Origin of the sequence: Mesorhizobium sp. (assembly GCF_004963255.1) — a bacterium.
Lineage (GTDB): Bacteria > Pseudomonadota > Alphaproteobacteria > Rhizobiales > Rhizobiaceae > Mesorhizobium.
Genome location: NZ_SUGA01000001.1, coordinates 287,891 through 344,204, shown reverse-complemented (window position 1 = coordinate 344,204; position 56,314 = coordinate 287,891). Strand labels below are relative to the sequence as shown.

General features: G+C 64.3%; 52 protein-coding genes, 1 tRNA gene and 1 riboswitch (2 of these 54 cut by a window edge). Of the genes, 24 read left to right on the top strand and 29 right to left on the bottom strand.

All coding sequences use genetic code 11. From position 1 onward, the window contains the following. The 5 genes in view from E5X34_RS01540 to E5X34_RS01520 are tightly spaced (each overlapping or abutting the next) and all read left to right on the top strand, a layout consistent with a single transcriptional unit that may run on beyond the window. Positions 1–1,174, top strand: the 3' portion of a protein-coding gene (locus E5X34_RS01540) for a sugar ABC transporter ATP-binding protein (protein WP_292560116.1). It extends 368 nt beyond the left edge of the window; the window shows 1,174 of its 1,542 coding nt (coding positions 369–1,542); its start codon lies beyond the left edge, outside the window; its stop codon occupies positions 1,172–1,174. Beyond that, complete coding sequence (locus E5X34_RS01535; protein ID WP_292560112.1) at positions 1,171–2,148, top strand: ABC transporter permease; 978 nt, start codon at positions 1,171–1,173, stop codon at positions 2,146–2,148. Before E5X34_RS01540 ends, E5X34_RS01535 begins: the two co-directional genes overlap by 4 nt. Beyond that, positions 2,145–3,146 (top strand): ABC transporter permease, encoded by a 1,002-nt coding sequence (locus tag E5X34_RS01530; RefSeq protein ID WP_292560109.1) that lies wholly within the window; start codon positions 2,145–2,147, stop codon positions 3,144–3,146. The genes E5X34_RS01535 and E5X34_RS01530 overlap by 4 nt, the downstream gene beginning before the upstream one ends. Further along, positions 3,146–3,460 carry an L-rhamnose mutarotase gene (gene rhaM / locus E5X34_RS01525; protein ID WP_292560107.1) on the top strand — a complete coding sequence of 105 codons (315 nt, stop codon included), beginning with the start codon at positions 3,146–3,148 and terminating at the stop codon, positions 3,458–3,460. Before E5X34_RS01530 ends, rhaM begins: the two co-directional genes overlap by 1 nt. Further along, positions 3,457–4,815: an FGGY-family carbohydrate kinase gene (locus tag E5X34_RS01520; protein WP_292560104.1), complete on the top strand. Its 1,359-nt coding sequence runs from the start codon at positions 3,457–3,459 to the stop codon at positions 4,813–4,815. The genes rhaM and E5X34_RS01520 overlap by 4 nt, the downstream gene beginning before the upstream one ends. Before the next feature lie 10 nt (positions 4,816–4,825). Here E5X34_RS01520 and E5X34_RS01515 read toward each other — a convergent pair whose 3' ends face one another. Together E5X34_RS01515 and galE are read right to left on the bottom strand one after the other, a co-directional pair. Further along, positions 4,826–6,082 (bottom strand): D-amino acid dehydrogenase, encoded by a 1,257-nt coding sequence (locus E5X34_RS01515; protein WP_292560101.1) that lies wholly within the window; start codon positions 6,080–6,082, stop codon positions 4,826–4,828. Positions 6,083–6,247: 165 nt separating this feature from the next. Further along, positions 6,248–7,243 (bottom strand): UDP-glucose 4-epimerase GalE, encoded by a 996-nt coding sequence (gene galE, locus E5X34_RS01510; protein ID WP_292560098.1) that lies wholly within the window; start codon positions 7,241–7,243, stop codon positions 6,248–6,250. Between the two features lie 332 nt (positions 7,244–7,575). Here galE and hemA point away from each other — a divergent pair, with 332 nt between their 5' ends. Continuing rightward, positions 7,576–8,853, top strand: a complete 1,278-nt coding sequence (gene hemA, locus E5X34_RS01505) for a 5-aminolevulinate synthase (RefSeq protein WP_292560096.1) — start codon at positions 7,576–7,578, stop codon at positions 8,851–8,853. A gap of 11 nt (positions 8,854–8,864) precedes the next feature. On the opposite strand, the gene E5X34_RS01500 is transcribed toward hemA, so the two are convergent. Both E5X34_RS01500 and mscL read right to left on the bottom strand, forming a co-directional pair. Beyond that, positions 8,865–10,031, bottom strand: a complete 1,167-nt coding sequence (locus E5X34_RS01500) for a pyridoxal phosphate-dependent aminotransferase (protein ID WP_292560092.1) — start codon at positions 10,029–10,031, stop codon at positions 8,865–8,867. Between the two features lie 103 nt (positions 10,032–10,134). Further along, a complete protein-coding gene (gene mscL, locus E5X34_RS01495) occupies positions 10,135–10,557 on the bottom strand; it encodes a large conductance mechanosensitive channel protein MscL (RefSeq protein WP_292560088.1) in 423 nt (140 codons plus the stop codon). Between the two features lie 342 nt (positions 10,558–10,899). On the opposite strand from mscL, the gene E5X34_RS01490 reads away from it, so the two are divergent. Further along, on the top strand, positions 10,900–14,385 hold the full coding sequence (locus E5X34_RS01490) for a PAS domain-containing hybrid sensor histidine kinase/response regulator (protein WP_292560086.1): 3,486 nt from the start codon (positions 10,900–10,902) through the stop codon (positions 14,383–14,385). A gap of 15 nt (positions 14,386–14,400) precedes the next feature. Here the strand turns inward: E5X34_RS01490 and E5X34_RS01485 are convergent, their stop codons facing one another. Then, positions 14,401–15,036: a TetR family transcriptional regulator gene (locus tag E5X34_RS01485; RefSeq protein ID WP_292560083.1), complete on the bottom strand. Its 636-nt coding sequence runs from the start codon at positions 15,034–15,036 to the stop codon at positions 14,401–14,403. 84 nt (positions 15,037–15,120) lie between these two features. Here E5X34_RS01485 and E5X34_RS01480 point away from each other — a divergent pair, with 84 nt between their 5' ends. Both E5X34_RS01480 and E5X34_RS01475 read left to right on the top strand, forming a co-directional pair. Continuing rightward, positions 15,121–15,777 carry an O-methyltransferase gene (locus E5X34_RS01480; protein ID WP_292560080.1) on the top strand — a complete coding sequence of 219 codons (657 nt, stop codon included), beginning with the start codon at positions 15,121–15,123 and terminating at the stop codon, positions 15,775–15,777. A gap of 105 nt (positions 15,778–15,882) precedes the next feature. Beyond that, positions 15,883–17,139: an MFS transporter gene (locus E5X34_RS01475; RefSeq protein WP_292560078.1), complete on the top strand. Its 1,257-nt coding sequence runs from the start codon at positions 15,883–15,885 to the stop codon at positions 17,137–17,139. Between the two features lie 92 nt (positions 17,140–17,231). Here E5X34_RS01475 and E5X34_RS01470 read toward each other — a convergent pair whose 3' ends face one another. Both E5X34_RS01470 and E5X34_RS01465 read right to left on the bottom strand, forming a co-directional pair. Beyond that, entirely contained in the window at positions 17,232–17,891 is a 660-nt protein-coding gene (locus E5X34_RS01470; RefSeq protein ID WP_126064815.1) for a response regulator transcription factor, read from the bottom strand. A gap of 188 nt (positions 17,892–18,079) precedes the next feature. After that, positions 18,080–18,517 (bottom strand): hypothetical protein, encoded by a 438-nt coding sequence (locus E5X34_RS01465; protein WP_292560075.1) that lies wholly within the window; start codon positions 18,515–18,517, stop codon positions 18,080–18,082. A 111-nt stretch (positions 18,518–18,628) separates the two neighbouring features. On the opposite strand from E5X34_RS01465, the gene E5X34_RS01460 reads away from it, so the two are divergent. The 3 genes from E5X34_RS01460 to E5X34_RS01450 are packed head-to-tail and all read left to right on the top strand — an operon-like array spanning position 18,629 to position 21,039. Beyond that, positions 18,629–18,976, top strand: coding sequence for a DUF952 domain-containing protein (locus E5X34_RS01460; protein WP_292560072.1), 348 nt, complete (start codon positions 18,629–18,631; stop codon positions 18,974–18,976). Continuing rightward, positions 18,973–20,046 carry a quinone-dependent dihydroorotate dehydrogenase gene (locus E5X34_RS01455; protein WP_292560069.1) on the top strand — a complete coding sequence of 358 codons (1,074 nt, stop codon included), beginning with the start codon at positions 18,973–18,975 and terminating at the stop codon, positions 20,044–20,046. The genes E5X34_RS01460 and E5X34_RS01455 overlap by 4 nt, the downstream gene beginning before the upstream one ends. A 30-nt stretch (positions 20,047–20,076) precedes the next feature. Beyond that, positions 20,077–21,039, top strand: coding sequence for a cysteine synthase family protein (locus E5X34_RS01450; protein WP_292560067.1), 963 nt, complete (start codon positions 20,077–20,079; stop codon positions 21,037–21,039). Positions 21,040–21,076: 37 nt separating this feature from the next. On the opposite strand, the gene E5X34_RS01445 is transcribed toward E5X34_RS01450, so the two are convergent. Further along, a complete protein-coding gene (locus tag E5X34_RS01445; protein WP_292560756.1) occupies positions 21,077–22,414 on the bottom strand; it encodes an MATE family efflux transporter in 1,338 nt (445 codons plus the stop codon). Between the two features lie 119 nt (positions 22,415–22,533). Between E5X34_RS01445 and E5X34_RS01440 the strand changes: the two genes are divergently transcribed. Continuing rightward, positions 22,534–23,436 carry a histone deacetylase gene (locus E5X34_RS01440; RefSeq protein ID WP_292560064.1) on the top strand — a complete coding sequence of 301 codons (903 nt, stop codon included), beginning with the start codon at positions 22,534–22,536 and terminating at the stop codon, positions 23,434–23,436. Between the two features lie 12 nt (positions 23,437–23,448). Here the strand turns inward: E5X34_RS01440 and E5X34_RS01435 are convergent, their stop codons facing one another. Further along, positions 23,449–23,718: a DUF6460 domain-containing protein gene (locus E5X34_RS01435; protein WP_181166832.1), complete on the bottom strand. Its 270-nt coding sequence runs from the start codon at positions 23,716–23,718 to the stop codon at positions 23,449–23,451. Positions 23,719–23,908: 190 nt separating this feature from the next. Between E5X34_RS01435 and E5X34_RS01430 the strand changes: the two genes are divergently transcribed. Continuing rightward, a tRNA-Gly gene (locus E5X34_RS01430) sits at positions 23,909–23,982 on the top strand. Between the two features lie 121 nt (positions 23,983–24,103). On the opposite strand, the gene E5X34_RS01425 is transcribed toward E5X34_RS01430, so the two are convergent. Continuing rightward, positions 24,104–24,442 (bottom strand): protamine-2 (modular protein), encoded by a 339-nt coding sequence (locus tag E5X34_RS01425; RefSeq protein WP_292560060.1) that lies wholly within the window; start codon positions 24,440–24,442, stop codon positions 24,104–24,106. A 106-nt stretch (positions 24,443–24,548) separates the two neighbouring features. Then, entirely contained in the window at positions 24,549–25,538 is a 990-nt protein-coding gene (locus E5X34_RS01420; protein ID WP_292560057.1) for a LysR family transcriptional regulator, read from the bottom strand. A gap of 294 nt (positions 25,539–25,832) precedes the next feature. Between E5X34_RS01420 and chvE the strand changes: the two genes are divergently transcribed. From chvE to araD1, 4 genes are all read left to right on the top strand, one after another. Further along, a complete protein-coding gene (chvE, locus tag E5X34_RS01415; RefSeq protein WP_042641271.1) occupies positions 25,833–26,903 on the top strand; it encodes a multiple monosaccharide ABC transporter substrate-binding protein in 1,071 nt (356 codons plus the stop codon). A gap of 186 nt (positions 26,904–27,089) precedes the next feature. Further along, positions 27,090–28,625 carry a multiple monosaccharide ABC transporter ATP-binding protein gene (mmsA, locus tag E5X34_RS01410; RefSeq protein WP_292560054.1) on the top strand — a complete coding sequence of 512 codons (1,536 nt, stop codon included), beginning with the start codon at positions 27,090–27,092 and terminating at the stop codon, positions 28,623–28,625. Continuing rightward, positions 28,622–29,914, top strand: a complete 1,293-nt coding sequence (mmsB, locus tag E5X34_RS01405) for a multiple monosaccharide ABC transporter permease (protein WP_292560052.1) — start codon at positions 28,622–28,624, stop codon at positions 29,912–29,914. Before mmsA ends, mmsB begins: the two co-directional genes overlap by 4 nt. Positions 29,915–30,114: 200 nt before the next feature. Continuing rightward, on the top strand, positions 30,115–31,110 hold the full coding sequence (gene araD1 / locus E5X34_RS01400) for an AraD1 family protein (protein WP_292560049.1): 996 nt from the start codon (positions 30,115–30,117) through the stop codon (positions 31,108–31,110). Positions 31,111–31,150: 40 nt separating this feature from the next. Here araD1 and E5X34_RS01395 read toward each other — a convergent pair whose 3' ends face one another. Beyond that, positions 31,151–32,245, bottom strand: coding sequence for a 2'-deoxycytidine 5'-triphosphate deaminase (locus E5X34_RS01395; RefSeq protein WP_292560047.1), 1,095 nt, complete (start codon positions 32,243–32,245; stop codon positions 31,151–31,153). Positions 32,246–32,361: 116 nt separating this feature from the next. Next, a riboswitch (SAM riboswitch) is annotated at positions 32,362–32,439 on the top strand. Between the two features lie 56 nt (positions 32,440–32,495). On the opposite strand from E5X34_RS01395, the gene E5X34_RS01390 reads away from it, so the two are divergent. Further along, positions 32,496–33,686: an O-succinylhomoserine sulfhydrylase gene (locus E5X34_RS01390; protein ID WP_292560044.1), complete on the top strand. Its 1,191-nt coding sequence runs from the start codon at positions 32,496–32,498 to the stop codon at positions 33,684–33,686. 35 nt (positions 33,687–33,721) lie between these two features. On the opposite strand, the gene E5X34_RS01385 is transcribed toward E5X34_RS01390, so the two are convergent. Beyond that, positions 33,722–34,864 (bottom strand): ceramide glucosyltransferase, encoded by a 1,143-nt coding sequence (locus tag E5X34_RS01385; protein ID WP_292560041.1) that lies wholly within the window; start codon positions 34,862–34,864, stop codon positions 33,722–33,724. A 276-nt stretch (positions 34,865–35,140) separates the two neighbouring features. On the opposite strand from E5X34_RS01385, the gene apaG reads away from it, so the two are divergent. Continuing rightward, positions 35,141–35,533, top strand: coding sequence for a Co2+/Mg2+ efflux protein ApaG (gene apaG, locus E5X34_RS01380; RefSeq protein WP_042641259.1), 393 nt, complete (start codon positions 35,141–35,143; stop codon positions 35,531–35,533). Between the two features lie 52 nt (positions 35,534–35,585). Here the strand turns inward: apaG and E5X34_RS01375 are convergent, their stop codons facing one another. The 3 genes from E5X34_RS01375 to E5X34_RS01365 all read right to left on the bottom strand — a co-directional run bounded on the left by E5X34_RS01375 (position 35,586) and on the right by E5X34_RS01365 (position 38,868). Beyond that, positions 35,586–36,617: an Hsp33 family molecular chaperone gene (locus E5X34_RS01375; protein ID WP_292560037.1), complete on the bottom strand. Its 1,032-nt coding sequence runs from the start codon at positions 36,615–36,617 to the stop codon at positions 35,586–35,588. A gap of 123 nt (positions 36,618–36,740) precedes the next feature. Next, positions 36,741–37,652, bottom strand: coding sequence for an ornithine carbamoyltransferase (gene argF, locus E5X34_RS01370; RefSeq protein ID WP_126079346.1), 912 nt, complete (start codon positions 37,650–37,652; stop codon positions 36,741–36,743). A gap of 16 nt (positions 37,653–37,668) precedes the next feature. After that, on the bottom strand, positions 37,669–38,868 hold the full coding sequence (locus tag E5X34_RS01365) for an aspartate aminotransferase family protein (protein WP_292560035.1): 1,200 nt from the start codon (positions 38,866–38,868) through the stop codon (positions 37,669–37,671). A 357-nt stretch (positions 38,869–39,225) separates the two neighbouring features. Between E5X34_RS01365 and E5X34_RS01360 the strand changes: the two genes are divergently transcribed. Further along, positions 39,226–39,744 carry a GcrA family cell cycle regulator gene (locus tag E5X34_RS01360; RefSeq protein ID WP_042641251.1) on the top strand — a complete coding sequence of 173 codons (519 nt, stop codon included), beginning with the start codon at positions 39,226–39,228 and terminating at the stop codon, positions 39,742–39,744. Between the two features lie 140 nt (positions 39,745–39,884). On the opposite strand, the gene E5X34_RS01355 is transcribed toward E5X34_RS01360, so the two are convergent. The 3 genes from E5X34_RS01355 to E5X34_RS01345 form a co-directional block, all read right to left on the bottom strand. Beyond that, positions 39,885–40,889 (bottom strand): magnesium and cobalt transport protein CorA, encoded by a 1,005-nt coding sequence (locus tag E5X34_RS01355; protein WP_292560032.1) that lies wholly within the window; start codon positions 40,887–40,889, stop codon positions 39,885–39,887. An 86-nt stretch (positions 40,890–40,975) separates the two neighbouring features. Next, positions 40,976–41,698, bottom strand: a complete 723-nt coding sequence (gene phoU / locus E5X34_RS01350; RefSeq protein WP_292560029.1) for a phosphate signaling complex protein PhoU — start codon at positions 41,696–41,698, stop codon at positions 40,976–40,978. A gap of 108 nt (positions 41,699–41,806) precedes the next feature. Next, entirely contained in the window at positions 41,807–43,072 is a 1,266-nt protein-coding gene (locus tag E5X34_RS01345; RefSeq protein WP_292560026.1) for an ATP-binding protein, read from the bottom strand. A gap of 201 nt (positions 43,073–43,273) precedes the next feature. Between E5X34_RS01345 and ppk2 the strand changes: the two genes are divergently transcribed. Beyond that, a complete protein-coding gene (gene ppk2 / locus E5X34_RS01340) occupies positions 43,274–44,179 on the top strand; it encodes a polyphosphate kinase 2 (protein WP_292560023.1) in 906 nt (301 codons plus the stop codon). A gap of 68 nt (positions 44,180–44,247) precedes the next feature. Here ppk2 and E5X34_RS01335 read toward each other — a convergent pair whose 3' ends face one another. From E5X34_RS01335 to E5X34_RS01325, 3 genes are all read right to left on the bottom strand, one after another. Further along, on the bottom strand, positions 44,248–44,997 hold the full coding sequence (locus E5X34_RS01335) for an enoyl-CoA hydratase-related protein (RefSeq protein ID WP_292560020.1): 750 nt from the start codon (positions 44,995–44,997) through the stop codon (positions 44,248–44,250). 14 nt (positions 44,998–45,011) lie between these two features. Next, positions 45,012–45,650, bottom strand: coding sequence for an acyl-homoserine-lactone synthase (locus tag E5X34_RS01330; protein ID WP_292560018.1), 639 nt, complete (start codon positions 45,648–45,650; stop codon positions 45,012–45,014). Positions 45,651–45,925: 275 nt separating this feature from the next. Continuing rightward, complete coding sequence (locus tag E5X34_RS01325; protein WP_126064819.1) at positions 45,926–46,657, bottom strand: LuxR family transcriptional regulator; 732 nt, start codon at positions 46,655–46,657, stop codon at positions 45,926–45,928. A 278-nt stretch (positions 46,658–46,935) separates the two neighbouring features. On the opposite strand from E5X34_RS01325, the gene E5X34_RS01320 reads away from it, so the two are divergent. Beyond that, positions 46,936–47,757: a transporter substrate-binding domain-containing protein gene (locus tag E5X34_RS01320; protein WP_292560012.1), complete on the top strand. Its 822-nt coding sequence runs from the start codon at positions 46,936–46,938 to the stop codon at positions 47,755–47,757. Between the two features lie 15 nt (positions 47,758–47,772). On the opposite strand, the gene E5X34_RS01315 is transcribed toward E5X34_RS01320, so the two are convergent. After that, positions 47,773–48,186 (bottom strand): tellurite resistance TerB family protein, encoded by a 414-nt coding sequence (locus tag E5X34_RS01315; RefSeq protein ID WP_278157998.1) that lies wholly within the window; start codon positions 48,184–48,186, stop codon positions 47,773–47,775. Positions 48,187–48,396: 210 nt separating this feature from the next. Between E5X34_RS01315 and E5X34_RS01310 the strand changes: the two genes are divergently transcribed. Continuing rightward, positions 48,397–50,046 (top strand): lysine--tRNA ligase, encoded by a 1,650-nt coding sequence (locus tag E5X34_RS01310; RefSeq protein ID WP_292560007.1) that lies wholly within the window; start codon positions 48,397–48,399, stop codon positions 50,044–50,046. On the opposite strand, the gene E5X34_RS01305 is transcribed toward E5X34_RS01310, so the two are convergent. The 6 genes from E5X34_RS01305 to E5X34_RS01280 form a co-directional block, all read right to left on the bottom strand. Continuing rightward, the gene (locus E5X34_RS01305) at positions 50,009–50,899 is read right to left on the bottom strand and encodes a thermonuclease family protein (RefSeq protein ID WP_292560003.1); all 891 of its coding nucleotides are present in this window, start codon (positions 50,897–50,899) and stop codon (positions 50,009–50,011) included. The two genes, E5X34_RS01310 and E5X34_RS01305, sit on opposite strands and share 38 nt — an antisense overlap. Positions 50,900–50,909: 10 nt before the next feature. After that, positions 50,910–51,548, bottom strand: a complete 639-nt coding sequence (locus tag E5X34_RS01300; protein ID WP_126062797.1) for a helix-turn-helix transcriptional regulator — start codon at positions 51,546–51,548, stop codon at positions 50,910–50,912. A gap of 95 nt (positions 51,549–51,643) precedes the next feature. Further along, positions 51,644–52,186, bottom strand: coding sequence for a thioesterase family protein (locus E5X34_RS01295; RefSeq protein WP_292560000.1), 543 nt, complete (start codon positions 52,184–52,186; stop codon positions 51,644–51,646). A gap of 9 nt (positions 52,187–52,195) precedes the next feature. Next, positions 52,196–54,415, bottom strand: a complete 2,220-nt coding sequence (locus E5X34_RS01290; protein WP_292559998.1) for a 3-hydroxyacyl-CoA dehydrogenase NAD-binding domain-containing protein — start codon at positions 54,413–54,415, stop codon at positions 52,196–52,198. A gap of 12 nt (positions 54,416–54,427) precedes the next feature. Then, the gene (locus tag E5X34_RS01285; RefSeq protein WP_292559995.1) at positions 54,428–55,636 is read right to left on the bottom strand and encodes an acetyl-CoA C-acetyltransferase; all 1,209 of its coding nucleotides are present in this window, start codon (positions 55,634–55,636) and stop codon (positions 54,428–54,430) included. Between the two features lie 33 nt (positions 55,637–55,669). Then, a protein-coding gene (locus tag E5X34_RS01280) for an acyl-CoA dehydrogenase family protein (RefSeq protein WP_292559992.1) crosses the window boundary here: on the bottom strand, positions 55,670–56,314 show its 3' portion. Its footprint extends 528 nt past the window's final position; 645 of the gene's 1,173 nt are visible here — the last part of the coding sequence; its start codon lies beyond the right edge, outside the window; it ends in the stop codon at positions 55,670–55,672.

The following is a 56,314-nucleotide window of genomic DNA, read 5'->3' as shown; positions in this document are numbered from 1 at the left end:
CACCCGCTTCGGCACCATCGACTGGCGCACCATGCGCAAGAATGCCCGCGAGGTGCTGGAGACGATGCGCGCCGGCCATATCGACGCCGACGCGCGACTGAAGGACCTCGGCATCGCCAACAAACACCTGGTAGCGGTGGCGCGCGCGATGTCGATCGACGCCCGCATCGTCATTATGGACGAGCCGACCGCGGCGCTTTCGATGAAGGAGATCGAGGAGCTTTTCCTTTTGATCGAATTCCTGAAGAGCGACGGCAAGGCCGTGCTCTTCATCAGCCACAAGTTCGACGAGATCTACCGTATCGCCGACCGCTACACCGTCTTCCGCGACGGCGAGATGGTGGGCGAAGGGCTGCTCAAGGACACCGGCCAGAACGAGATCGTGCGCATGATGGTCGGCCGCAACGTCGACCATATCTTCCCGCAGCGCGAGCCGAAGATCGGCGCGCCGGTGCTGTCGGTTTCGGGTCTGTCGCATCCGACCGAGTTCGACGATATCGGCTTCGAGCTGCGCAAGGGCGAGATACTCGGCTTCTACGGGCTGGTCGGCGCGGGCCGCAGCGAGGTCATGCAGGCGATCGCCGGCATCACCCGCACCAGCCGAGGCACCATCTCGTTGGACGGTACATCGATCGCGCCGAAATCGGCGGCGGATTCGATCGAGGCCGGCATCGTCTATGTGCCGGAAGAACGCGGCAAGCAGGGCGTGGTGATCGGCCTGCCGATCTTCCAGAACGTGTCGCTGCCCTCGCTCGCGCGCACCTCGAAATCCGGCGTGCTGAGGCTCGCGGAAGAGTTCTCGCTCGCCCGTTCCTACACCGAGCGGCTGGACCTGCGCGCCTCGTCGCTCAGCCAGGATGTCGGCACGCTTTCCGGCGGCAACCAGCAGAAGGTGGTCATCGCCAAATGGCTGGCGACGGCGCCGAAAGTCATCATCCTCGACGAGCCGACCAAAGGCATCGACATCGGCTCCAAGGCGGCCGTGCATGGCTTCATGGCCGAGCTGGTCGCGCAGGGGCTTTCGGTGATCATGGTGTCGTCGGAACTGCCCGAGATCCTGGGCATGTCGGACCGGGTCGTGGTCATGCGAGAGGGCCGCATCGCGGCGACCTATGACAACAAGGGCCTCGACGCCGAGACGCTGGTTCGAACCGCAGCGGGGATCGCGGCATGAAGAGCTTCCTCAAATACCGCGAGATCTGGCTGCTGGCCGGCATCGTCGTGCTGATCGGGCTGATCTCGACGCGCTTCCCCGGCTTCGCCGATCCGGCCAATCTGCGCCAGGTGTTCAACGACACCTCGATCCTGATGATCCTGGCGCTGGGACAGATGGTGGTGATCCTGACGCGTTCGATCGATCTGTCGATGGCGTCCAACCTCTGTTTCACCGGCATGGTGGTGGCGATGCTCAACGCCGCGCATCCGGCGATCCCAATCCCGGTGCTGATCGTCATCGCGCTCGCCGTCGGGCTGGTGCTTGGCGCGATCAACGGTTTCCTGGTGTGGCGGCTGAACATTCCCTCGATCGTGGTGACGCTCGGCACCCTCACCATCTATCGCGGCACCACCTTCGTCGTCTCCGGCGGCGCCTGGGTCAATGCCGACCAGATGAGCCCCGACTTCATCGATTTCCAGCGCGCCGCCTTCTTCGGCCTGCCGGTGCTGTCCTGGATCGCAATCATCGTGATCGCGCTGTTCTTCCTGGTGATGACGCGGACCGCCATCGGCCGCTCCATCTATGCCATCGGCGTCAATCCGACCGCCTCGGTCTATGCCGGCATCGATGTCGGCCGCACCAAATTCATCGTGTTCTGCATTTCCGGCATCATCGGCGGGCTCGCCGGATACTTATGGATCTCGCGCTATGTGATCGCCTCGGTCGAGGTCGCCAATGGCTATGAGCTCAACATCATCGCCGCCTGCGTCATCGGCGGCATCTCGATCGCCGGCGGGATCGGCTCGGTCGGCGGCGCGGTGCTCGGCGCGCTGTTCCTCGGCATCATCTCCAACGCCCTGCCGGTCATCAACATCTCGCCCTTCTGGCAGATGGCGATCTCCGGCAGCGCCATCATACTGGCGGTGGTGCTCAACGCGCGCGGCGAGCGCCGGCAGGGCCGCATCATCCTGAGAAAGGCGGAAGCGGCATGACCGACACCCCTGCCCCGCGCCATATCCCAGACCGGCTCGACAAGCCGCTCTCCTCGGCGATCTTCTCCTGGGAGGCGCTGCTGGTCGTCATCGCGGTCGTCATTTTCGCGGTCAATAGCTTCGCTTCGCCCTATTTTCTCGATCCGTGGTCGCTGTCGGACCTGACCTTCAACTTCACGGAAAAAGGGCTGATCGCGCTTGCGATGGCGCTGCTGATCATCTCCGGCGAGATTGACCTGTCGGTTGCCGCGATCGTGGCGTTGGCCTCGACGATGATGGGCATGGCCGTGCAGGCCGGCGCCGGAACGCCGGTGCTGGTGCTGATCGGCATCGCCGTCGGCCTCGCCTGCGGCGCCTTCAACGGGCTGCTGGTCACCCGGCTCGGCCTGCCGTCGATCGTTGTCACCATCGGCACGATGAGCCTGTTCCGCGGCATCGCCTTCATCATCCTCGGCGACCAGGCCTACAAGGGCTATCCGGAAAGCTTCGCCTTCTTCGGACAGGGTTATGTCTGGTGGGTTTTCTCGTTCGAGCTGGCGCTGTTCCTCGTCGCGGCGCTGATCTACTGGTTCGTGCTGCACCGCACGAGCTTCGGCCGGCGGGTCTTTGCCATCGGCAACAATCCCGTCGCCTGCCAGTTTTCCGGCGTGCGGGTCGACCGCATCAAGTTCATCCTGTTCTGCCTGACCGGACTGATGTCGGGCATCGCTTCGGTGCTGATCACCTCGCGGCTTGGCTCGACCAGGCCGTCGATCGCGCAGGGCTATGAGCTTGAAGCCATCACCATGGTGGTGCTGGGCGGCGTTTCGATTCTCGGCGGCGCGGGCAGCATCCTCGGCGTCGTGCTCGCCGCCTTCATCATGGGGCTGGTGACGTTCGGCCTCGGCCTGCTCAACGTGCCCGGCATCGTCATGTCGATCTTCATCGGCCTGTTGCTGATCATCGTCATCGCGCTGCCGATCGTCTGGCGGCGGCTGCGCGAAGGGCGCTTCGCCTGATGGAGAAATACGCCTTCAGGATGAAGCTCAACCCCGGCATGAAGGCCGAATACAAGCGCCGCCATGACGAGATCTGGCCTGAGCTGGTGATGCTGCTGAGAGAGGTCGGCGTCTCGGATTATTCGATCCATCTCGACGAGGAGACCAATATCCTTTTCGGCGTGCTGTGGCGGCGTGACGATCACGGCATGGATGATCTGCCGAAGCACGCGGTGATGCAGCGCTGGTGGGCGCATATGGCCGACCTTATGGAGACCAACCCCGACAATGAGCCGGTGGCGGTGCCGCTGGAAACAATGTTCCATATGGCATGATCGTCGCCGTCATCGATATCGGCAAGACCAACGCCAAGGTGGCGCTGGTCGATCTCGCGACACTGAGCGAGATCGCGCTGCGCCGTGTCGCCAACATGCAGGTGCGGCAGGCGCCCTACCCGCATCACGATGTCGAGGCGCTGTGGACGTTCATCCTGAACAGCCTCGCCGATCTCAACCGCGAACGGCGCATCGATGCGATCTCGATCACCACGCATGGCGCGACCGGCGCGCTGGTCGACGCCGCCGGCGAACTGGTGCTGCCGGTTCTCGATTATGAATTCGACGGCCCCGAGCAGCTTGCGGCCGACTACGACGCCGTCCGGCCTCCCTTCGCCGAGACCGGCACGCCGCGGCTGCCGATCGGGCTCAATCTCGGCGCGCAGTTCTTCTGGCAGGAGCGCCGTTTCCCGGCGGACTTCGCCAGGGCGACCGCGATGCTGATGTATCCGCAATACTGGGCGCTGCGGCTGACCGGCATCGTCGCCAATGAGGTGACGTCGCTCGGCTGCCACACCGATCTGTGGAACCCCTGGACATCCGACTATTCCTCGCTGGTGGACAGGATGGGCTGGCGCCGGTTGATGGCTCCGGTGCGGCCGGCCAAGGACCGGCTTGGCCCGACCCTGCCGGCGATTGCGCAACGGACAGGGCTCGACCCACAGACCCCGGTTTTCTGCGGACTGCACGATTCCAACGCCTCGCTGCTGCCGCATCTGCTGTCCGACGCACCGCCCTTCTCCGTCGTCTCGACCGGCACATGGGTGGTATCGATGGCGGTTGGCGGCAGGAAGGTCGACCTCGATCCAGCGCGCGACACGCTGGTCAATGTCAACGCGCTCGGCGATCCGGTGCCGTCGGCGCGCTTCATGGGCGGCCGCGAATTCTCGCTTTTGACCGACGGCCAGCCGCAGGAATGGAGCGATAACGATGTTGACGCTGTGCTTGCGCGGCAGGTTCAGCTTCTGCCTTCGACGCAGCAGGGTTCCGGACCCTTTCCGCATCGCGCCGTGCGGTGGGTCAATGGCGAAGACTTGAGCCCCGGGCAGCGCTTCGTCACCATCTCATTCTACCTGGCGCTGATGACCGCGACCTGCCTGGAATTGATCGGCGGTGATGGATCGACGACCGTCGAAGGACCTTTCGCGCGCAACCCGCTTTTCGTCCGCATGCTGGCAGCAGCGACAGGGCGGTCGGTCGTCGCGTCGGAGACCTCGACCGGGACCAGCATCGGCGCGGCGTTGCTGGCGTCGGATGGCGCGCCCGCGACGAGTAAGGGCGAGCGGACCGAACCGCCGGCCGAGCCGACCTGGCAGGCCTACAAGCAGGCGTGGTGGAAGAACGTCACCGCGTAAGCCAAACGGCTCAGCGTGCCGTCCCGTGCAGCAATCCTTTGGGATCGATCTGCGGCTTTCTGCCGGCGACGATATCCGCCAGGAACTGCCCCGAGCCGCAGGCCATCGTCCAGCCGACATGGCCGTGGCCGGTGTCGAGATAGAGGTTGCGGTATTTCGCCTGGCCAATCACGGGCACCGAGTTCGGCATCATCGGCCGCAGGCCCGCCCACAGCACGGCCTTCTTCTCGTCGAAGGCGCCCGGGAAAAGGTCCTTGCCGGTTTCCAGGATGGTCCTGAAATCGCTGGGCTTGAAGCTGCGGTCGAAGCCGGTGAACTCGGCCGTGGAGGACATGCGCAGGCGATTGCCGAGCCTCGAATAGCCGATCAGCCGGTCCTCGTCGGCGCCGCCCATGGTCGGGCCCTTGCTTTCGTCCTCCAAGGGAATCGTCGCGGTGTAACCCTTCACCGGGTAAACCGGCAGGTCGATGCCGTAGCGGCGGCCGAGCAGACCGCTTTCCGGCCCCATCGAGATGACGACGGCGTCGCCGGTGACCGGTCCGGCCGAGGTCATGACGGCGCGCACCCGGTCGCCCTCGATGTCGAGACCCTGGACCGTCGTGCCGAACAGGAATTTGACGCCGAGCTTCTCGGCGGCATGGGCGGCGAGCCTGTCGGTGAACTGCTTGGAATCGCCGGTCTGGTCGATCGGTGAATAGATGCCGCCGGCTATCTTTTCCTTCGCGCCGGCAAGGCCCGGTTCCAGCTCGACCAGACGCTCGCGGCCGACGATCTCGATCGGCAGGCCGTGCTCGCCGAGATAGCGATAATTGTCGGTGCCGGTGTCGAGGCTCTTCTGCGACCGGAAGAAGTAGAGGATGCCCTTCTTGCGCTCGTCGTAATGGATGCCGGTGTCCTCCGACAGTTGATTGATGCACTCGCGGGAATGCAGCGCCAGCCTCAGCTTGATGTCGGTGTTGGCGCGCAGGCGCTTCACCGTGCATTCGCGCAGGAAGCGCAGGCTCCAGGCGTAGAAGTAGGGATCGAGACGGAGCCTCACCTTGATGCCTAGATCGTGGTTCCAAAGCGCGCGCAGGAAGGTCTTCAGCGCGGCGGGCGAGGCCCAGGCGGTGGCATCGCCTGGCGACACGAGGCCGGCATTCGACTGACTGGTGCCGCGCGCCGCCGCCTCGTGGCGCTCGATCACGGTCACCTCGTGACCGTCCTTGGCCAGATAATAGGCGGCCGCCGTGCCAACCACGCCGGCGCCGAGAACCAGTATCTTCATGCCGTCCCCTCAAGCATCATGGCGGCGGCGCGCCCCGCGCGCACCGCTGCAGGAGGCTCAAATACCGCGTCTAAGAGCGCCGGACGAGCCCTTGGCCCAACAGCTGGACTAGTTGTCTTGACGCAATTCCGGACGGAAAACCGCCACACACTTTCCTGGAATTGCTCAGTTTCGAACCGAGTTCTTGGTCGTCAGGATGCGCTCCCAGGCCAGCGCATCATTGACGATCAGGTCGAGATCGTCGCGCTGCGGCGTCCAGCCGAGCTCCTTGCGGGCAAGCTCGGAATTGGCGACCACGGCAGCGGCGTCGCCGGGCCGGCGATCGCCCATGCGGACATCGAAGTCATGGCCGAACGCGCGGCGCACACTGTCGATCACCTCGAGCACCGAATAGCCATGGCTGTAACCGCAATTGGCGACGAGGCTTGTGCCGCCGGCGCGCAGCCGTTGCAGCGCCAGCCGGTGCGCGGCGGCGAGATCGCTGACATGGATATAATCGCGCATGCAGGTGCCGTCCGGCGTCGGGTAGTCTGTGCCGAAGACCTGCATGAAGGGGCGCTTGCCGAGCGCGGTCTCGCAGGCGACCTTGATCAGATGCGTGGCGCCGGGCGTCGACTGCCCGGTGCGGCCCTTCGGGTCGGCGCCGGCGACGTTGAAATAGCGCAGCGCCGTATAGCGGATATCGTGCGCCAAGGCCGCATCGCGCAGCATCCATTCGCTCATCAGCTTGGAGAGGCCATAGGGCGATTCCGGCGCCAGCCGCGCATCCTCGCGCACCGGCTCCAGCCCGGCGCCGCCATAGACGGCGGCGGTGGAAGAGAAGATGAAATGCGGCACGCCCTCGCGCACGGCCGTCTCGATCAGCGTGCGGGTCTTGCAGGTGTTGTTCTCGTAATAGCCGAGCGGATCGGCGACCGATTCCGGCACCACGATCGAGCCGGCGAAGTGGATGATGGCGTCGACCTTGTTTTCGCGGATGATCCGGCCGACCAGATCCCGGTCGGCGACGTCGCCGACGACGAGCTTTGCTTCCGGGGCTACCGCCCATTCGAAGCCGGTGGAAAGCCGGTCGAGCACCACGACGCTCTCGCCGGCGTCCAGCAACTCCCAGACCATATGGCTGCCGATATAACCGGCACCGCCCGTCACCAAAACCGTCATCTTCTACCTCGCTGATCAAGATTTATCGGAAACTGTCTCAACAGCCCCCGTGCTGGAAACCCCGCCGCAAGCCCGTTAAAGTCCATGTCGTTCCCCCAAAACCGCTGTACACGTTTGGGCTATATGCATTGGCCTCCCTCTAACGTTAAGTCGGTAACAGTTCCTCCCGTCCGAGGCATCGTACTGAAACAAATCTGCTTCAAACAGCCGGGAATAGGCCACGATCCGGCATCGTTAGGAACAGGGTAAAGGCGTGGCATTTTGACCGGTTGGGCGCGGTGGACGCGGCATGGGGCAGTGACTATGATCCGCCGCAAAATTGGGAAGTCGACATGAATTACCAGCGGTTCTTCGAGGATGCGATCGACCAGCTCCACGCGGAGCGGCGCTACCGCGTCTTCGCCGACCTCGAGCGCATGGTGGGCAAGTTCCCGCGCGCCATCTGGCGGTCCAACGGCCGTGCCCAGGAAATCACCGTATGGTGCTCCAACGACTATCTCGGCATGGGCCAGAACGAGGATGTGATTGCCGCCTTCCAGACCGCGGCCGGCAAAATGGGCTCGGGCGCCGGCGGCACCCGCAACATCTCCGGCACCTCCAACCCGCTGGTCGAGCTCGAGCAGGAGCTCGCCGACCTGCATGACAAGGAGGCCGGGCTCGTCTTCACCTCCGGCTTCGTCTCCAACGAGGCCTCGATCTCGACCATCGCCCGGCTTTTGCCCAACTGCCTAGTGCTCTCCGATGAGCTCAACCATGCCTCGATGATCGAAGGCGTGCGCCGCTCGGGTGCCGAAAAGAAGATCTTCCGCCACAACGATGTCGCGCATCTGGAAAGCCTGCTTCAGGCGGCGGGCCGCGAGCGCGCCAAGCTGATCGTGTTCGAGAGCGTCTATTCGATGGACGGCGACATCGCGCCGATCAGAGAGATCGTCGAGCTGGCCGAGCGCTACAACGCCATGACCTATATCGACGAGGTGCATGCGGTGGGCATGTACGGACCGCGCGGCGGCGGCATCACCGAACGCGAAGGCCTTGCCGACCGCGTCGACATCATCGAGGGAACCTTGGCCAAGGCCTTCGGCACGCTGGGCGGCTATATCACCGGCACAAGTGCTGTGATCGACGCGGTGCGCTCCTACGCGCCGGGCTTCATCTTCACCACCGCACTGCCGCCGGCGATCGCGGCCGCCGCCACCACCTCGATCCGCCACCTCAAGCGCTCGCAGGCCGAGCGCGACGCGCAGCAGCGCCAGGCGGCGCGCACCAAGCAGGTGCTTGCCGCGGCGGGCCTGCCGGTGATGGAATCGGCCACCCATATCGTGCCGGTGCTGGTCGGCGACCCCGAGCTTTGCAAGATGGCGAGCGACCGGCTGCTTGGCGTGCACGGCATCTACATCCAGCCGATCAACTATCCGACGGTGCCGCGCGGCACCGAGCGGCTGCGCATCACGCCCACACCGTTCCACTCCGACGCGCTGATTGCCGAGCTGCAGGACGCCCTGGTCGAGACCTGGGATGCGCTCGGCATCCCCTATGCCGGCTCCGGCCGCCCCGCAGTCGCCAAGACCGACCGGATCATTCCGCTGCTGGTACCGAAGTCAGGCGGCTGAAGCCGCTTCTCTCACACAGTCTTCATCCAGTTCGCCAGGCGATGCGCCGCTTCCTCGAGCTGATCGAGGCGGCGGTGGAAGCATAGTCTGAGGAAAGCTTCGCCGCCGGGACCGAAGGCGGTGCCGGGCGCCAGGCCGACATTGGCATTGTCGACGATGTCGAAGGCCGCTTTTCGGGAATCGGTGAGGCCGTCGACCCTGAAGAACAGGTAGAAGGCGCCCTGCGGCACGGTGAACCGCGCCTTGCCGGTTTCGCCAAGGATGCCGCAGACGAGGTCGCGCGCGGCATGCGCGCGCTCCACCTGTTCGGTTATGAAGCCGTCCCCCTCGTCGAGGGCGGCGACCGCGCCGCGCTGCATGAACTGCGCGACGCCCGAGGTCGAGTACTGGATCAGGTTTTCGAACACCTGCTGCAAGGCGGGATGGGTCTTGATCCAGCCGATACGCCAGCCGGTCATTGCCCAGTTCTTGGAAAAACTGTTGACGAACAGGATGCGGTCCTCGGGCGTGGCCACGTCGAGGAAGGACGGCGCCCGGCCATGGCCGTAGTGGAACAGCGAATAGATCTCGTCGGCGATGATCCATAAGCCCTTTGCGCGGGCGAGATCCAGGATCGCCTGGAGCGTTTCCCTATCGGCGGTCCAGCCTGTCGGGTTGGAAGGCGTGTTGATGAACAACAGTTTCGTGCGGGGCGTGATCGCCGAGGCGATCTTGTCGACATCGCAGGACCAGCCATTGCCGGACTCGTCGAGCGTGACCGGCACCGGCACGGCGCCGGCCACGCCCGCGGCGGCGGCGAAATTCGGCCAGGCGGGAGAGAGGTAGATCACCTCGTCGCCGCTGCCGGCTATGGCGTCGATGGCCAGCTGGATGGCATGCATGCCGGATGCGGTGACGATGAACTCTTCCTCGGCGAAGGTTTTGCCGAAGTGCCTGGCGTAGTAGCGCGCGAGCGCCTGCCGGAGCTCGGGAATGCCCTTCTGCCAGGTGTAGAAGGTCTCGCCATCAGCGAGCCCGCGTGCGGCGGCATCGCTGATGAAGGAAGGCGTCGGAAGATCGCCCTCGCCGGCCCAGAGCGGGATCAGCCCTTCGCGCAGGCGGCCATGGTTGATGACGGCGACAATGCCGCTTTCGGGCGCGGCGCGGGCTTCGGCGCGCAAGGTGTCGAAAAGGCTCATGGGCAAAATCCGTGTTCGTGTCGTCAGCGCTCTTACCAGATCGCCAAACGGAAAACCCCGGCCGCCTGGGGCCGGGGTTTTGGTCCAGAGCGCGCGCTCTGCGTTACTTCCTGGCGAGCAGGTCGCGGATTTCGGTCAGGAGTTGCACGTCGGCCGGCGGCGGAGCCGCGGCGGGAGCCGGCTTCTCGCGCTCCAGCCGCTTGCGCAGATTGTTCACCGCTTTGACCATCAGGAAAATGATGAAGGCAAGGATCAGGAAGTTCAGCACGACGGTGATGAAGCTGCCATAGGCGAACACCGCGCCCTCCTTCTTGGCGTCAGCCAGCGTTGCCGAATGGACGTTGGAGGACAGCCCGAAGAAGTAATTGTTGAAGTCCAGCCCGCCGAAGATCGCGCCGACGATCGGCATGATGATGTCGTTGACCAAGGAATCGACGATCTTGCCGAAGGCGGCGCCGATGATGACGCCGACGGCCAAGTCCATCACATTGCCCTTGGAAATGAACTCCTGGAATTCTTTCAGCATTCGACCCTCCTTGCCGTGGCGGGCCGCGCTGCCGCCTCACCAGTTGTCCTTCGGCGCCGACCCGGGCCTCACAATAACAAAAACCCCCGGTTGCAAAACCGGAAAAACAATGAAGGCACTGGTTTGTGTCACGCATCGTCATCAGCCGCATATGCGCCCAAAGCCGCGATGGACTTGGGCCTCGAGCTGTGGTTGCGTCAGGACGGTCTAGCGTTTCATCGAGATGCCCGGCCGCTTTGGGTATTTGTTCAGACGCAATTCCGGACGGCAAATCGCCTGGTATTTTTCCGGAATTGGTTGGGCAGGCCGGATGGGAGACCGGCCAGGGAGGAAGCACGGGCCGTGCAGGGCTGGTTCGTCGTCATCATCGCGATCGCCTATGTGACGCTGCTTTTCGCCATTGCCAGCGTCGGCGACCGGCGCGCCGCCGCCACGGGGCTCGGTCGGGCGCGGCCGTTCATCTATGCGCTTAGCCTGGCCATTTACTGCACCTCCTGGACCTTCTTCGGCTCCGTCGGGCTTTCCTCCGAGCGCGGCCTCGAATTCCTCGGCATCTATACCGGCCCGGTGCTGGTCTTCGTGTTCGGCTTCCCGCTGCTCAACCGCCTGGTCCGGCTGGCGAAAAGCGAGAAGATCACCTCGATCGCCGACTTCCTCGGTGCCCGCTACGGCAAGAGCTTCACCGTCGCGGCGATCGCGACCTTGATCGCCACGATCGGCGCGGTGCCCTATATCGCGCTGCAGCTCAAGGCGATCTCGGGCTCGGTCAGCCTGATGGTCGAGCACTATACCGGCTCGCCGCCCTCTTTCGATCCGTTCGTCAGCGATATCTCGCTGGTGGTGGCGATGCTTTTGGCGCTGTTCGCGGTGCTGTTCGGCACCCGCCATGCCGACGCTACGGAACATCAGGACGGGCTGGTTCTGGCGGTTGCGGTCGAGACCGTGGTGAAGCTCGCCGCATTCATAGCCATCGGCCTGATGGTCACGTTCCTGATCTTCGGCGGCCCCGGCGACATGTTCGCAAGGCTCGCCCCGAACGGCCAGGTACGCCAGGCGATGAGCTACAACACCTCGCTGGCCACCTGGCTGGTGCTGACCACCTTGAGCGGCTTTGCCATCCTGATGCTGCCGCGGCAATTCTATGTCACCATCGTGGAGAACCGCAGCGAGGCGGAACTGCGCACGGCGACCTGGCTGTTTCCGCTCTATCTCGTGGCGATCAACCTCTTCGTGCTGCCGATCGCCTTTGCCGGCCTGTCGCTGGTCGGCTCCAAGACCAGCAGCGACCTTTACGTCCTGTCGCTGCCGCTGCTCGGCGGGCATGACGTGCTCGCCATGGCCGCCTTCGTCGGCGGCCTGTCGGCGGCGACCGCCATGGTGATCGTCGAGAGCGTCGCGCTGTCGATCATGATCTCCAACGATCTCATCATCCCGCTGTTCGTGCGCCGCGTCATCAAGACCAGCGCCTCGGAGAATGAGGATTGGTCGACACTGATCCTCAACGTACGCCGCGCGTCCATCTTCATCCTGCTGTTCATCGCCTTCCTCTACTACCGCGAGAGCACCAACAGCGCGCGGCTGTCCTCGATCGGGCTGATGTCGTTCGCGGCGATCGCGCAATTCGCGCCGGCACTGATCGGCGGCCTGATCTGGCGCCGCGCCAACGGCCGGGGCGCCGCGCTCGGCATGGTCGCGGGCATCGCTGTCTGGGGTTACACGCTTCTTCTGCCTTCGCTCGCCGGCCCGGGCTCCGACATCGTCGTGCATGGGCTGTTCGGCTTCGAGGCGCTGAGACCACAGGCGCTGTTCGGCACCGTCGGCGAGCCGCTGAACCACGGCGTGCTGTGGAGCCTCTCGGTCAACGCCCTGTTCTTCGTGCTGGGGTCGCTGTCGCGCGCGTCGGTGCCGCTGGAGCGCATCCAGGCGGCGATCTTCGTGCCGCGCGAAACGAGCCCGATGCCAAGCCTCAGGCGCTTCCGCACCGCCGTCACCGTCAATGATCTTAAGGACACGATCTCGCGCTATCTCGGCGTCGAGCGCACGGAGCGCTCCTTCCAGTCCTTCGAGAAGAGCGCAAGCGTTTCGCTCCACGGCAAGGAGCAAGCGAGCATGGATGTCATCCGCTTCTCGGAGCAATTGCTGGCAAGCGCCGTCGGCTCGTCCTCGGCGCGGCTGATCCTGTCGCTGCTCTTCCGCCGCAACGACCACGATTCCAAGGATGCCTTCAAGCTGCTCGACGACGCCACCGAGGCGCTGCAGCACAATCGCGACCTGCTCCAGATCGCCCTCGACCAGATGGAGCAAGGCATCACCGTCTTCGACCGCGATTTCCGGCTGATCTGCTGGAACCGGCAATACCGGCAGCTGTTCGACCTGCCGGACGAGATGGGGCAGGTCGGCGTGTCGCTCGACCGGATCCTGCGCCATCTTGCCGAACGCGGCGATATCCCGGCTGACCAGCGCGTGACGATGCTCAACCGACTGACCAGCTTCGCCGGGCCATGGCAGATGGAGCTGAAGACCAGCGGACGCATTCTGGAGCTGCGCTCCAACCCGATGCCCGACGGCGGCATCGTCGCCACCTATGCCGACATCTCCGGCCGGGTGGAGCAGGACCTGGCGCTGAAGCGGGCCAATGAATCGCTGGAACAGCGGGTCAAGACCCGCACCATCGAGCTCACCCGGGTCAACGAGGAGCTGGCGCAGGCGCAGATGCTGGCCGAGGAGGCCAATCTTGGCAAGACGCGTTTCCTCGCCGCAGCCGGCCACGACATCCTGCAGCCGCTCAACGCGGCCCGTCTCTATTGCTCGTCGCTGATTGAGAAGGCCGGCAAGGGGCCGGCCGGCAAGGCGGCCATCAACATCGAATCCTCGCTGGAATCGGTCGAAACCATCCTCGGCGCGGTGCTCGACATCTCGCGGCTCGATGCCGGCGCCATGAAGCCCGAAGACACCGCCTTCAGCCTCGGCGGGCTGCTCAGCCAGATCGGCAATGACTTCCGCCCTTTGGCCGCCGAAAAGAAGCTCGAGCTCAAGATCATGCCATCCTCGCTCGGCGTCATGACCGATCGCAACCTTTTGCGCCGGCTGATTCAGAACCTGGTCTCGAACGCCATCAAATACACGCGCAAGGGCCGCATCCTGGTTGGGGTGCGGCGACGCGGCGAACTGGCCGAGATCCAGGTGATCGACACCGGCATCGGCATCGCCGGCGACAAGCTCAACACCGTCTTCCACGAGTTCACGCGCCTCGACGAGGGCGTGCGCGAGGCGGAGGGCCTTGGCCTCGGGCTCTCCATCGTCGACCGCATCGCGCGGGTGCTGCGGCTCGAAATCCGCATTTTCTCCAACCCGGGCAAGGGCACGCGCTTTTCCGTCATCCTGCCGGTCGCGGAGGTCGCGGCGCCGCCGCGCGAAATCGGCAAAGCCCCGGCCCGCTCTGCGTCGACGCTTGCCGGGCTCAATGTGCTCTGCATCGACAATGACGCGCGCATCCTCGACGGCATGCGGCTGCTGCTCGAAGGCTGGGGCTGCCATGTCGAGACGGCTTCGGGATCGGGAGAACTCATGCGGCCCGGCGCGGCGAGGCCGGACGTCGTGCTTGCGGACTATCATCTCGACGGCGGCACCGGGCTCGACGCGATCGCCAGGTTGCGCGCCGCCTACGGCCAGGACCTGCCCTGCGTGCTGGTCACCGCCGACCGCTCCAGCGAGGTGCGCGCCGCCGCAAGCCAGCTCGACATTCCGGTCGTCAACAAGCCGGTGAAGCCGGCCGTGCTGCGCTCGATGATGGCAAGGGTCAGGCCGCTGGCGCCGGCCGCGGAGTGATTTTATGGGCTGCTCTCAGCAGCGATGGCCAAGACTTTTGAGATAGGCGCAAAACATGTCGGCGAGCGCGCCGGAATAGGCTTCGATCTCGCCGTCCGTCCGCTCCTTTTCCGAGAAATCCGCTCCCACGGCGCTCAGCGTCTTCATGATCAGTTCGCCGGCCAGAGCGCGGCCGGTATCCGGCGCGTCAGGAAGGGTCTCGCGCATGAAGGCCTCGACGGTCCGGTTCGCCGTCGCCCTCGCCTCCTGCGCCTCCGGAGCATCCCGGTAGAGCGGCGCCGCGTCGTTCAGCGCGCCGCGCACCGCCGCCTCCTCGCATTCCGAGCGGATGAAGGCATGGACCAGCGTCCTTATCCGCTCGAGCGGCGACAGCTCGACGTTTTCGAGGATGCCGCACAACAGCTCGGTCGTCTGGCGCCATTCATCGCTCTGCAGCCGGAACAGCAGCGCCGCCTTGTTCGGGAAATACTGGTAGAGCGAGCCGACGCTGACGCCGGCCCTTTGGGCGACGCGCGTCGTGGTGAAACGCTGAGCGCCTTCGCTCGCCAAAACCTGAGCAGCTGCCTGGAGAATGGCCGCGACAAGTTCCGTGGCGCGCGCCTGTTTGGGCTGCTTTCGGGTGGAAATTGAAGGACTTGGGCGAATGATCACGGACACGCTCGGAAATGCGAATTGGAAACCTGAAGGATTATTCGTATTTTTCGAAGCAACACAAGAACCCGTCCGGAGACAGTCATGACCACCTTGACCACAACCCCTTTGGCCCCGCTGCTCGCCCGCCTGTTCAAGGAAGCCGATGCGGCGACCAGCCCGGCGATCGCCCGGTACTCGCGCGAGGAACGGACGCGCCTCATCCAAAGCAAGACCGAATATCGCCAGTTCTACGGCAGCCTGAAGGACCTGTGGCTCGCGGTCTCGCCGAAGACCGGCACGCTGCTCTACATGCTGGCGCGCGGCAGCGGCGCGCGTATCATCGTCGAATTCGGCACCTCATTCGGCATCTCGACGCTCTATCTTGCTGCCGCGCTCAGGGACAATGGCGGCGGCCGCCTGATCACGACGGAATTCGAGCCGTCCAAGGTGGTGCGGGCCAAGTCCAACCTGACCGAAGGCGGCCTCATCGACCTGGTGGAGATCCGCGAGGGCGACGCGCTGGAAACGCTGAGCAAGGACCTGCCGGGTCGGATAGACCTCCTGCTGCTCGACGGCGCCAAGGCGCTCTATCCGGAGATATTGAGCCTGGTCGAGAGCCGGCTCAGGCCCGGCGCGCTGGTCATCGCCGATAATGCCGATTTCTCGCCCGACTATCTGGAACGGGTGCGCGCGCCGGCCGGCGGCTACATGTCCACGCCGTTCGGCGACGACGTCGAGCTGTCGATGCGGCTGAACTGAACACGCTCCAACAATAAACCCCTGCTGTCCATCAGGCAGCCGTAGGCGTTTACGTCAACCAACGCGCAATCCCGGCTTTCGAGCCTTTGACGCGTAGGTGACATCATGACCATCCTCCCATCATCCTGGCGCGGGCTGCCGCGCCCGGCCCTGCTCGGCCTCTTCCTGTTCTTCTGCGCCGGTTTCGCCGACGGCGCGCTGGTGCCTTTCTTTCCGCTCTGGGCGAGCGGCGAGGCGAACATCCCCATCGGTGCGATCGGCCTCTTGTTTGCCTGCTATGCCGGCGGCGAGCTCGTCGCCGCGCCGCTGATCGGCGGCATCGCCGACCGGATCGGCCGGCGGCCGGTGCTGATCCTGTCGTCGCTCGGCGTCGGCTTCGGCTTCATCGCGCTGTTCTTCGTCCATGGCGTCGCCGCCACCACGGCCGTGCTGCTCTTGACCGGCATGTGCGAGTCGGTGCTCCACCCGACCATCCTCGCGGCAATCGCCGACGTGACCGAGCCGTCAGCGCATCCGCGCTGGTTCGGCATGGCGAAGGTGAGCTCGAGCGCCGGGCAGATCCTCGGCCCGGCTTGCGGCGCGCTGCTGGCGCTTGTCTCGCTCGGCAGCGTGTTCCTCGCCGGCGGCGGCATGCTCATCCTTGGCGGCATCGTCATGCTCGTCGCATTCGCCGAAACGCATGGCAGCGGTCATGCCGCAGACGAGGCGGAGGAAGAGGAAGATCTGTCGGCGCTGCTGCCGGCTTTCCGCGACGGCCGTCTGGCGAAGCTGCTTGCCTGGGTCGTGCTGTTCGAGATTTCCGGCAACTGGATCGAGGCCGTCATCCCGCTCTATGCGCAGGATGCCGGCACGCTCACCCCGTCCGGTGTCGGCGCGCTGTTTGCCTACGCGGCCGGCTTGACGGTCGGTTTGCAGATGCTGGTCAGCTGCTTTGCCGAGACGCGGTCGGCTCTTTGGCTGGTAGCCGGCGCCGGCATCTCGACCATCGCTGCCTTTGCGCTGCTGGCGACCTCGCCGGCGATACTGTCGCTGGTCGCGGCGGTCAGCCTTTGCGCGGTGGGGCAAATGCTGGTCGGGCCGCTGGTGCCGACGGCCGTCAGCGCGCTGGCGCCGTCGGCGCGGCGTGCCTCCTACATGGCGGCCTCTTCCGTTGCGGTCGACCTCAAGGACTCGCTCGGGCCCTCGATCGGCACCGCGCTCTATGCGCTGGCGCCGCGCCTGCCCTGGATCGCCGGCGTTCCGCTGGTGGCCATCGCCTCGCTGGGTCTCGGCGCCGCGATCGGGCGAGCTCGAAATCCTTCAAGCCCGACCGAGGATGACGCCTCGTCGCGGTTGGGTTCCGCCGTCGAAAACTATCGCTGACGGGCGCCAGCGACCGACCCGGCGCGAAGCGGCCGCATCATCGCTTCGCGCTGGTTAGTCGGGATGAAAAGCTTCGCCTGACGTGCCTGCGGTCAGCCAACCGGCTGCAGCGGGTCATTGCCGATCTTCGACAGCTGGATGACCGCCTGGGTGCGGCTGTCGACGCCGAGCTTTTGCAAAATGGCCGAGACATGCGCCTTGATGGTGGCCTCGGAGACGCCGAGCTCATAGGCGATCTGCTTGTTGAGCAGGCCTTCCGCCAACATGCCGAGCACCCGCGTCTGCTGCGGCGTCAGCGCCTGCAGGCGCTTGATCAGGTCGGAGATTTCCGGGTCGCGCTCGACGCCGAGCTCGATGCCGGCAGGGGCTGCGATATCGCCGGCGAGCACGGCCTGCACCGCGGCACGGATTTCCTCCATGCTGGCCGATTTGGAGATGAAGCCGGAAGCGCCGAGATCGAGGGCGCGGCGGATGGTGACGGGATCGTCATGCGCCGAGACCACCACCAGCGGCACCGCCGGATGGATGCCGCGCAGCGCGATCAGGCCGGACAGGCCGCTGGCGCCCGGCATCGACAGATCGAGCAGCACCATGTCGATATCCTCATTGGCCAGCACCAGAGCCTTGGCGCTCTCGAAATCCCCGGCCTCATGAATGGCGGCAACGTCGCCGGTGCCGGCCAGCGCCTCCTTCAGCGCGCCGCGAAAAAGCGGGTGATCGTCGGCAATGACGAAAGTGTGGCCCGACGGCAAATATTCCTCCCCCGATCCCATCATCATTTGTGTGCTTCTTGCGGGACCGGAATGATTATGCGGCGGCGCGGCGCTTTTTCAAGCGGCAAAGGCCGCGCGCGGGGTTTTCCCCAGGGGCGGCCCGGCTTTTGTTTGCGCAATTCCGGACGGAAAACCGCTGTGCACTTTTCCTGGAATTGCGCCCCGGCTCAGGTCTTCTGCTGGTTAAGCTTGCCGCCGCCGTCGCCGTCTTCCTTGTTCATGTCCTTGACGATGTCCTTGAAGGTCCGGAAGAAGCGTTCCATGTAGCCCATGGTCCTGTTGAAATCCTCTTCGCTCGGCAATTGCGATTCCAGCCGGGCGGAGAGCGAATTCTCCAGCTTGGCGACCCGCGCGTCGAGGGCCTTGACCGAATTGTCCAGCCGGTCGATCTCGTCCTGGTAGGCGGCGCGCTCGTCCGCCGCCATCTTGCAGACGAGCTGGCCGGTGCGCTCCTCGCAGATCGACATGGCGCCGGTCCTTGTATCCATGCGGACATAGCCGTTGGCCGACTTCTCCAAACGGTAGTGGTCGGTCTCCTCGGAATAGGCGGAAGCGGCAACCAACGAGCAAAACGCCGCGGGGATCAGGATGTGCTGCAGACGCATATCGTCCTCCATGAGCCAGTGAAGGCCGGCTATCACAGGTTTGCGCCGGAAATGGGGAAGAGTCGAGCTTCAAGCCTTCCCCGCTCCTTCGGTTCAGATTATAGCGCGAGAATGTCTCAGATTATCTACAAGATCGCCCCCGAGGCGCTTTGGCGCGAGGCTGAAAAGAACGGGCGCTTCACCGGCGCGCCGATCGACATTGCCGACGGCTTCATCCATTTCTCCACCGCTGCGCAGGTGCGCGAGACGGCGGCCAAGCATTTCGCCGGCCAGACGGGCCTGCTGCTGATCGCCATAGACGGGGGAAAGCTGGGTGACGCGCTGAAATACGAGGTATCGCGCGGTGGCGCGCTGTTCCCGCATCTCTACGCCCCGCTCGACCTCGATGCCGTCCTTTGGGTGAAGCCTTTGCCGCCCGGCGCCGGCGGCCACGACTTCCCGGCGCTGGAGGGCGAATGAGCGTGCTCGACCGGATCGGCCAGAAGCTGCTTTTCTCCTTCGATCCGGAAACCGCGCATGGCATGTCCATCGCCGCGCTGCGCTGCGGGCTGCCGGTCGGCGCGGCCGCGCCACGCGACGCGCGGCTCAGAATCAGGCTTTGTGGCCTTGACTTCCCGAACCCGCTCGGCATGGCCGCCGGCTACGACAAGAACGCCGAAGTGCCGGACGCGCTGCTTGGGCTTGGCTTCGGCTTCGCCGAGGTCGGCACCATCACGCCGCTACCGCAACCCGGCAATCCGAAGCCGCGCATCTTCCGCCTGACCGCGGATGAAGCGGTGATCAACCGGCTGGGCTTCAACAATGAAGGCCACGCAGCAGCCGAAAAGCGGCTTGCCGCGCGCAAGGGGCGGCCGGGTATCGTCGGCATCAACATAGGCGCCAACAAGGACAGCGCCGACCGCATCGCCGATTATGAGCGCGGCGTCGCCCGCTTCGTCCCCTATGCGAGTTACCTGACCGTCAACATCTCCTCGCCCAACACGCCGGGCCTGCGCAACATGCAGGCGCGCGAGCAGCTCGGCGAGCTCTTGTCGCGGGTGATGGCGGCGCGCGCCGCGGCCGCCGCGCAGCCGCCGGTCTTCCTCAAGATCGCGCCGGACCTCGTCGAGGCGGAGCTGGAAGACATCGCCGCCGAAATCGCCGAGAAGAGGATCGATGGCGTCATCGTCTCGAACACGACACTGGCGCGGACGGGCTTGCGGGGCGGCGGCTTGGCCAATGAAACCGGAGGCCTCTCGGGAAAACCGTTGTTCGAGCGTTCGACCGCGGTTCTGGCGCGGATGCGCAAACTGCTTGGACCGCAGATGGCGATCATCGGTGTCGGTGGCGTTGACTCCGCCGAGACGGCGCTGGAGAAAATCCGTGCCGGCGCAGACCTCGTCCAGCTCTACACCGGCATGATCTATGCCGGGCCGGCGCTGCCGGGACGCATCGTTGCCGGCATGGCGCGGTTCGTGGAGAGGGAGCGCCTCAAATCCATCGCGGAGCTGCGCGACACCGGCTGCGCAAGCTGGTCCGAACGGCTCTGAGGGTTCTTAACCGAATCAGGAGGACGGAAGATGGCCGAGGTTCTGGGTTCCGTCGTGGACGCGATCGGTGGAACACCACTGGTCCGGCTCGACAGGCTGACGGCGCAGGCGGGCGTCGACGGCGCGATCCTGGCCAAGCTGGAATATCTCAATCCGGGCTTTTCCAAGAAGGACCGTGCCGCGCTTGGTATAATCGAGGAGGCCGAAAAATCCGGGGCCATCAAGCCGGGACAAACGGTGGTCGAGCTTACCTCCGGAAACATGGGCACGGGGCTCGCCATCATCTGCGCCGTCAGGGGTTACCCCTTCGTCGCGGTGATGTCGAAGGGCAACTCCGAAGAGCGCGCCCGCATGATGACGGCGCTCGGCGCGGAAGTGATCCTCGTGGACCAGTTGCCAGGATCGGTGCCGGGGCAGGTCTCGGGCGGCGATCTGGCGCTCGTCGAGCAGGCCGCCAGAGCGGTGACGACGGAACGAGGCGCCTACCGCGCCGACCAGTTCCATCGCGACGGCAACTGGCTTGCGCATTATCATGGCACGGGGCCGGAAATCTGGGACGCCAGCCATGGCGCCGTCGACGCATTCGTCGACTTCATCGGCTCGGGCGGAACCTATGCCGGGGTGGCGAGGGCGCTCAAGGAACGCAATCCCCTGATCAAGTGCTTCATCGTCGAGCCTGAGGGCGCGGCCGCGGCGGCGGGAGAGACGGTCACCCAACCCGAACACCCCATTCAAGGCGGCGGCTACGCCATGCCGGACCTGGCGTTCCTGGCCAATGCGCCCGTCGATGGCTATCTTCAGGTTTCCGGCGACGAGGCACGCGAGACCACGCGCCTGCTCGCGCGCAGCGAAGGCATCTTCGCCGGATTCTCCTCCGGAGCGAATGTGGCCGCCGCGCTGCGTCTCCTGCGCGGCGATCAAGCGGGCAAGACGATCGCCGTCGTGATTTGCGACTCCGGGCTGAAGTACCTCTCGACCGACCTCTGGAGCTGAGGAACACCGGCGCCCGGCTAGAGCCGAACAATCGGCGCTAAAATGCCGTGCGCACCCTGAGCCTCAGCACCGCAAGCAAGCTCACTCCCCGCACCAGCAGGAAGACATGCAGCGACGCCCATAGCCCGTTGTTGCCGAAGGCCGGCGCCAGCATGATCAGCGCGGCGCTGAAGGCGAGAAACGACAAAAGCATCATGTTGCGCATGTCGCGCGACCAGGTGGCGCCGATGAAGACGCCGTCCATCTGGAAGGCCAGCACGCCGCTCAGCGCCGTGAACGCCGCCCAGGGCAGATAAATGTCGGCGACTTCGCGGACCTCGGGCGAGGTCGTGACCAGCGCCACCAGACCATCGCCGGCGGTCAGCAGGATAAGGCTGGCGCCGGCCGCGAGGCCAAAACCCCAGATCAGCGTCAGCCGCACGGCCTGCCGGAAGGGAGCAGGCGCCTGCGCGCCGATGGCGCGGCCGGCCAACTGTTCCGCGGCAGTGGCGAAGCCGTCGAGGAAATAGCCGGCGATCAGAAAGAAATTCATCAGCACGGCGTTGGCGGCAAGTGTCACCGTGCCGAACTGCGCGCCCTGCCTGGTGAACAGCGCAAAGGCGGCGAGCAGCGAGAAGGAGCGGATCATGATGTCGCGGTTGAGCGAAAGCATGCGCCGGTAGGCCGGCAGATCGAGGATGCGCCGGCGCGACGGCCGCTCCAGCTTGCGGAAGCGGTTGAGCACGATGGCAAGGCCAAGCAGCATGGCCAGGAACTCGCCGGTGACCGTCGCCCAGGCGACCCCGGCGACACCCCAGCCGAGCTCTAGGCCGAGCAGGAAGCAGAGCACGATGTTGATGCCGTTGAGCACCGCCTGCAGCATCAGGCCTAGCCCGCCTTCGCCGCGCCCCAGCACGTAGCCCAGTATGGCGTAGTTGATCAGCGAGAAGGGGGCGGCGAGCAGCCTGATTCGGATATAGACCGACATGGCCGCGCTGACGCGCGGCTCGGCGCCCATGAACCATTGGCCGGCCACGGCAAAGAGCGGCGAAAGGGCGGCAAGGATGACGCCCGCGACGACCGCGATCAGCACGGCGCGCCACAGCACCGCCTGCTCTTCCAGCGCATCGCCGCGCCCGAAGGCCTGAGCGACAAGGCCGGTGGTGCCCGAGCGCAGGAAGTTGAAGGTGGTGAAGACGACGTCGAAGACCAGAGATCCCGCCGCCAGGCCGCCGAGCAGGGCCGCGTCGCCGAACTGGCCGACCACCGCCGTGTCGACGATGCCGAGCAGCGGCGTCGTCAGATAGGCAAGCGTCATCGGCACGGCGATCGCCAGCACCGAGCGATTGGTAACGGCGAAAGATCTGGCGTTGGCTTGACTCGCGTCCAAGGGGATTGCTGCCTGTTTGATTGCGGCTTGATCGAGGACCCGATGTGCCCCAGTTTGCCGGCGTCACGCAACCACATCCGCCGGACTGCCAACCGAATTTCAGACTGGCTCAGGCCTCCCGATCCATGCCGCTGCAGATCGTCCATCACCCCGACTATGACGCCGGCTTCGCCGTCAGCCATCGCTTTCCGATGAGCAAATATCCGCTTTTGATGGAGGCCTTGCGCATGCGCGGGCTGGCCGCGCCGGGCGCGCTTTCGATGCCGGAACCGGCGCCGGCATCACGATTGAAGCTTGCCCACGCGGCCGAGTATGTCGACCAGGTGATCGCCTGCCAGGTGCCGGAGAAGATAGAGCGCGAGATCGGCTTTCCCGTCGGCCCGCGCGTGTCGCTGCGGGCACAGCTTGCCACCGCCGGGACGGTGCTCGCCGCCAGGCTGGCGTTGGAACACGGCATCGCCTGCAACGCCGCCGGCGGCAGCCATCACGCCAGGCGGGCACAAGGCGCCGGCTTCTGCACCTTCAACGATGTCGCCGTCGCGTCGCTGGCGCTGCTGGCCGAGGGCGCCGTCGCAAATGCGCTGATTGTCGATCTTGACGTGCATCAGGGTGACGGCACGGCGGACATTCTCAAGGACGAGCCCCGCGTCTTCACCTTTTCCATGCATGGCGAGCGCAACTACCCGGTGCGCAAGATCGCTTCCGACCTCGACATCGCTTTGCCGGATGGCACCGGCGACGACGCCTATCTCGATCGGCTCGCCGCCATCCTGCCGGAACTATCCGGGCAAAGGCATTGGGATATCGTCTTCTACAATGCCGGCGTGGACGTGCATGCCGAGGACAGGCTCGGCCGGCTGGCGCTGAGCGACGATGGCCTCCGCGCCCGCGAAGACATGGTGATCGGGCATTTCCGTCATCACGGCGTTCCGCTGTGCGGCGTCATCGGCGGCGGCTACTCGGCCGACGTGCCTGCACTCGCCGCGCGCCATGCCATCCTCTTCGAGGTGGCCGCGCGATATGCGTGATCCTGGCCCCGGCTACTTCCTGTAGCTGGCGATCCGAAGCAGGATGAACACCGGCACGACGATCGCGGCGCCGAGCAGAATATAGCCGAGGAAGCGGTCGATGGCGTGGAAGCCGAGATTCCACAGATCCACGAAGAACTGGCGGATGCCGTAGAAGACGTCCATCGGTGACCAGCCGAAGGCATGCATGACGAGGCCGACGAGGAAGGAGACCACGAGCAGCTTCAGGAACACCCTGAGCGGCGTGTCGCCAAGAAAGCGCGTCAGTGCGGACAAGGCCATTCTCCGGTTTGAGCCGCCTGATTCGGCGGCGTGCTATCAGAGATACGCACTCGGCAGTGCGCCATCAAGCCGACGGCCCATGGGAGGCTAGTTTAGACGGGTGCGCATGGAACACTCACCTCGCCGTCACAAGCGGATTCCGTTTTGCCGATTGCTTGAGACGGCGCCATCATGGTAACGAGGCCGCTACGCGGGTATGATGTAATGGTAGCCTGTCAGCTTCCCAAGCTGAACGCGCGGGTTCGATTCCCGCTACCCGCTCCAGTCTTCCAACCTGTTTGCTTGAATGTCGTGGGACGCTGGCAGGTCTCCGAACACGGGATCGGGTCTAGCACTGATCATGCAAGACCCGACCACGTCACTCAATCTTTATCCGGCGCCTGAGCTACAGCCAGATATTGATCCAGTAGCGCTCGCGCCAGCAGCGGCGGCGCCAGCGGCCATGACGCCAGTAGCGGCGGCACACATGTCTCCAGCCGCGCCGACGGCGGCGTCTGCGGCGCCGCCAGTACCAATCTCCGTGATGGTGACGCCGGTGGGAGACCAGCTCCACTTCGGCCGGATCGTCGCCTTCGAGGACTGCATTCTCCGGCTTGTCGAGTTCGTCCAGGATCCCGTTGCCACCGGGAATGCCGGCAACCGCCTTGCCGGGTCCGGCCAGGCTAGCAAGTGCCGCCGCCCCCGCAACGCCAAGCATTCCAGTCAGAAACAACCGACGTTCCATCAAAAACCTCCCGAGCTTGTTGAGCCTCGGCAGCTCTTCCCTCACCCGCAAAGGGCTCCAGCGAGCGACCGATCGGTTTGAACGTAGAAGTAGCGTTCTCGTTCCATCACCCCACCTCGCGCAAGATGAAGTCGTGCAGCATTTTGGCGGCCGGCGAGAGCACGCGGTTCTTGACCGTGATCAGGCTGTAGGGCCGGACCTCGATATCGAACTCGGTCTGGACCACGTCGATGGCGCCGGCCAGCCCGTCGGCCCCCTGGATGAACCTGGCGACCTGGATCGAGACCGGCGCGATGGCCTCGGACTGCGCCACCATCACCAAAGTGAGCAGCAGCGACGAGGTGTTGAGGATGCGGTCGGGCAGCGCGATGTCGCGGTTGAGGAAGTTGCTTTCCATCGCCTGGCGCAGCGGCGAGCCGCCGGACTGGAACACCCAGTCATAGCCCGCCGTTTCCTCCAGCCGCACCATCTTGCCGCTCGCCAGCGGGTGGCCGCGGCGTACGATGAGGCAGGCCTTCTCGACGCCGATGACGCGCGATTCGAAGAGCCGCGGGTTAAGATCGTCGGGAATGCGCGCGATGATGAAGTCGTGGCGCGACGCGATCAGCTCGCGGGCAAGCACGTTGGAGGTCTCGACCTGCATGGTGATCTCGATGCGCGGATAGATGCGGCGGATTTCGCGAATCGCCGGCACGGCCAACTCGATTGCCGGAGCCGTCACCGCGCCGAGGAAGACGGAGCCGCCCTTGCCGGCCTTGAGCTCGGAAATCTCGCGATCGGCCTCGCGCATTTCGAGCAGGATCGAGCGGGCGCGCCTCGCGAGCGCCTTGCCATAAGGGGTCAGCGTCACGCCGCGCGGCAGCCGCTCGCACAATCTGACGTCGAGCACGGCCTCCATCTCGGCGATCATGCGCGAGGCGGCCGGCTGCGAGATGTTCATGACCTGTGCGGCCGCGCTCACCCGTCCGTGATCGTCCAGCGCGGTGATCATGCGCATGTGGCGGAGGCTCAGGCCGCTGCGCAGCAGCGTCTCGCCGTCTCCCGGCAACTTCTCGTAACCACCTGAAATCGCACCATAATCTTGCATTGCCGCCATGACCCTGAACCTTCCCAGCGGGTTTCCTTCGATCCTCTTAAGCTATATCAGTTTCGGTATAGCAACCACCGAAGATCGCATTTGACAGTTATGTCAAAGGGCCACACCCTTCGCGCGTTCCGAGGCGCAGGGGTCGGTAACGAGCGAATTCGTATCGATTGAAACTGCGTCGCGGGGCCGATTGGGAGGATACCGGAGATCGATAAAGCCGACAGAGGCGCGCCAGCGCATCTGCTCGACTGCGCGGCCCGCGAAGCCCCGAGGTGTCGCGTCCATCAACCAGGGAGAGTAATCGTGAAGATCATCAAGACACTGGCCGCCGTCGCGGCTCTTGGCGTCGCTGCCATGACCTATTCGGCACACGCGGCCGACAAGGGCCTCATCGGCGTGCTGATGCCTACCAAGACCTCGCAGCGCTGGATCAACGACGGCGATGCCGTCAAGTCCCAGCTCGAGAAGCTCGGCTACACCGTCGACCTGCAATACGCGCAGGACGACATCCCGAACCAGCTCAGCCAGCTGGAAAATGAAATCACCAAGGGCCCGAAGGCGCTGATCATCGCCTCGATCGACGGCACCACCATGGCGGACGCGCTGCAGAAGGCCAATGATGCCGGCGTGGTCACCGTCGCCTATGACCGCCTGATCAAGAAGACCCCGAATGTCGACTACTACACCACCTTCGACAATTTCGGCGTCGGCGTGATCCAGGCGAATTCCCTGGTCAAGGGCCTCAAGGAGCGCTTCCCGAACACCAAGCCTTGGAACGTCGAGCTCTTCGGCGGCTCGCCGGACGACAACAACGCCTTCTTCTTCTACAACGGCGCCATGTCGGTCCTGCAGCCGCTGATCGATGACGGCTCGATCAAGATCAAGTCCGGCCAGATGGGCATGGACAAGGTCGGCACGCTGCGCTGGCTCGCCGCCACTGCCCAGGCGCGCATGGACAACCTGCTTTCGGCCAACTACTCGGACGGCAGCCGCGTCGATGGCGTTCTGTCGCCTTATGACGGCCTTTCGCGCGGCATCACCGCCTCGCTGCGCGCCGTCGGCTACGGCACGGACGCTCAGCCCTGGCCGATCGTGACCGGCCAGGACGCCGAGACCGCCTCGGTCAAGCTGATCATCTCGGGCGAGCAGTATTCGACGGTGTTCAAGGACACCCGCGAGCTGGCCAAGTCGACCGTGGAGCTGGTCGACAAGGTGCTCTCGGGCGGCAAGCCTGAGGGCCTCGACACCAAGACCTACAACAACGATGTCAAGGTCGTTCCCTCGATCCTCCTGACGCCGGTCGAGGTCGACAAGTCGAACTACGAGAAGCTGGTCGTCGACTCCGGCTACATCAAGGCCGAAGAGCTGAAGTAATCCGGCTTGAAAACGAGGGGTCCTGCGCGACCGCAGGGCCCCTTTTCGTTCAGAAGCGACCCCGGTATTGTTTTTGCCGGCTTCTGCAGCGCAGTGCGCCGTCACGGTGCGAAGGCAGCCGCAGCATTTTGATTTCGCGCATGGCATTCTCCGATGATGGAAAGCGTGCGCCAAGGAGCAGACCCGATGGCCTCGACGATTTTGGAGATGCGCGACATCACCAAGACGTTCCCCGGCGTGAAGGCGTTGTCGAACGTCAATCTCAGCGTCGAGGAAGGTGAGATCCACGCCATCGTGGGCGAGAACGGCGCCGGCAAGTCGACGCTGATGAAGGTGCTGTCGGGCGTCTACCCATCCGGGACCTATGACGGCCAGATCATCTTTCGCGGCCAGGAATGCAATTTCAAGGGCATTCACGACAGCGAGCATATCGGCATCGTCATCATCCACCAGGAGCTTGCCCTGGTGCCGATGCTGTCGATCGCGGAAAACATCTTTCTCGGCAACGAGCACGCCAGCTATGGCGTCATCGACTGGGACGCCAACGAGACGCGCACGGCCGCCCTGCTCAAGAAGGTCGGGCTCAAGGAAGATCCCAAAACGCTGATCACCAATATCGGCGTCGGCAAGCAGCAGCTGGTCGAGATCGCCAAGGCGCTCAGCAAGGAAGTGAAGCTCCTGATCCTGGACGAGCCGACCGCGTCGCTCTCAGAGAAGGACAGCCAGGCGCTGCTCGACCTCCTGCTCGAGTTCAAGCGCCAGGGCATGACCTCGATCCTGATCTCGCACAAGCTGAACGAGGTGAACCGCGTCGCCGACAAGGTCACGGTGATCCGCGACGGGCGCACCATCGAGACCTTGCCTAGGAAGGACATCTCGGAAGACCGCATCATCACCTCGATGGTCGGCCGCTCGCTCGACGACCGCTACCCGCCGCGCGAGCCGCAGATCGGCGACGTCATCTTCGAGGTGAGGGACTGGTCGGTCTACCACCCGATCCACCCCGAGCGGCAGGTGATCAAGAACGTCAACCTCAATGTGCGCAAGGGCGAGGTGGTGGGCATTGCGGGGCTGATGGGCGCCGGCCGCACCGAATTCGCGATGAGCCTGTTCGGCCGCTCCTACGGCCGGCACATCACCGGCGAGGTGTCGCTGCACGGCAAACCGCTCGACCTCTCGTCAGTGAGCAAGGCGGTGGAGAACCGCATCGCCTATGTCACCGAGGACCGCAAGACCTACGGCCTCAACCTCATCGACCACATCAAGCACAATGTGACCTTGGCCAATCTTGGCGGCGTTTCCAGCCGCGGCGTCATCGACGACATGCGCGAGATGAGCGTCGCCAACGACTACCGCAAGAAGACCAATATCCGCGCCTCCAGCGTCTATCAGCTGACCGGCAACCTCTCGGGCGGCAACCAGCAGAAGGTGGTGCTGTCGAAATGGCTGTTCGCCGATCCGGAAGTCTTGATCCTCGACGAGCCGACCCGCGGCATTGACGTCGGCGCCAAGTACGAAATCTATACGATCATCGCCCGCCTCGCCGCCGAGGGCAAAGCGATCATCGTCATCTCGTCGGAAATGCCGGAATTGCTCGGCATCTCCGACCGCATCTATGTGATGAACGAAGGGCGTATCGTCGGCGAAATGGCGGCAAGCGACGCCAGCCAGGAAAAAATCATGCGCGCCATCGTTCGCGGAGAAGGAAAAAAAGCATCATGAGCACAGAAAGCGCTCCCGCACCGCAGAGCGGCACAGCCGAGGACGTCAAGCAGGGTCCGCGCATCGCCGTCTCGGCGCTGACGACGAACCTGCGCGAATACGGCCTGATCATCGCGCTCATCGTCATCATGCTGTTCTTCCAGTACACGACGTCGGGCACGCTGTTCAAACCGGTCAACCTTTCGAACCTGGTGCAGCAGAACTCGTTCATCATCGTGATGGCGCTGGGCATGCTCCTGGTGATCGTCGCCGGCTATATCGACCTCAGCGTGGGATCGGTCGCAGGCTTCATCGGCGCGCTTGCCGCGATGATGATGGTGATCTGGCCACTCGGCATATTCTCGAATCCATTGGTGGTCTCGATCGTCTGCCTGATCGTCGGCGCGCTGATCGGCGCGGCGCAAGGCTACTGGATCGCCTATCATAAGATACCGAGCTTCATCGTGACGCTGGCCGGCATGCTGATCTTCCGCGGCATCTGCCAGGCGCTGCTCGGCGGCGGCTCGTCGGTCGGCCCGCTGCCGGACAGCTTCAAGGCGCTGAGCTCGGGCTTCATCCCGGACGTGATCGGCCCGCTGACGCTGATCCCGCCGACGGTCAATGCCGCCGGCAAGACCATCGTCGGCAGCGGCTTGACGCTGCATATGACGACGATCGTGCTCGGCCTGATCGCCGTGCTCGCCTATGCCTATTTCGGCTTCAGGACGCGGCGCAAGCGCGAGCGCCATGGCTATGAGGCGGAGCCCTTCCCGCTGTTCGTCATCAAGACGCTGGTGGGCGGCGCGCTGGCGCTGTTCCTGGTGTTCCAGTTCGCGAGCTACAGGGGCCTCCCGGTCGTGCTCCTGGTGATGGGCGTGCTCATCTCGCTGTTCGTCTTCGTCACCAAGCGCATGACCATCGGCCGCCGCATCTATGCCATGGGCGGCAACGCCAAGGCGGCGCAGCTGTCGGGCATCAACACCGAAAGGCTGACGCTGCTGGTCTTCATCAACATGGGCGTGCTGTCGGCGCTCGGCGGCCTGATCATCGCGGCGCGCCTCGGCCAGGCCGTGCCGGCCGCCGGTCTCGGCAGCGAGCTCGACGTCATCGCGGCCGTCTTCATCGGCGGCGCCTCGGCAATGGGCGGCGTCGGCCAGGTGATCGGCGCCGTGGTCGGCGGCTTCATCATGGGCGTGATGAACAACGGCATGTCGATCATGGGCGTCAATGTCGACTGGCAGCAGGTGGTCAAGGGCCTGGTGCTGCTCGGCGCCGTCATCTTCGACGTCTACAACAAGAACAAGGCTTAAGGGCCGGAACAAAGTTCAGGAGGCATACGGGTTTCAGATCGCGACGCTGCCGGCAACCCGTCGGCGCCAAGAAGTCCGCACAAGGACCGAGCTCGCGAACGCAATCCGGACGAAGAGTTTCAACCGCGGCGGGGATCGCTCCACGCCGCGCCGGGTAAGGCTTGCCCGCGGGCGGCCGCTAAATGAGAGAGGATTCGAACATGCTGATCTCCCAGATCCTCGACGACGCCGAGACGATCCGCGTCGTCGCCCGCAACGGCGGCGGCAAGACCAGGGTCATCAATGGCGCCCGCAGCGTCTATTCGCTGGCGATGGAGGCCGCGCGCACCGGCATCGGCCTCGAAGCGCTGATCGAGCGCAAGGGCTATGGCGAGACGGTCGATCTCGATGCTGTCTACAAGAGAGGCCGGGTTGTGTCGCCGATCAACCATCCGGATCCGGCGCATCTGCATCTCACCGGCACCGGGCTGACGCATCTCGGCTCCGCGGCGACGCGCGATTCCATGCACAAGAAGCTCAGCGAGGGCGGCGAGGAGGAGCTCACCGATTCCATGAAGATGTTCCGCATGGGGCTCGAAGGCGGCAAGCCGGCCAAGGGCCAGGTCGGCGTGCAGCCGGAATGGTTCTACAAGGGCAACGGCACGATGGCGGTGGCGCCCGGCGCGCCGCTGATGTCGCCGGCCTTCGCGCAGGACGGCGGCGAGGAGCCCGAAATCGCCGGCATCTATGTCATCGGCGACGACGGCGCGCCGTTCCGCGTCGGCTTCACGCTGTCGAACGAGTTCTCCGACCACGTCACCGAGCGGGTGAACTATCTGTTCCTCGCCCATTCCAAGCTGCGCAACGCCTCGTTCGGCCCCGAGATCCTGATCGGCGACCTGCCGGCCGACGTCCGCGGCGCATCGCGCATCTGGCGCGACGGCAAGCTTTTGTGGGAAAAGCCGTTCCTGTCGGGTGAAGCGAACATGTCGCACACCATCGCTAATCTCGAGCACCATCACTTCAAATATTCGGCCTTCCGCCAGCCGGGCGACGTGCATGTGCATATGTTCGGCACCGCGACGCTCTCCTTCGCCGACGGCATCAGGACCGAGGCCGGCGACACGTTCGAGATCGAGGCGCCGGATTTCGGCCTGCCGCTGCGCAATCCGCTGGAGATCGAAAAGCCGGTGAAGGTGGCGGTGAAGGCGCTGTGATTGGGTAATCTCCCTTTGTGGGAGATTGGCAGTTTCGACCTCAGCGCGCTGCTCTAAAATGCTTCGAGAGCTTCAGGCCCTGCGCCTGATAGTTCGAGCCGAGGTCGGTGCCGTAGAGCGCCTGCGGGCGCTTCAGCATGTGCTCGTAGACAAGACGGCCGACGATCTGGCCGTGGTCGAGGATGAACGGCACTTCGTGGCTGCGCACTTCGAGCACCGCGCGGCTGCCGCTGCCGCCGGCGGCGGAGTGGCCGAAGCCCGGATCGAAGAAGCCGGCATAGTGGACGCGGAACTCGCCGACCAGCGGATCGAAGGGTGTCATCTCGGCGGCGTAGAGCGGCGGCACGTGCACGGCCTCGCGGCTGACCAGGATGTAGAATTCGTCAGGGTCGAGCACGATCTCGCCGGCGCCGCTCTTATAGATCGGCTCCCAGAAATCGACCACATCCTGCGCGGCGCGCTTGTCGACGTCGACCAGGCCGGTGTGGTGCTTGCCGCGATAACCGACAAGCCCGTCCTTGTCGCCGTCGAGGTCGATGGAGAGCGCAATGCCGCCGCCGGAAATGTTGGGCGGCTCGGTCGCGACCAGCATCTCGGCACGGTGAAGGTCACGCAGCTCGCTTTCCGAAAGCACGGCATTGCCGATGCGGAAACGGATCTGCGACAGCCGCGAGCCGGCGCGCACGACAATCGGGAAGGTGCGCGGGCTGACTTCGAGATAGAGCGGCCCGTGATAACCGGCGGCGATCTTGTCGAACTCGTGGCCACGATCGGTCATGACCCGCGTGAAGATATCGAGGCGGCCGGTCGAGCTCTTCGGATTGGCCGACGCCGAAACCTCGGCCGGCAATGCCAGGCTTTCCAGCAAAGGCACGATGTAGACGCAGCCGGTTTCCAGCACCGCGCCGCCGGTGAGGTCTATCTCGTGCAGCTTTAGCCGTTCGAGCTTGTCGGCGACAAGGTGATCGGGACCCGGCAGGAAGGAGGCGCGCACGCGATAGGCCTTGTCGCCGAGCCTCAGATCGAGGCTGGCCGGCTGGATCTGGTTGATGTCCAGCGCGCGCGGCGACTTAAGCGCGTTCGCCTCGAACAACGCCGCGATGTCCTGATCCGGAAGAATGCCTGTCTGCCGCAAAGGCTGGCTCCGTTCACGAGGCCGGGCGAGGACCTTAGCAGGCACTTGCCGCCCGGCTGGTACAAACCTCTTAATGAAGCCGGCAATTGACGCAAGCGCGGCGCTCATTTAAAGGGTCGTTATCCCGTGGTGATTTGGCCGGTCGGCTTGCAGCCACGTTAAACAAGTCGCTAAAGGACCGTCGAGCCGCAAGGCTATATGGACCGGTTGCGACTTCGCGGCCGGTTTTTTTGTGTCTGGAAGCAGGGCTATGAGCACCAAGAAGCGCAACTGGAAACCTCAAACGGCACTCGTGCATGGCGGAACGCTGCGTTCGCAGTATGGCGAGACGGCCGAGGCGATGTATCTCACGCAGGGCTATGTCTACGAGACGGCGCAGGCGGCGGAAGCTCGCTTCAAGGGCGAGGAGCCGGGCTTCATCTATTCGCGCTACGCCAACCCGACCGTCGACATGTTCGAAAAACGCATGTGCGCGCTGGAAGGCGCTGAGGATGCCCGCGCCACGGCCTCCGGCATGGCCGCCGTTTCCGCCGCCCTGCTCTGCAGCGTGAAAGCCGGCGACCACATCGTGGCGGCGCGGGCCCTGTTCGGTTCCTGTCGTTGGGTGGTGGAGACGCTGGCGCCGCGCTACGGCATCCAGTCGACGCTGATCGACGGCACCGACATCGCCAATTGGGAAAAGGCGGTTCGCCCGAACACCAAGCTGTTCTTCCTGGAAAGCCCGACCAACCCGACGCTGGAGGTGGTCGACATCGCCGCTGTCGCCAAGCTTGCCAATTCGATCGGCGCGCGCGTGATCGTCGACAATGTCTTTGCCACGCCTCTGCAGCAGAAGCCACTGCAGCTCGGCGCCCATGTCGTGGTCTATTCAGCGACCAAGCATATAGACGGCCAGGGCCGCTGCCTCGGCGGCGTCATCCTGTCGGACAAGAAATGGATCGACGAGAACCTGCACGACTATTTCCGCCACACCGGCCCCAGCCTGTCGCCGTTTAATGCCTGGACGCTGTTGAAAGGCCTGGAGACGCTGCCGCTGCGCGTGCGCCAGCAGACGGAGAGTGCCGGCAAGATCGCCGATTTCCTGGCCGGACGGCCGGAGATCGCCCGCCTGATCTATCCGGGCCGGGCCGACCATCCGCAGGCGGATATTGTGAAGAAGCAGATGTCGGGCGGCTCGACATTGATCTGCCTCGACGTCAAGGGCGGCAAGCAGGCGGCCTTCGCCTTCCAGAACGCGCTCGACATCGTACTGATCTCCAACAATCTCGGCGACGCCAAGAGCCTGATCACCCATCCGGCGACGACGACGCACAAGAACCTGAGCGACGAGGCGCGGGCGGAACTCGGGATCGGGCCCGGCACGCTCAGGCTCTCCGTCGGCCTTGAGGACACCGACGATCTGCTGGAGGACATCGAGCAGGCACTGAAGGCGGCCAAGTAATCCTGTAGATACCGCCGAAGATCGACCGAGACCTTTCAGGCGATCTCCTCGAGGTCCGTCAGCTCGCGGGTGCGGATGGTCATGGCGTTGCCCCGCCATTCGACGGCGCCGCCGAACCAGGCGCGCGCCCAGATGGCGGGCAGCATGACGTCGCGCACGATCATCGCGGTGACGCTGCGCGGCGACAGGCACCAGCCCTTGGCCAAGGCGAGCAGGCATTCCGGCAGGTAGGCGATCGCCAGCACGCACAAGGCCGTGGTGGGAAGGCTGACGCCGGCGCTTGACGCGGCGATCAGCGCCAGCAGCAGCGGCACCGCGGCGCCCGTCAGGATCTCTGGCGTGAAGAACAGCGGGAACGTGACCCGGCGCAGCCGCGCCCAGCGCGCCTGGCGCGACCAGATCTCGACGAAGCTGCGCTGGCCGAGCGGCTGCTCGAAAGGCGAGGCGACGAGATTGACGTTGAGCCCCAGGCCGTTGACCAGCTTGGTGGCGGCGGCGTCCTCGGCGATCTCGGCGGCCAAGGCCTGGATGCCGCCATGGGCGTCCAGCATCGGCTTGTTCCACAGCATGCTCTTGCCCTGGGCGAAGCCGAGGCCGAGCGCCTCGCCGGCATATTGCCAGCGCGCCTGCAGCGTGTTGAGGAAGGCGCATTCGACTTCGGCCCAAAAGCCGTCCGGCCGCGAACCGATCGGCGTCGAGCAGACCAGGCCGGTATCCGGACGCCATGCCGCCATCAGGTGCTGGACATAATCCCTCGGCATCAGAACGTTGGAGTCGGCGAGGATCACCCAATCGTGCCGTGCCGCCTGCCAGCCCTTGACGCAGTTGTTGAGCTTGGGATTGGCGCTGACGCGGTCGTCGCCGATCAGCAGCCGCGCCGAAACTTCCGGGTGGCGCGCGACCGCCGCCTCGATGAGCCTGACCACCGGGTCCTCGGCATGCGCGACGCAGAAGATCAGCTCGTAGCGCGGCCAGTCGAGCGAGAAGGCGCGCTGCAGGGTCTCCTGCGTGAACTGCTCGACGCCGCGCGAAGGAATGATGATCGAGACCGGCTGCGCGCCGACGGGCGGCGCAATGACATGTCGCCGTTTCAGCCGCGACGCGGCGAGCAGGATGCTGGCGAGATTCGAGAGAAGAAGGGCTGACGAAGCCAGGCCGGCTGCGATAGTCAGTTCCATCGAGATCTGGTCACTCTATCTCTTTGTTTTCATGCAATTCCGGACGGAAAACCGCTCACACTTTTCCTGGAATTGCTCTTGGCCGCATGTGGCCGTTTCATCAGGCACAAAGCGCCCGAGTCGCCCGGCACGGTTTGTGCACACCAACATTGTCATGTGTCACTTAAATGACATTGTTTTTCGGCACGTGCGCTACAAGGCTGGCAGGATGGTCGGTGCTGCGCGTCCAACAGCGAAGCGCGACGAAATGTTCCGCTGCGGCAACTGGAGTGGCCCATGTATCGCGCCGTGACGCGCAACATCGAAGTGCTGGTCAGACCCTTCTATCTGGAGGATAGATCCGATCCGTCGGAGAACCGCTATGTCTGGGGCTATCAGGTGACGATCGACAACCGCTCCGACGATTTCGTGCAGCTCTTGTCGCGCTACTGGCACATCACCGACGGCCAAGGCCGTGTCGAGGAGGTGCGCGGCGCCGGCGTCGTCGGCGACCAGCCGGAGCTCAATCCCGGCGACAGCTATCAATACACATCAGGCTGCCCGCTCTCGACGCCGTCTGGCATCATGGTCGGCCATTACACGATGCGCAACGGCCGCGGCGAGACGTTCGACATCGCCATTCCGGCTTTCTCGCTCGACATGCCGGGGACAAGGCGGACGGTGAATTAAAGAACTTGGGTTCCTCGCCCCCGCAAAGCGGGGGTGAGGGACCGGAGCTTTCTCACTCCGCCGCGAACTCGGCCGGGTCGAAGTCGTATTGCGTCGAGCAGAACTCGCAGGCGACATGGATGCCGCCCTCCTCGGTCGAGTCCTTGATCTCCTCAGCCGAAAAGCCTTGGAGGATGCCGTGGATCTTCTCGCGCGAGCAGGAGCACTGGTCGTCGACGGGCACGCTGCGGAAGACGCGCACGCCATGCTCGTGGAACAGCCGGTAGAGCAGCCGCTCGGCGCCCACGGTCGGGTCGATCAGCTCGGTCGGCTCGATGGTGCCGAGCAGCGCTAGCAATTCCTGCCAGGAATTGTCGGCCGGGTGGTCTGTCAGCTCGCGGTCGTCGCCGTCGCCGCCCGAAATATCGGGAATGCGCATGCGCTCCGGCGCCTGAGGCAGGAACTGCGCCAGGATGCCGCCTGCCCGCCACTGCTCGCGCGCGCCGGCCGGGCCGGGCGTCACCAGCTTGGCGACCGACATCTTGATATCGGTCGGGATCTGCTCCGACTGGCGGAAATAGGTGCGCGCGGCGTCCTCCAGCGAGGTGCCGTCGAGCTGGACGATGCCCTGGTAGCGCTGCGTGTGCGCGCCCTGGTCGATGGTCAAAGCCAACACGCCGTTGCCGAGCAGCGTCTGCTGCGAGGTCTCGCCGGCGGCGATCAGCGCCTGCAGCCTGTCGGCATCGAAACGCGCATAGGCACGCAACGCCTGCGGCGTGGTGAAATCGGCCACCAGCATGTCGACCGGCCCGTCGGTGCGGGTCTGCAGGATGAACTTGCCTTCGAATTTAAGCGAGGTGCCGAGCAGCACGGTGAGCACGCAGGCTTCCGCCAGCAGGCGGGCGACGGGCTCGGGATAATTGTGGCGGCTCAAAATAGCGTCGAGCATCGGCCCGAGCTGCACGGTGCGGCCGCGCACATCGAGCGGCGCGACCTCGTAAGGCACGACGTGGTCGTCGCCGGCGAAGCCGAATTCACCGAGTTGGGGTTTATGCTCAGCCAAGGTCTGGGTTTCCAACATGACAAAACTCCGGGGCGCAGCCATGCAACCCGATGAGCCGCATGCGTCGAAGCGCGTTCAATTTACGTGATGGCCCGCAAATAGGCATCACCTGTCCCCAGATCAAGTTGACCCCGATCGGGCCGGAAGCGATCAGGTCAGCCCCTCTCAAGCGCCCAGGCACCAGGCCAGCACCGCCTTCTGGGCGTGCAGCCGGTTCTCGGCCTCGTCGAAGACCACCGAATGCGGCCCGTCGATCACCTCGTCGGTGACCTCTTCGCCGCGATGCGCCGGCAGGCAGTGCATGAACAACGCATCGGGCTTGGCCTTGGCCATAAGCGCCGCGTTGACCTGATAGGGCAGGAAGACGTTGTGGCCGCGAGCACGGTGCTCCTGGCCCATCGAGACCCAGCTGTCGGTGACGACGCAATCGGCCTGGTCGACGGCTTCCTCGGCGGATTTGGCAAACCGGACCTTGCCGCCATTGGCTTTCGACCAGTCGACATATTTCTCGAAAGGCTCGCTGCCTTCCGGCACCGCGACGTTCAAATTGAAACGGAACCGGGCCGAGGCTTCGAGCAGCGAGTGCAGCACATTGTTGCCGTCGCCGGTCCAGGCAAAGGTCTTGCCGGCCACCGGGCCGCGATGCTCCTCGAAGGTCATGATGTCGGCCATGAGCTGGCAGGGATGCGTATCGTCGGTCAGCCCGTTGATGACCGGAACCGTAGCGTTCTCGGTCAGCTCGATCAGCCGGTCATGCGAGGTGGTGCGGATCATGATGGCGTCGACATAACGCGACAGCACTTTCGCCGTGTCGGCGATGGTCTCGGAGCGTCCGAGCTGCATTTCGGTGCCGGTCAGCATGATCGTCTCGCCGCCGAGCTGGCGCATGCCGACATCGAAGGACACGCGCGTGCGCGTCGACGGCTTGTCGAAGATCATGGCCAGCACCTTGCCGTCGAGCGGCTTTGAGCGCTCACCCGCCTTAAGCCTGGTCTTTCGCGCCATCGCGTCGTCCAGCATGATGCGCAGGTCGCCCGCCGAAACGGCGGATAGATCGGTAAAGTGGCGGACGCTCATCGGCAGGTTCCAGAACTTATTTCGCGGCTTCGGCCGCTATCGCGTCGGTCAGGCCCTTGGCGCCGCCGCGGATGCGCTTCAGCGCCTCGCCGATCTCCTCGTCGGTGACGGTGAGCGGCGGCAGAAGGCGGATCACGTTGTCGCCGGCCGGCACGGCAAGCAGGTGCTGGTCGCGCAGCGCCATGTTCACCTTGGTATTGGGCATGGCGCATTTCAGGCCGAGCATCAGGCCGGTCCCCCTGATGCCTTCGATGACCTCGGGAAATTCGTCCGCGACCGCCGCAAGGCCCTGCTTCAACAACAGCGCCTTGCGCTGCACGTCCTCGAGGAAGCCATCGGCCAGCACCACGTCGAGCACGGCGTTGCCGACCGCCATCGCCAGCGGATTGCCGCCGAAGGTGGTGCCGTGCACGCCGGCTGTCATGCCGGTCGCCGCCTCATCCGTGGCGAGGCAGGCGCCCATCGGGAAGCCGCCGCCGATACCCTTGGCGATCGCCATCAGGTCAGGCGTGACGCCGGCCCATTCATGCGCGAACAGCTTGCCGGTGCGGCCGATGCCGCACTGGACCTCGTCGAAGATCAGAAGCAGGCCGTTCTGGTCGCAGAGCTGCCGCAGCCGTTTCAACGACTGTGTCGGCACCGGGCGAATGCCGCCCTCGCCCTGCACGGGCTCGATCAGGATGGCCGCGGTCTCCGCCGTGATCGCCTTTTCCGCGGCATCGATGTCGTCGAATGCAACCTGGTCGAAGCCTTCGACCTTGGGCCCGAAGCCCTCGAGATATTTATACTGGCCGCCGGCGGCGATCGTCGCCAGCGTGCGGCCGTGGAAGGCGCCTTCGAAGGTGATAATGCGGAAACGCTCGGGATGGCCCTTGACGAACTGATAGCGCCTGGCCGTCTTGATGGCGCATTCCAGCGCCTCGGCGCCCGAATTGGTGAAGAACACCTTGTCGGCAAAGGTGGCATCGACCAGCCGTTCGCCCAGCCGGCGCTGTTCCGGGATCTCGTAGAGATTGGAGACGTGCCAGAGCTTGGCGGCCTGTTCGGTGAGCGCCGCCACCAGATGCGGATGGCTGTGGCCCAGCGAATTCACCGCGATACCGCCCGCAAAGTCGAGATATCGCTCGCCCTTGTCGGTGACCAGCCAGGTCCCCTCCCCACGGTCGAAGGCCAGGGGTGCGCGGGCAAAGGTCTCGTAAAGCGCCGAACCGCTCATTATATGCATCTCCGGAACCGGAAATCAAAAAAGCCGCCAATGCGGCGGCCTTCGCGGCTTATCATGTTTTTCGGCCATGAAGTCAACGAAAACGTCACGCAGAAGCGCGTGGCAAGCCCCCGACGCCACGCCGGCTCATGAGCAGGCCGGCAAGTTGGGGAAAACCGAAAAAACCGAATCGTGTTGCCCTGGGGACTCTTGTCACCGAGTCAGCGCATAAGGTATTTGTAGTCGAGAAATAACTAGATTTCGTGCGGCGGACCTAGATCACCCGGTATATGTGGTGTTGTTTGCCCGGCGGGAGCCGGGTCGGGAACGGATTCTGACTACCGCACGCCTCAGCAGGAGCGCGGCCCCATGAATTGGACTGACGAGCGGGTAGAACTTCTCAGGAAATTGTGGTCGGAGGGCCTGAGCGCCAGCCAGATTGCCGCACAGCTTGGCGGAGTGAGCCGCAACGCCGTCATCGGCAAGGTGCATCGCCTGAAGCTGTCGGGCCGCGGCCGCGCGACGGCTGCCCCGGCGCGCCAGAAGAAGGCGACGCAAGGCGCCTCGATGCAGAAATCGGTGGCCCGCGCGGCGAGCCCGGCGCGCCATGTGACCGCCACCATCGGCGCCACCGCGTTGCAGGTGCAGTTCGACGCCGAGCCGGTCGCGCGCCACTACATCCGCCCGGTCGAGAACGTGGTGGTTCCGATCTCGCGCAACCTGCAGCTCGTCGAGCTGACCGAACGCACCTGCAAATGGCCGAATGGCGACCCGCTTTCGGAAGACTTCAGCTTCTGCGGCAACGACGCCGCCGAAACCGGACCGTATTGCAAGTATCATTCCCGGGTTGCGTTCCAGCCGGCGGCGGAACGGCGCAGGGCAAGATAAATAAAGGGAATAGGGGAGTAGGGCAGTAAGGGAGTAGGTGAAGAGAGCGCTTCATGCGCGACGTTTCGCCAGTCGCTCCATATGACCTGCTCCCTTACTGCCTTACTGCCTTACTGCCCTACTGCCCTACTCCCCTCTCTTCACAGCCACCCATTCTTCTTGAACCGCCAATACAGGAACGCACAGATCGCGGCCATCACCAGCAGGATGACGGGATAGCCATATTCCATCTTCAGCTCCGGCATGTCGGTGAAATTCATGCCGTAGATGCCGGCGAAGGCGGTGGGCACCGCCAGGATGGCGGCCCATGAGGCGAGCTTCTTCGAGATCGCAGTTTCCTGGCTCTGTCCGACGAGAAGGCTGGCTTCGAAAGCGAAGGCCAGAACCTCACGCAGGGAGTCGATCTTTTCCTGCACGGTGCGGATGTGGTCGGTCACATCGCGAAACAGCGGATGCATGGCGGCATGGATCTGCGGCAGGTCGGCGCTGGTCAGCCGGCGGCAGACCTCGACGAGCGGCAAGGCCGCATTGCGCAGCCGCAGGAGATCGCGGCGCAGCATGTAGAGGCGCTCGATATCCGAACCAGTCATCGGCTTCAGAAGCACCTTGTCCTCGATCGCCTCGACCTCGTCCTCGATCTGCTCCAGCACCGGCATGTAATTGTCGACAATGAAATCGAGGATGGCGTAGAGGACGAAATCCTCACCCTTGGCCAGTGAATGCGGGCAGCTTTCCCAATGCTGGCGAACGGCGGCGTAGGAGGTCGACGGGCCGTGCCGGACGCTGACGATGTAGCCGGTGCCGACGAACAGATGCGTCTCGCCGAAGGTGACGCGGCCCTCGATCAATTGCGCGGTGCGGGCGACGATGAAGAGGGCATCGCCATATTGCTCGATCTTCGGGCGCTGATGCGGATGCTCGGCATCCTCGATCGCCAAATCATGCAGGTGGAATTGCGCCTGCACCCTGAGCAGAAGGTTGCGGTCGGGCTCGAGCAGGCCGATCCAGACGACATGGCCGGGTTTGGCCGCCCATTCGCCGGCCTGTTCGATCGCGATGTCGGCGACGCGCTTGCCGCCCAAATAGACGCTTGACGCTATGATGCCCGACGTTGGGGCCGGGGTCAGGTTTCGAACTTGTTCCATCGCAAACCTCCCGAGACTGCGACTGACAATTCGCCATGCCCGGAAGAGCTTAGCCTAAATCAGAAAACCGTTCGAGGGGCCTGAATTCACTTAGCCGGCACCGTGCCGGCCATCACCACCTTGTCGGTCTTGTCGCCCTTCGGCCGTTCGGCGGGCATCTGGTCGCCAGTGACGATGTAATAAATGGTCTCGGCGATGTTGGTCGCATGATCGCCGATGCGCTCGATATTCTTGGCGCAGAACAGAAGATGCGTGCAGGGCGTGATGTTGCGCGGATCTTCCATCATGTAGGTCAAAAGCTCGCGGAACAGCGAGGTATACATGGCGTCGATCTGGTCGTCCCGATCGCGCACGAAGCCGATCCTCTCGACCGAGCGCGAGGCGTAGACGTCAAGCACTTCCTTGAGCTGCGTCAGCGCCAAGTTGGCAAGCGCCTCCAGACCGCGGAAAAGGCTGTTCGGCTGGCGCCCGTCGACCGAGGCAACGCGCTTGGCGACGTTCTTGCCAAGATCGCCGACCCGCTCGATATCGGCCGAGATGCGGATCGCGCCAACGATCTCACGCAAATCCGTCGCCATCGGTTGGCGCCTGGCGATGATGATGATGGCCTTGTCGTCGATCTCGCGCTGTCCCTCGTCGAGGACGATGTCGTCCTGGATGACCTTCTGGGCAAGGCCATGGTCGACATTGACGAGGGCCGCGACAGCCTGTTCGACCATGCGCTCGGCATGGCCGCCCATCGCCGCAATGCGCTTGGACAGGAATTTCAGCTCTTCGTCATAGGCACTGACTGTATGCACGGACTGCATCGATATGCCTTCCCGGTTTATGCCGGCTGGTGCGTTCCCTCAATCTGTCGCTGATACGCGAACCGCATGACAGAAAGAAGAAAATCTCGGTTGGCAACCGGTACACGATCAGCGAGCCGGCAAATGAACCGTGAACGCCGCACCCTTGCCGACTTCCGACTTGATCGACAATCTGGCGTTATGACGGCTCAATATATGCTTGACGATCGAAAGGCCAAGCCCGGTGCCTTTCTGGGTGCGGCTGTTTTCGACATCGATGCGATAGAAGCGTTCGGTTATGCGCGGGATATGTTCTTCGGCGATGCCCGGGCCGTAGTCTCTTATGGTGACGTCGATGCCCGGGTCCTGACCGTCCTCGACGCGTGCCATGGATACGGTCACGCGTCCGCCTGACTGGCCGTATTTGCAGGCATTCTCCAGGAGATTCTCGAAAACCTGGAAGAGTTCGTCGCGGTCGCCGGGGACGGAAACCGGACCATCGATGAAGTCCCGCTCGATGACGATGCCGTTCTCGCTGGCCAGCGGCCCGAGCGAATCGATGACGCTGTCGATCGTCTGGCGAAGATCGACCGCCGTGCCCGGCCTCAGATAAGGTTTCATCTCCAGTCGCGAGAGCGAGAGCAGATCGTCGATCAGGCGGGCCATGCGTCCGGTTTGATTCTGCATGATCTGCAGGAACTGGTCGCGCGCCGCCGGATCGTTGCGGGCCGGCCCGCGCAGCGTCTCGATGAACCCGGCGATCGAGGCGAGCGGCGTGCGCAATTCATGGCTGGCATTGGCGATGAAGTCGGCCCGCATGCGGTCGATGCGGCGCGTCTCGCTCTGATCCTTGAACACCAGCACATAAAGGCCTGTCGCATGGCCGACCGTTGACGCGCTGACCCTGTATGTCCGCTCCACCGGCAGCTTTTCGGTGTAGTCGACCGCATCGGCGGCGACCTCGCCCGACAGGATGCCGTCCAGCAGCGCCTGCATTTCCGGCGCGCGAAACTTCAATGCCAGAGACATGCCCGGCGCCAGGCCGCCGAAGGCGGCGAAGGCGGCGGCGTTGGCGTGAACCATCGCGGCGGAATGGTCGAAAATGATCAGCGGATCGGCGACCGCGGCCGCCAGATACTCGCCGGAGAGCCGCTGCAGTCCGCTGGCCTCGATCGCCGCGCCTGTATCGGTCGACCGGCGCTCGGTGTCCGCGGGCAGCACCGCCGCGGCCGCCAACAGGGCCAAAGCCGGCAGCAGCACGTAGATTGAGGCGCCGGCGAAAGAATAGACGGCGATGACCGCGACAACACCCGCGGCAAGCAGCCAGCGGTTGCGCCGAAGCCGCGCCGCCCAAGCTTGCCCCCTGCTGTCCTGTCCCGCGCCGGTCTCTGCCATAGGCCGTGCTACCCCGCATCCCGTCGACCGGTCAGCGGCTCGCTGGATCGGCCCGACGCATGGGCTTCTTGAAAATCAGGATCGATTTTCGCGAAGGTTCATGCGCAAAATCAAAATGCTACGGCGTGCATGCGTCCGGAGGGAGCGCCACGCTGCACAGGCTCCATAGCATGAGTCCGCAAACTGGAAAGGTTCGTCCGGATGAAAAAGGCCAAGGAAACGGCTGAAGCGGTGCCGGCCACGGCGCCGATCAAGATCAAGATCGGCGGCAAGGAGCGCGAGTTCGACGTCGACAATCCGGTGCTCCCTGACTGGATCGTGGACAACAAGCTCACCGCCGGCGGCTATCCGTACGACAAGAAGATGAAGGACGAGGACTACGAAAAGGAGCTTGAAGGACTGCAGATCGAACTGGTCAAGGCGCAAGCCTGGCTGCAGGCGACCGGCAAGCGGGTGATGGCGCTGTTCGAGGGCAGAGACGCGGCCGGCAAGGGCGGCACGATCTTCGTGCTGCGGCAGTTCATGAATCCGCGCACTGCCCGCAACGTCGCGCTGCCCAAGCCGACGTCGACGGAGACCGGGCAATGGTATTACCAGCGCTATGTCGACCATTTCCCGACGTCAGGCGAATTCGTCACCTTCGACCGCTCCTGGTACAACCGCGCCGGTGTCGAGCCGGTCATGGGGTTCTGCACGCCGGAGCAGCAGGAGAAATTCCTCGACGAGACGCCGCATTTCGAGCGGATGATCTGCAACGAGGGCATCCATTTCTTCAAATTCTGGCTGGACATCGGCCGCGAAACGCAGCTGGAACGGTTCCATGACCGCCGCTGGTCGCCGCTGAAGAACTGGAAGTTCTCGCCGATGGACATCGCCGGCATCAGTAAATGGGACGAGTACACCAAGGCGCGCGACAAAATGATCAAGCGCACGCACAAGGAGTTCTCGCCCTGGATCGTCGTGCGCGCCAACGACAAGCGCCGCGCCCGGCTTGCGGTAATCCAGCGTATCCTTCTGTCGCTGCCCTATGACAGCCGCGACCTAGGTGTCGTCGGCAAACCCGACAAGAAGATCATCGGCGAAGGGCCCACCTTCCTGAAAGACTAACTCAATTCCGTAAGTTACAGCGCCGCGCGGCTTTCGACTCGCGGCGCTGAGACTTTCATGCCGGCCGCTCAGGCGGCCAGGCGGGCGATCCGCTGCAGCCGCTTCAGCGTGGTGTCATCCTGAAGCGCCTGTTGGAACAGCGTGATCTCGTGGTCGATACGATCGCACAACACCGCCGTATCGCCCTTGAGAAGGCTCCGCGTCTGCAGCAATGCCGCCACCGGCTTCTTGGCGAGCTGTTTCGCCCTCGCCAGCGTTGCTTCCTCGGCGCTGCCTTCCGTTACGATCTCGCCGACAAGGCCGAGAGCCTTGGCGTCCTCGGCGCCCAGCGTGTCGCCCAGGCAGAAGAAGCGGAAGGCGCCGGCATAGCCGAGCTTCTGGGGCGCCAGGATGCTGGTCGCCGCGTCCGGCACCAGGCCGAAATCGACGAACGGCACCCTGAAGGTGCTGCCCTTCGAGGCAATCACCATATCGCAGTGGAACAAGATGGTGCAGCCGACGCCGACGGCATCGCCGTCGACGCAGGCAAGCACCGGCTTGGGGAAGGTCGCCAGCATGCGGAACATGTCGGTGACGGCGGCGATCAGTTCCCGGTGCTTGGTGGCGTCGAGGAACTCCGAAAAATCGCCGCCGAGGCAGAAACAGCCGGCAAGGCCACGCAGCATGACGACACGGACCTCGTCATTGACGGCCGCCTCGTGGAAGGTCCTGGCAAGGCTCGCATAGGCATGCCGATCTAGCACCGGCCGGCCGTCATGCGAGGATACGGTGACGACCAGTGTATGGCCGCGCAATTCCGGTTCGGGATGGAAACTCATGACCACCTCCCCGCTCACGAAGCCTGCTTCAGGCCGAGCAGGCCCGGATAACCCCGGTTCAGCACCGGCAGGAAGTGGTTGCGGCGGGCTCGCACGACCTCGAGCGTATGCTCGGTGAAGGTGAGCAGTGTCGCGACGACCTGCTGGTTGCCATAGGTGCGCTGGTAGCCGAGCGGCTTTGCCAGGAAGTGCAGCTGCAAGGCTCTCAGCACCCACATCGGCTCGAACTCGATGATGACCTGGTTGACGTCGCGCTTCAGGCCCCATTCGACGAAGCCGGCAATCAGTTCGGTGCCGACCGTCGAGACGCCGCGCTTGCCGTCACGAAAACCCGGAGCCACCGCGTAGCGGGTCAGTTCCCACACATTCGGTCCCGAGGGGGACTGCCCCTCGCAGAGATCGGACAGCACGTCCGTCAGAAGATGCGGTCTTGTCGTCGGCAGCATGCGCTGGTAACCGGCCAGTTCACCGTTGCGGATCACAAGGTGGTGCTCGGCCTCGTCATGGTCGAACTGATCTATCTCGAGCTGGTCGGGACGGTCGAGATCGGTCCATCCCATCTCCTCGACGAAGATCTTGTAGCGCAGGCGATGCACGGCCTCCCAAAGGTCGGGGCGTTCCATCAATTCCTGAGTGGTAAGGGCAAAAAGCATTAGCCGTCTCCTGGGCTTAAGAGGATGATACGGCCGGGCTTTCCCCAAAATATTACGCGAACGCGTAGGCAAGAATTCTAGGCCAGCACGGCCGACCCGGCTAATATAGCCACGCCTAATGGCCTCCGCGACTGCCCGCACACGGTCGGGGATGCCCAGTTTGATTTGGCGTTAAGAAATCATTAGCCCTCTCCCAAGAGGGAGATTCGGCTGCGCATTTCTGAAAATATCACGTAATCGCGCAGGCTGAAATTTTCCAGGTCGGCACGGCCGGCTTAGCTAATATAGCCGCGCCTAATCGCCTCCGCGACCGCCTGCACCCGGTTGGCTGCGCCGAGTTTGCTCTTGGCGTTGAGAAGATGTTTCTCGGAAGTGTGTTCCGAGATGCCTAAAATTTGAGATATCTCCCATTCGGACTTGCCAACGGCCGCCCATTGCAGGCATTCCCGCTCACGTGCCGTCAATTCTATATGATCGACGACGCTGTCGGCCTTGGTGTGCAGTTGCATGGCGCGGCCGATCGCATAGGTCGACGCCAGCGAGACCATTCCGAATTCCTGGTCCGACAGTTCAACGGATTCACCGCCCAGCGAGACCATGACGATCTGGCCATCGAGCGTGACCAACGGAAACGCAAGGCCGTCGCGCAGCTTGAACTGGCGCGCGTCGCCCATGACCTCGTCACTGCTCTTGTCGATTACGGCGTTCTTGGACGCGTCCCGCCATTGGAACGGCGCCTGAAGCTGCTTCATGTGACTGACGACCGGATCGTGGTCGACATAGTTGCGCGCCACGTAGCGCTCCAGCCATTCGCCGGGCCAATCGCAAAGCATCACATGCTGTTTCTGCCGGCCGCGTGGCGTGCCAGGTTGCGGCACGGTTCCCGCCATCAGGGCGGTCAGGCCGAAATTCGAAGTGACGCCCAGCAGCCTCTCGCAAACCGCCGCCGCGGTGCCAGCATTCTGCAACTGGTCAATATATTCCAGAGTTCTGTCAAACAGGCCCATCGCAACATCTACCCCATGTTGCTTCTGCTTTTTCGTTACCGATAGTAGACGCTCGAACACCCCTTCGCCATCAACCACGGGTCGCAATGATCTCCGCAAAGCCGGTATCTTCCCCCTTCCGGCGCGCAGGGTCGTTTGCAACGGGTTGAACCATACGCTTAATTTAACCGCTTGAAATCAAAAACCGTTGTGCCCGCATCATTTTCATACGAAAAGCCTGCGAACGGGGACGAGGGCGGAGCCATATCGTGATCTTGCGGTGGATAACTCTGGCCCTGATGTCCGCACTTGCCGGCGTATTGCCCTTTGCCGGCGCGACTCAAGGGGCGGAGCCGCAGGTGCCGGTGCTGTGGGACGCCAAGGAGCGGTTGCCGAAACCCGATCTCTCCGCTCTGCCGCGACTCAGATTCCTCACAACCACCGATTTTCCGCCCTTCAACTTTCTCGACGGCTCGGGTCGCCTGTCCGGTTTCCACATCGACCTGGCGCGGGCAATCTGCGCGGAGTTGGGCGTCGCCGAGAAATGCCAGATCCAGGCCCTGCCGTGGAACGAGTTGGAGGATGCCCTGCAGAAGGGCGAGGGCGAGGCGATCATTGCCGGCATCGCCGCGACGCCAGCGAGCCGCGAGAAATACGCCTTCTCGCGCTCTTACATGCAGTTCCCGGCACGCTTCATCATGCCAAAGGCGAAGGCCTTCGCCGAGCCGATCCTCGACAAGCTGCGCAGCAAGCGGGTCGGCGTTGTCGCCGGCTCGGCGCATGAGAAAATGCTGCGCGATTACTTCAGCACCGTGCAGGTGGTGACGTTCGACACACCGGAAGCCCTCTATGCCGATCTCAAGGCCGGCAAGGTCGACGCCGCCTTCGGCGACGGCATGCGCTTTGCCTTCTGGCTGGGCGGCTCCGACGCGGGCGGCTGCTGCCGATTCGCCGGCGGTCCGTATCTGGCGCCGGAATATCTGGGCTCGGGCATGGCGATCGCCACCAGGGCGGGCGATCCGGCGCTGGCCGCCGCCTTCGACTATGCGCTGCAGGAAATCTCGATCAAGGGCACCTTCGCCGAGTTCTACCTGCGCTATTTTCCCGTCAGCTTCTTCTGAAGGTTGCTGCCAACGCTAAGTCAGCGTGCGTAGGCGCGCCTTGGCCGCTCGCGCGATCGCGGCCACGGTCAGCGTGTCGAGGTCGAGCTTGAGGCGGATTAGCTGCAGGACACGCACCTCCTCCATGCGCATTTCGAGATCGACGGCGGCGACCTCGAAAGCGGCGGCGTAAGCGGTGTCGCGCAGCCGCTCCGGCAGCGCTTCGGCAACGCGCGCCAGCACGCCTTCCAAACCGCCCTTCTCATGCAGCGCCTTCTGGCAGGCTTGCGCCACCGGAATCAGCCTGTCCTGGTTGAAGTCGACGAAGACCGGCCAGGAACGGACGACGTCGCCGATCCGCGCCAGCTCGACATCGGTCATGTCGCGATCGGAAGCCGAGGTGATGACCATCAGGTGGATCAAGGCTTCGTGCGGCGTCAGCAAAGGCATTCAAAACTCCTAACAACGAGCATGTCATTTCCCCAAGACCGCGACACACTTTTGGGTGACATGCATTTGAAAGCGAGGCTCAAAGGTAGGAGCGCGATTGTGGCGCCGCAAGGAAAACCGCCGCAAATCGTTGACGCTCCGGCCTGTCGCGCCTAGAGACCGGGCGACAAATCTTATCCGCCGCAAGACGGCCATGACTGGAACTTCGATATGACGGGGTCAAACATCATCGATCTCAATCCCGAGATGCTTGCCGCGGCAGCCGAGAGCAAGGCTTGGCCGTTCGAGGAAGCGAAAAAAATCATCGCCCGGTACAAGGGCAAGGATTTCCCCGAAACCGTGCTGTTCGAGACCGGCTACGGCCCGTCAGGCCTGCCGCATATCGGCACCTTCGGCGAGGTGGCGCGCACGACCATGGTGCGGCATGCCTTCCGGGTGCTGACGCAAGACAAGGTCAAGACCAAGCTCCTCTGTTTCTCAGACGACATGGACGGTATGCGCAAGATTCCGGAAAACGTGCCGGACCGCGCCGCGCTCGAGCCCTATCTGCATATGCCGCTGACCTCGGTGCCCAATCCGTTCGGCGGCGACTATGCAAGCTTCGCCGACCACAACAACGCGATGCTGTGCCGCTTCCTCGACACGTTCGGCTTCGACTACGAGTTCGCCAGCGCGACCAAATACTACAAGTCCGGTCGCTTCGACGAGGTGCTGCTGCGCGCCGCCGAACGCTATGACCAGATCATGGGCGTGATGCTGCCGACACTCGGGCCGGAGCGCCAGGCGACCTACAGCCCGTTCCTGCCGATCTCGCCCCGGACCGGCCGCGTGCTCTACGTGCCGATGATAAATGTCGACGCCAAGGCCGGCACCATCACTTTCGACGACGAGGGCACCGAGACGACGCTGCCTGTCACCGGCGGCCATGTGAAGCTGCAGTGGAAGCCGGATTTCGGCATGCGCTGGGCGGCGCTCGGCGTCGATTTCGAGATGTTCGGCAAGGACCATCAGACCAATGCGGCGATCTACGACCGCATCTGCAACATCCTCGGCGGGCGCGCGCCGGAACATTTCGTCTACGAGCTGTTCCTCGACGAGGAAGGCCAGAAGATCTCGAAGTCGAAGGGCAATGGCCTGACCATCGACGAATGGCTGACCTACGCGCCGACGGAGAGCCTCGGGCTCTATATGTACCAGCGGCCGCGGCAGGCTAAGAAGCTCTATTTCGATGTCATCCCGAAGGCGGTGGACGAATATTACGCCTTTCTTGGCGCCTATCCGCGCCAGGACTGGAAGGAGCGGCTCGGCAATCCGGTCTGGCATATGCATGACGGCAACCCACCCGCCATCGAGCTGCCGGTGCCCTTCGCGCTGCTGCTCAACCTTGTCAGCGCCTCCAACGCGCATGACAAGGCGGTGCTGTGGGGTTTCATCTCGCGGCATGCGCCTGGCGTGACACCGAAGACGCATCCGGAGCTCGACCGGCTTACCGGCTACGCGATCCGCTACTTCGACGACTTCGTGAAGCCGACCAAGGTTTACCGCGCCGCCGACGAGGTGGAGCGCGAGGCGCTGGCGAGGCTTTCCGAGGCGCTCGGCGCGCTGCCGCAAGGCGCCGACAGCGAAGCGATCCAGAATGCCGCGCTCAACGTGGCGCGCAAGATCGAGCGTTACCAGGACCATTCCAAGCAGAGCCCGGAAGGCGGACCCGGCGTGTCGGTCGCCTTCTTCCAGATGATCTACCAGGTGCTGATCGGGCAGGAACGCGGACCGCGCTTCGGCTCCTTCGCCGCGCTCTACGGCGTCGCCGAGACGCGCGCGCTTATTGAGCGGGCGCTGGCTGGTCAGTTGGCGGCGTAACGGCACCGCCCTCGGCCGGCAGGATCGAATCCGGCGCCACCGGCGCCGGACCCGCCATGGCCGGCACCGCCGGCAGGCCGTCAAGCTTCGGCGCCGGGCCGAAAATACCCTTCTTCTCGGAGCGGGCCTTGTTCTCGGCCTCGACATAGGGGCCGCCTTGCACGGCACGCGCCCAGCCGTTCTCGACCAGCCACTGGCCGATGTTCTGGTTGCCGATATGGCATTCGGCGGAAATGGTGTCGCGGCCGCCCTCCGGCGGCACCCCGCAGGCGACCGCGCGGCCGCGCAGGAAGGCGCGGAAGGCTGTCCTGGCGCGCGCGCCGCAGGCCCAGGTCTGGCCCTGGTCGCTGCAGGTTTCGTCCGCCTTGACGGCGTCCACGCCAAACACGGCGACCGCATAGCCCTTCGCCTCGATCAGCCCGGCGGCGGTGGCGACCGGCTGGAACAATTTGGTGCCGTTCCAGTCGCCCGGCATCTTCGTTTTGGGCGGCTTGGGCGGTCCGGCCAGCGCCAGATCGCTGAGCGGCGCGCGCGGTTCGACCCGTTCGAGTTCCTGGTCAGACAGCTCGGGCGGCGCCACGACGTCGGGATCGATGGCCCTCGAGCGGACAACGGGGTTCGGTGGAGCGGCTGGCGCGGGAATCGCCGAGGTCGTCGGCTCTTCCGGGAGCGTATCCGCGCCGGAAGCGGAGAGCGCATCGTCCCCGTCGGTGGGAAGCGCATCGGCGATGGGATCGATCTGATCGACCGTGATGACGCTCTCATGCCCCTTGACCACGCGGCCGCCTGCCACGACGAGCGCAGCCATCACCGGAACCGCCACAACCGTCAGGATGATCTGAAGAAGCCGCACCGGCCCGAACCTACTGGCTCGCCCAGACGATGCGCGCCACCCATTCGATGTCGCGCGTCGGGATGTCACGGTCCGGGTGGGCGGGGTTGAGCGAAACCAGCACGATCGACTTCACCGTTTGCCGGTCGAGCACCTTGGCCATCACCTCCCCGGCGGTGGTCTTGACGACGACTCGGTCGCCCTTGCGCGTCGGCGCGCCGGGTTCGACGATCAGCACATCGCCATTGCGGTAGAGCGGCAGCATGGAATCGCCCTGCACCTGCAGCGCGTATGAGGTCTCGGTCGCCCGTGCCGGAAGCTCGACCAGATCCCAGCCCTGCCCCGCCGGATAACCGGCATCGTCGAAGAAGCCTCCCGCGCCAGCCTGCGCGAAGCCGAGCAGTGGAACGGCGCTGCGGTGTTGGGCGACGGAGGCAGCGCGCCCTTCGACAAGTCCAGTGAATTCCTCGAGCGACGCGCCGGTGGCCTCGATGATCTTGGCCAGCGATTCGGTCGAGGGCCAGCGTGGCCTGCCGTCGGACGACAGGCGCTTCGACTTGTTGAAGGCCGTCGAATCGAGGCCCGCGCGCCGGGCAAGGCCGGAAGCCGACAGCGAATAGCGCTCGGCGAGAGCGTCGATTGCGGCCCAGACGCGATCGTGTGAGAGCAAGTCCGCTCTCCTTCGAAAACAGGAAAAAATGCCTCAAGCCTGTCTAGCGCGCGACCATCTGATTGTCCACTGGCGAAGGGTCGGATCGCCGACGATCAGACCTGCTTGGCCTGCTCGCGCAAATTCTTGTGCGAAATCATGAATGCCCGCTCGGTTTCGGTGGGCAGACGCGGCCAGGCGGCGCGGCCGAGCGCCGCGACGACCTCGTCTATGTCGAGGAAGCGGCGACTGCTGCGGTCATAGACGCCGCCTGTGGTCAGGATCAGCGCCGCCGTCTCGCCGCCATCAAGGACGAAACGGTGCCGGCCGATGACGGAGGTGCCTTCCCAGGTCTCGATCGACGAGACCACCTCGAAGCGGCGCCACAGCTTGATCTCACGCACATAGGCGACCTGCAGGCCGCCGATCATCGGCGCCCAGCCGTTCTTGCGCGCCAGCGCGATGAGGCCGACGCGCAGGAAGATGTCGATGCGGCCGAGATCGGCCAGCATCATGTAGCGGGCATTGTTCAGATGCAGGTTGAAGTCGATGTCGATCGGCAGGCAACGAAAGGCGAGCCGGCTTTCCTCGCCGACCCGATAGGGGCCACGGCTCGACGCCGTGGCCATGGTGCGTGCCATTCGCCCCCAGACATACATGCTGGTTGGTCAGGCTGCTTCTCTGACGTCACCCTTCTGGTAAGGGTCGAAGCGCTGGTAGAAGGTCTCGCCTTTCTCAGCCATATCGAGCAGCAGTTTCGGCGCCTTGAACTCGGCGCCATATTTCTTCTGCAGGCCCTTGGCGATCTTGACGAAACGCTTGGCGCCGATGCCGTCGATATAGGACAGGGCGCCGCCGGTGAAGGGCGCAAAGCCGAAGGCAAGGATCGAGCCGACATCCGCCTCGCGCGGATCGGTGACGATGCCTTCTTCCATCACGCGCGCCGCTTCCAGCGCGATGGTGACCAGCAGGCGCTGTTTCAGCTCCTCATAGTCGACCTTGTCGGGGTTGAGCTGCGGGTAGAGGTCCTTCAGGCCCGGCCAGAGCTTCTTCTTCGCGGGCTTCGCCGGATAGTCATAGAAGCCCTTGCCGTTCTTGCGGCCGAAACGGCCATGCGTGTCGACCATGGTGTTGATCAGCGCCATCTGCCTGGGGTCGACGGCCTTCTCGCCGAGATCCCGGATGGTCTGCTTCATGATCTTCTGGGCAAGGTCGACGGCCGTCTCGTCGGTCAGCGCCAGCGGGCCGACCGGCATGCCGGCGGCCTTTGCGGCATTCTCGATCATCGGCGCAGGCACGCCTTCGATCAGCATCTTGTAGGCTTCCGACATGTAGCGCAGCACGCAGCGGTTGACGTAGAAGCCGCGCGTGTCGTTGACGACGATCGGCGTCTTCTTGATGGCGCGCACGAAGTCGAAGGCCACGGCCAGGGCCTTGTCGCCCGTCTTCTTGCCGAGGATGATCTCGACCAGCATCATCTTGTCGACCGGCGAGAAGAAGTGGATGCCGATGAAGTTTTTCGGCCGCGCCGAATTCTTCGCCAAGGCGGTGATCGGAATGGTCGAGGTGTTGGAGGCGAAGATCGCCGACGACTTCAGCACCGCCTCGGCCTTCTCGGTGGCATCCTTCTTCACGCCCGAATCCTCGAAGACCGCCTCGACGACGAGGTCGCAGCCGGCAAGGTCGGCATAGTCCGCCGTCGGCATGATCAGCGACAGGAGCTTGTCCTTGTCTTCCGGCTTGGCGCGGCCCTTCTTGACCTGATCGGCCATCAGGCTGTCGGAATGCGCCTTGCCTTTCTCGGCCGAAGGCAGATCGCGGTCGAGCAGCACCACCGGAATGCCGGCCTTTGCCGTGACATAAGCGATGCCGGCGCCCATGAAGCCGGCGCCGAGAATGCCGATCTTCTTGAATTTGGTGTCCGGCACGCCGGCCGGGCGGCGCGCGCCCTTGTTCAGTTCCTGCAGCGACAGGAACAGCGAGCGGATCATCGCCGCCGCTTCCTTCGACTGCATGATCTCGGTGAAATAGCGCTGCTCGATCCTGAGCGCGGTGTCGAAGGGCACCAAGAGGCCTTCATAGACGCATTTCAGGATCGCGGCCGCGGCCGGATAGTTGCCGTAGGTCTCGCGGCGCAGAATGGCGATGGCCGGCGGCCAGAGATTCGCGCCGGCCGCCGAATAGATCGGACCGCCCGGCAGCTTGAAGCCCTTCTCGTCCCAGGGCGCCACCGGCTTCAGTCCGTTCTTGATCATCGCCTTGGCGGCCTCGATAAGCTTCGGAGGCGGGGCGATCTCGTGGATCAGGCCCATCTGCTTCGCCTTCTGCGGCGTGAGATTCTGCCCAGTGGTCAGCATCTGCAGCGCCTGCTGCTGGTCTGTCAGCCGCGGTACGCGCTGGGTGCCGCCGGCGCCCGGGAAGATGCCGATCTTCACTTCGGGAAGCGCCATCTTCACCTTGTCGCTGTCGGCTGCGACGCGGCCGTGGCAGGCGAGCGACATCTCGAAGGCGCCGCCCATGCAGGTGCCGTTGATCGCCGACACCCAAGGCTTACCGGAGGTCTCGATCTTACGGAACAGGCCGGTCATATAGCCGGCATTGTCGAACAGCGCCTTGGTCGCCTTGTCGAGATCCTTCTCTTTATCCGCGGCGAAGGTGGCCAACATCTTCTGCAGCATGGTGATGTCGGCGCCGCCGGAGAATGTATCCTTGCCGGAGGTGATGACCGCGCCCTTGATGGCGGCATCGCCGGCCACCTTATCGACGATGGCGTTCAGCTCGCGCATCACCTCTTCGGTGAAGACGTTCATCGAGCGATCCGGCATGTCCCAGGTGATCAAGGCAATGCCGTCGGCGTCCACGTCGAGGGTGAAATTGGTGTAGCTCATCTCTTCTCTCCCTCAGACGCGTTCGATGATGGTGGCGGTACCCATGCCGGCGCCGATGCAGAGCGTGACCAGCGCGGTGTTGAGGTCGCGGCGCTCCAGCTCGTCCAGCACCGTGCCCAGGATCATGGCGCCGGTGGCGCCGAGCGGATGGCCCATGGCGATCGCGCCGCCATTGACGTTGATCTGGTCATGCGGGATGTCGAAGGCCTGCATGTAGCGCAGCACGACGGAGGCGAAGGCCTCGTTGAGCTCGAACAGGTCGATGTCCGACTGCTTCATCTTGGCGCGCTTCAACAGCTTCTCGGTGACGTCGACCGGACCGGTCAGCATCAGCACCGGCTCCGAGCCGATATTGGCGAAGGCGCGGATGCGCGCGCGGGGCTTCAGGCCCATCGCCTTGCCGGCCTTCTTGGAACCGAGCAGCACGGCGGCGGCGCCATCAACGATGCCGGACGAATTGCCGGCGTGGTGGACGTGGTTCACCTCCTCGACCTCCGGATGCTTCTGCACGGCGACCGCGTCGAAGCCGCCCATCTCGCCCGGCATGACGAAGGACGGGTTAAGCGAGGCAAGCGACTGCATGTCGGTCGAAGGCCGCATGTGCTCGTCATGGTCGAGAATGGTAAGGCCGTTCTGGTCCTTGATCGGGATCACCGACTTCTTGAAGCGACCCTCCCCCCAGGCCTTGGCGGCGCGCTTCTGGCTCTCGACGGCATAGGCGTCGACGTCGTCGCGGGAAAAACCGTATTTCGTGGCGATCAGGTCGGCCGAGATGCCCTGCGGCACGAACCAGCCGGGCAGGCCGACGGACGGGTCCATGAACCAGGAACCGCCGGACATGCCCATGCCGACGCGCGACATGGATTCAACGCCGCCGGCAATGACGATCTCGTCCGCCCCTTGCGCGATCTTGGCGGCGCCGAAATTGATGGCGTCGAGACCCGAGGCGCAGAAACGCGAAATCTGCATGCCGGGCGCCTTGGTATCGTAGCCGGCCTCGAAGGCGGCGGCGCGTGGAATGACGGAGCCCGCCTCGCCGACCGGGTCGACGCAGCCGAAGATGATGTCGTCGACATTGCCGGTGTCGAGCCCGTTGCGGTCGCGCAGCGCCTCAAGCGTCTTCGCGGCCAACCGCACCGCCGGCACCTCATGCAGCGAGCCATCCTTCTTGCCCCTGCCGCGCGGCGTGCGCACGGCGTCATAGACGTAAGCCTCAGTCATTTTCGTGCTCCTTGGCTTTGCCGGCCGCCGCGCTCAGAGAGAGCGCCCGATCAGCAATTTCATGATCTCATTGGTGCCGCCATAGATGCGCTGGACGCGGGCGTCGCGGTACATGCGGGCGATCGGATATTCATTCATGTAGCCATAGCCGCCATGCAGTTGAAGGCATTCGTCGACGACTTTGCCCTGCAGGTCGCTGAGCCAGTATTTGGCCATCGAGGCCGTGACCGGGTCGAGGCCGCCGTCGATGTGGCGGGCAACGCAGTCATTGTAGAAGACGCGGCCGATCGTGGCCTCGGTCTTCAGTTCGGCCAGCTTGAACTGGGTGTTCTGGAAATCGATGACAGCCTTGCCGAAGGCCTTGCGTTCCTTGACGTAATCGATGGTGAGCGCCAGCGCCCGCTCGATCATGGCGATCGCGCCAGTGCCGATCTGCAGGCGCTCCTGTGGCAATTGCTGCATCAGCTGAACGAAGCCCTTCCCCTCCTCGTGGCCGAGTAGGTTCGAAGTCGGCACACGCACGTCGTTGAAGAACAGCTCGGACGTGTCGTTCGACTTCAGCCCGATCTTGTCGAGGTTGCGGCCGCGCTGAAAACCCTCGACCTCGTCGGTCTCGACGATGATCAGCGAGGTGCCCTTGGCGCCCTTGTCCGGATCGGTCTTGGTGACGACGATGAT

Coding starts and splice junctions, on each gene's coding strand:
- E5X34_RS01535 (WP_292560112.1), top strand. CDS start 1,171: ATGAAGAGCTTCCTCAAATACCGCGAGATCTGGCTGCTGGCCGGCATC.
- E5X34_RS01530 (WP_292560109.1), top strand. CDS start 2,145: ATGACCGACACCCCTGCCCCGCGCCATATCCCAGACCGGCTCGACAAG.
- rhaM (WP_292560107.1), top strand. CDS start 3,146: ATGGAGAAATACGCCTTCAGGATGAAGCTCAACCCCGGCATGAAGGCC.
- E5X34_RS01520 (WP_292560104.1), top strand. CDS start 3,457: ATGATCGTCGCCGTCATCGATATCGGCAAGACCAACGCCAAGGTGGCG.
- E5X34_RS01515 (WP_292560101.1), bottom strand. CDS start 6,082: ATGAAGATACTGGTTCTCGGCGCCGGCGTGGTTGGCACGGCGGCCGCC.
- galE (WP_292560098.1), bottom strand. CDS start 7,243: ATGACGGTTTTGGTGACGGGCGGTGCCGGTTATATCGGCAGCCATATG.
- hemA (WP_292560096.1), top strand. CDS start 7,576: ATGAATTACCAGCGGTTCTTCGAGGATGCGATCGACCAGCTCCACGCG.
- E5X34_RS01500 (WP_292560092.1), bottom strand. CDS start 10,031: ATGAGCCTTTTCGACACCTTGCGCGCCGAAGCCCGCGCCGCGCCCGAA.
- mscL (WP_292560088.1), bottom strand. CDS start 10,557: ATGCTGAAAGAATTCCAGGAGTTCATTTCCAAGGGCAATGTGATGGAC.
- E5X34_RS01480 (WP_292560080.1), top strand. CDS start 15,121: ATGACCACCTTGACCACAACCCCTTTGGCCCCGCTGCTCGCCCGCCTG.
- E5X34_RS01475 (WP_292560078.1), top strand. CDS start 15,883: ATGACCATCCTCCCATCATCCTGGCGCGGGCTGCCGCGCCCGGCCCTG.
- E5X34_RS01465 (WP_292560075.1), bottom strand. CDS start 18,517: ATGCGTCTGCAGCACATCCTGATCCCCGCGGCGTTTTGCTCGTTGGTT.
- E5X34_RS01460 (WP_292560072.1), top strand. CDS start 18,629: ATGTCTCAGATTATCTACAAGATCGCCCCCGAGGCGCTTTGGCGCGAG.
- E5X34_RS01455 (WP_292560069.1), top strand. CDS start 18,973: ATGAGCGTGCTCGACCGGATCGGCCAGAAGCTGCTTTTCTCCTTCGAT.
- E5X34_RS01450 (WP_292560067.1), top strand. CDS start 20,077: ATGGCCGAGGTTCTGGGTTCCGTCGTGGACGCGATCGGTGGAACACCA.
- E5X34_RS01440 (WP_292560064.1), top strand. CDS start 22,534: ATGCCGCTGCAGATCGTCCATCACCCCGACTATGACGCCGGCTTCGCC.
- E5X34_RS01435 (WP_181166832.1), bottom strand. CDS start 23,718: ATGGCCTTGTCCGCACTGACGCGCTTTCTTGGCGACACGCCGCTCAGG.
- E5X34_RS01425 (WP_292560060.1), bottom strand. CDS start 24,442: ATGGAACGTCGGTTGTTTCTGACTGGAATGCTTGGCGTTGCGGGGGCG.
- E5X34_RS01420 (WP_292560057.1), bottom strand. CDS start 25,538: ATGGCGGCAATGCAAGATTATGGTGCGATTTCAGGTGGTTACGAGAAG.
- mmsA (WP_292560054.1), top strand. CDS start 27,090: ATGGCCTCGACGATTTTGGAGATGCGCGACATCACCAAGACGTTCCCC.
- mmsB (WP_292560052.1), top strand. CDS start 28,622: ATGAGCACAGAAAGCGCTCCCGCACCGCAGAGCGGCACAGCCGAGGAC.
- araD1 (WP_292560049.1), top strand. CDS start 30,115: ATGCTGATCTCCCAGATCCTCGACGACGCCGAGACGATCCGCGTCGTC.
- E5X34_RS01390 (WP_292560044.1), top strand. CDS start 32,496: ATGAGCACCAAGAAGCGCAACTGGAAACCTCAAACGGCACTCGTGCAT.
- E5X34_RS01385 (WP_292560041.1), bottom strand. CDS start 34,864: ATGGAACTGACTATCGCAGCCGGCCTGGCTTCGTCAGCCCTTCTTCTC.
- apaG (WP_042641259.1), top strand. CDS start 35,141: ATGTATCGCGCCGTGACGCGCAACATCGAAGTGCTGGTCAGACCCTTC.
- E5X34_RS01375 (WP_292560037.1), bottom strand. CDS start 36,617: ATGGCTGCGCCCCGGAGTTTTGTCATGTTGGAAACCCAGACCTTGGCT.
- argF (WP_126079346.1), bottom strand. CDS start 37,652: ATGAGCGTCCGCCACTTTACCGATCTATCCGCCGTTTCGGCGGGCGAC.
- E5X34_RS01365 (WP_292560035.1), bottom strand. CDS start 38,868: ATGAGCGGTTCGGCGCTTTACGAGACCTTTGCCCGCGCACCCCTGGCC.
- E5X34_RS01360 (WP_042641251.1), top strand. CDS start 39,226: ATGAATTGGACTGACGAGCGGGTAGAACTTCTCAGGAAATTGTGGTCG.
- E5X34_RS01355 (WP_292560032.1), bottom strand. CDS start 40,889: ATGGAACAAGTTCGAAACCTGACCCCGGCCCCAACGTCGGGCATCATA.
- phoU (WP_292560029.1), bottom strand. CDS start 41,698: ATGCAGTCCGTGCATACAGTCAGTGCCTATGACGAAGAGCTGAAATTC.
- E5X34_RS01345 (WP_292560026.1), bottom strand. CDS start 43,072: ATGGCAGAGACCGGCGCGGGACAGGACAGCAGGGGGCAAGCTTGGGCG.
- ppk2 (WP_292560023.1), top strand. CDS start 43,274: ATGAAAAAGGCCAAGGAAACGGCTGAAGCGGTGCCGGCCACGGCGCCG.
- E5X34_RS01335 (WP_292560020.1), bottom strand. CDS start 44,997: ATGAGTTTCCATCCCGAACCGGAATTGCGCGGCCATACACTGGTCGTC.
- E5X34_RS01330 (WP_292560018.1), bottom strand. CDS start 45,650: ATGCTTTTTGCCCTTACCACTCAGGAATTGATGGAACGCCCCGACCTT.
- E5X34_RS01325 (WP_126064819.1), bottom strand. CDS start 46,657: ATGGGCCTGTTTGACAGAACTCTGGAATATATTGACCAGTTGCAGAAT.
- E5X34_RS01320 (WP_292560012.1), top strand. CDS start 46,936: ATGTCCGCACTTGCCGGCGTATTGCCCTTTGCCGGCGCGACTCAAGGG.
- E5X34_RS01315 (WP_278157998.1), bottom strand. CDS start 48,186: ATGCCTTTGCTGACGCCGCACGAAGCCTTGATCCACCTGATGGTCATC.
- E5X34_RS01310 (WP_292560007.1), top strand. CDS start 48,397: ATGACGGGGTCAAACATCATCGATCTCAATCCCGAGATGCTTGCCGCG.
- E5X34_RS01295 (WP_292560000.1), bottom strand. CDS start 52,186: ATGTATGTCTGGGGGCGAATGGCACGCACCATGGCCACGGCGTCGAGC.
- E5X34_RS01290 (WP_292559998.1), bottom strand. CDS start 54,415: ATGAGCTACACCAATTTCACCCTCGACGTGGACGCCGACGGCATTGCC.
- E5X34_RS01285 (WP_292559995.1), bottom strand. CDS start 55,636: ATGACTGAGGCTTACGTCTATGACGCCGTGCGCACGCCGCGCGGCAGG.